Raw genomic sequence first — 56387 nt, 5'->3', positions numbered from 1 at the left:
GGGCTCGGCGGTGCTGGTGGACTCCAGCACGCCGCATATCCTGCCGCAGTCGTTCTTCGACTTCGCCCTGCAATCCAACGGCCTGTACCCGCAGCTGCACCAGGAACTGCGCGAGCGCCACGGCATGGACTTCAAGTTCGAGCGCACCGGGCTCAAGTTCGTGATCTACGACGAGGAAGACCGGCTTTACGCCGAGCACATCGTGGCGTGCATTCCGCATCTGGCGCACCAGGTGCGCTGGCTCGACCAGGCGGCGCTGCGCGAGGCGGAACCGAATGTCAGCCATGACGCCCAGGGGGCGCTGGAATTCCTTTGCGACCACCAGGTCAACCCGTTCCGCCTGGCCGATGCCTACACCGAAGGCGCGCGGCAGAACGGCGTGGACATGTACTTCAACACCAACGTCACCGGCGTGCTGCACCAGGGCAGCCGGATCAGCGGGGTGCAGACGGCGGAGGCGGGGCTGTTCCATTGCGACACCCTGATCAACGCCGCCGGCGCCTGGGCCGCCGAGCTGAGCCTGCAAGCCACTGGCGCGAGCATTCCGGTGAAGCCGGTCAAGGGCCAGATCCTGCTTACCGAACGCATGCCCAAGCTGCTCAACGGCTGCCTGACCACCAGCGACTGCTACATGGCGCAGAAGGACAACGGCGAGATCCTGATCGGCAGCACCACCGAGGACAAGGGCTTCGACATCAGCACCACCTACCGCGAAATCCAGGGCCTGGTGCAGGGCGCGGTGCGCTGCGTGCCGCAGCTCGAACAGGTCAACCTCAAGCGCTGCTGGGCCGGCTTGCGCCCGGGCTCGCCGGATGAGCTGCCGATCCTCGGGCCGATGTGCGGGGTAGAGGGTTACCTCAATGCCTGCGGACACTTCCGTACCGGCATCCTGACCTCGGCGATCACCGGCGTGCTGCTGGACCGGTTGGTGAATGAGGAGGCGTTGCCGCTGGACATCACGCCGTTCCTCGCCGAGCGTTTCGGCCTGGAGGCGGTGGCGCCGTTGCAGGTGGCGCTGGCCTGAGCCTGGCGCGGTGCTTCAGAAGCACCGCGTTGCTTTTACGCTCCATCGCGGGCAAGTCGGATCGCCGCCCGCTCGCTCCTACAGAAGATATGCGTGTAGGAGCGGGGCTTGCCCGCGATGGAGGTTAACGATGACGCGGTTTTGTGGCTTCAAAGCATCGGCGTACTGACAAACAGCTCCAACCCTTCGGCGTACTCCGCAAACGCCTTGACCCTTGGAAACCGCGCGGCATCCAGGTGCTCGGCCACCAGCAGTTGGGTAAAGCTCCAGGCCACGGCCAGGCTGATGCCGGCCTGATCGATATCGCCATCGGTGGCCAGCGGGCGTTTTTCCAGTTCCTTTTCCAGCTCGCCATAGGCCGCCGCCAATTGCCCGCGAACCCGCTCCAGCCACGGCTCGTGCTGTTTTTCCGCGGGGCGCAGCTGGTACTCGTAGTAGATCTGCACCGACTTCTCGCACGCCGCCAGCGCCAGGCCGATCAGCCGCAGGTCATGGGCGCGCACCTGGGGCGCCGCCGGCAACAGGCTGCGGCCGGCCACGGCTTCCAGGTAATCGATGATCAGGCTCGAATCCATCAGCACCGTGCCGTCGTCGCAGACCAGGGTCGGCGCCTTGACCACCGGGTTGATCCGCTGGAACTGCTCGAAGGTGCGAAACACCGACAACGCCTCATGCTCGAACGGGATATCCAGGCGCTTGAGGGTAATGGCGACGCGGCGAACATAGGGCGAATCGAGCATACCGATCAGTTTCATTGAGCATTTCCTTGTGCGGAACAACGAGACAGGGGGAGGGCCGCGGCTAATTTAGCGGCAAATGTTCGGGGTTGGCTATCGGGGGCTTGGTTATTGCTGTCGATAACGATTGGAAACCCGCAGCCGGGTGTTGCGCTGCGGGTTTGAGCGTGCAAAGCGATATCGGCTGAGTTCTATCGTTGCGATGTGACAGGCTCGATAAAACGCCGTGCATCTCACTGCGCTTGTTTATTTCTCACTCCAGGCGATTGCCTTATTGAACGCCTCATAGGTTTCCGACTCGATAAACTCCGCAGTCGGAACGATCTTGAGTGATTTGAGCAGGTCCATTGTGCTGTGGAGCATCCGTTACCCAGCGTAGGTGAGCGACGTACCCGCTGCCGGTCTTTCGGATGAACAGCGGGCCAGGGCGAGGGAGCCGCCAGACGGCTTCGTAGCGGAGTGCGGCAGCGCTATTGTTTAGGGAGCAATGGCTGAACATCGGCAGGAGAAGCGCTATGCATCCCACCCGAACCGCCCTTGTCCTTGCCGGTGGTGGCAGCCTCGGGGCTGTCCAGGTGGGGATGCTGCGGGCGCTGCTCGAAAAGCACGTGGTGTTCGACCTGGTGGTCGGCGCGTCGGTCGGTGCCCTCAACGGCGCCTACTTTGCCGCCAGGCCCAATGCTCGCGGTGTCGCCGAACTGGCCGATTTCTGGCGCGGCTTGCGCAAGGCCGACGTGTTTCCGTTTTCCTTGATTGACGCGCTGTCTTCCTTGCTCAGGCGTCGCGGCTGCCTGTTGCCCTCGTCGGCGCTGGCGAGCCTGGTGCGCCGGGCGCTGCCGGTGACCCGCATCGAAGACACCGAACTGCCCCTGCATATCGTCACCACCAACCTGCTCACGGGCGCCGAGGAGCTGTTGTCCAGCGGCAGCGTCGAGCAGGCCCTGCTGGCCAGTGCCGCGATTCCGCTGGTGTTTCCATGGGTGCAGATCGGCGACAAGCTGCTAGTCGACGGTGGCGTCGCCAGTAACACCCCGATCGCCGCGGCGGTGTCACTGGGCGCGACCCGGGTCATCGTGGTGCCGACGGGATTCGGTTGCGCCTGCCCACGACCGCCGAGCGGGTTGATCGCCCTGGCCTTGCATACCCTGAACCTGATGAGCATGCGCCAGCTGGTGCGGGACATTGAGCTCCATTCGCCACAGGCGGCGATCCATGTGGTCGCGCCGTTGTGTCCGCTGGGTATTTCAGTGTTCGACTTCAGCCAGACCGAGCAACTGCTGCAACGGGCCCACCAGCAGACCCTGGCCTGGGTCGAGGAGGGCGGCCTGCTGCGTACCGGTGTGCCGGGGGCGTTGCGGGCGCATACGCACTCGGTGGGGTGAGGGTCAGTCCTCGAACCCCGCCTGTTCATGAATCTCGTCGACCTTCAGTTCCAGGCGGTAGGCCACGGCGATGAACAGCGCCTGGCACAGGCACAGCGTGGCGCTCAGGGAGCGGAAGGCGAAGGAGCTGCCTTCGTTGACCAGCAGCACGGTGTTGGCGCGCTTGGCCAGGGGCGACAGGTTGCTGTCGGTGATGATCAGCGTCTTGGCCTGGTGGTGCTGGGCGATGCGCAGGCAGTGCTGGGTTTCCTTGGCGTAGGGGGTAAAGCTGATGGCGATCACCAGGTCGTTGGGGCGGATGCTGCGCATCTGCTCGCGGTAGCTGCCGCCCAGGCCCGACACCAGGTGAATGCGCTTGTTGGTGTGCTGCAGGTTGTACACCAGGTAATCGGCCACGGCGAAGGAGCGGCGCACCCCGACCACGTAGATGTTGTCGGCATTGACCACCAGGTCCACGGCTTTTTCGAAGGCGCTGTCATCCAGCTCCAGGCCCAGGCGCTCGATGCCCGACAGGGTGGCGTTGATGCACTCGCGCGCCAGGTCGCCGCCGCTGGCCTTCTGCGACTTGTTGGCGATCATGCTGCGGATGCGCTGCTGGTAGTTCTGTACCGGGGTGGTCTTGTGGGTGTAAGCCTCGCGAAACAGCGCCTGCATTTCGCTGAAGCCGCTGAAGCCGAAGCGCTGGGAGAAACGCACGATGGCCGAAGGGTGCACTTCGCATTCGCGGGCGATGTCGCTGATGCGGTCGACCATGATCCGGTCGCTCTGCTGGCTCATGTAACTGGCGATGCGCTTGAGCTGGCGCGGCAGGCTTTCGTATTCCTGGGTGATCAGCTGCAGCAGGCGCTCGGCATTGATCGGGGGGCTGGCGAGGTCGCTGTCTGGCGTGCTCTCGGTCGTAGCCGGCTGATCGGTTCGGGACATAGGGAATCCTTCTGGCTTGTGCTTATGGAGGCGGCGGGGGCAGCCGTCTCCTGACAATAGGTTGGCTGTGCGCAGTCTACAGGGTCGGCGCGGGGAAAATCTTGAGGCGCGCGGCCACGGGGCGCTTGCTGAAACGATGCAGGCTGCCTGGGTCGGCCTTGAAAAAGTTTATTGGAAAAAATATTCCACGTAAAAATTTTATAGAAAAAATATTGATTGGTGCCGGTGAACGTTTTAGTCTGCATCCACCAAGAGCGTTCGGCGCCTCCCTCGGTGCCACGCGCAGGCTGATAAAAATAACAGGAGCCAGCATGGGCCAGACTCGTTTTGCCAGTGGGCGTCAATTGGATCTGATTTGCCTCGGACGCCTGGGCGTCGACCTCTATGCGCAGCAGGTCGGGGCACGGCTGGAAGATGTCGTAAGCTTCGCCAAATACCTCGGCGGCTCATCCGCCAACATCGCCTTTGGCACCGCGCGCCTGGGCTTGCGCTCGGCGATGCTGAGCCGGGTCGGCGACGATCACATGGGGCGTTTTCTGCTGGAGTCCCTGGCCCGCGAAGGCTGCGACGTCAGCGCAATCAAGGTCGACCCGCAGCGCCTGACCGCCATGGTCCTGCTCGGGCTCAAGGACCGCGAGACCTTCCCCCTGGTGTTCTACCGCGAGAACTGCGCCGACATGGCCCTGCGCGCCGAAGACATCGGCGAAGCCTTTATCGCCTCCAGCAAGGCCTTGCTGATCACCGGCACGCATTTCTCCACCGACGGCGTGTACCAGGCCAGCCTCCGGGCCCTGGAATACGCCGAACGGCACAATGTCCGGCGCGTGCTCGACATCGACTACCGCCCGGTGCTCTGGGGCCTGACGGGCAAGGCCGACGGCGAGACCCGTTTTGTCGCCGACCAGAATGTCAGCGCTCATGTGCAGAAGATCCTGCCGCGCTTCGACCTGATCGTCGGCACCGAAGAAGAATTCCTCATCGCCGGGGGCGGCGACGACCTGCTCGACGCCTTGCGCACCGTGCGCTCGCTGACCGCCGCGACCCTGGTGGTGAAGCTCGGCCCGCAGGGCTGCACGGTGATCCACGGGGCGATTCCCGCACGCCTGGAAGACGGCGCCCTCTACCCGGGGGTGCAGGTCGAGGTGCTCAACGTGCTGGGGGCCGGCGATGCCTTTATGTCCGGCTTCCTCAGCGGCTGGCTGGAGGATGCCAGCGACGAGCGCTGCTGCCAGCTGGCCAATGCCTGCGGCGGGCTGGTGGTGTCGCGCCATGCCTGCGCGCCGGCGATGCCGACCCGCGCCGAGCTGGATTACCTGTTCAACAGCCCGGTGCCCATCACCCGGCCGGACCAGGACAGCACCCTGCAGCGCCTGCATCAGGTCAGCGTGCCGCGCAAGGCCTGGAAGCAGCTGTTCATCTTCGCCTTCGACCATCGCGGGCAATTGGTGGAACTGGCGCAGAAGGGCGGGCGCGAGCTCAGGGCTATTGGCCAGCTCAAGCAGCTGTTTATCCAGGCCGTGGAGCGGGTCGAGGCCGACTTGCGCGCGCAGGGCGTCGAAGCCGATGTCGGCCTGCTGGCGGACCAGCGTTTCGGCCAGGATTCGCTGAACGCCGCCACCGGCCGTGGCTGGTGGGTGGCGCGGCCGGTGGAAGTCCAGGGCTCGCGGCCGCTGGCTTTCGAACACGGGCGCTCGATCGGCAGCAACCTGATCGCCTGGCCCCAGGAGCAGATCATCAAGTGCCTGGTGCAATACCACCCGGACGACGAGCCGTTGCTGCGCCTGGAGCAGGAGGCGCAGATCAAGGGCCTGTACCAGGCGTCCCAGGTCAGCGGCCATGAGCTGCTGCTGGAAATCATTCCGCCCAAGGACCATCCCTCGACTCACCCGGACGTGCTCTACCGCGCCCTCAAGCGCCTGTACAACCTGGGCATTTTCCCGGCCTGGTGGAAGATCGAGGCGCAGAGCGCCGAGCAGTGGAAGCGGCTCGACGAGCTGATCGAGGAGCGCGACCCCTATTGCCGTGGCGTGGTGCTGCTGGGCCTCAACGCCCCGGCGGCGACCTTGGCCGAGGGTTTCCGCCAGGCCGGCAACAGCCGCACCTGCCGCGGGTTCGCCGTGGGCCGCACGATTTTCCATGAGCCGAGCCGGGCCTGGCTGGCCAGCGAGATCGACGACGAAACCCTGATCCGCCGGGTGCAAGCCACCTTCGTCGAGCTGATCGACGCCTGGCGCGCGGCCCGCGGCTGATCCACGTCTGATCCACATCTGTAGGAGCGAGGCTTGCCCGCGATGAACGATGACGCGGTGTATCCGAGAGACCGCGTTGGCAGATTTCGCGGGCAAGCCTCGCTCCTACAGAAACAACGGCTTATTTAGAAAACAATAAAAGGTGCAGCCATGCCCGCAATCCGAATTGGCATCAACCCGATTTCCTGGAGCAACGACGACCTGCCGTCCCTCGGCGGCGAGACGCCTTTAAGCACCGCGCTGAGCGAAGGCAAGGAAATCGGCTACGAAGGTTTCGAGCTCAACGGCAAGTTCCCCAAGGACGCCAAGGGTGTCGGCGATGTGCTGCGCCCGTATGACCTGGCGCTGGTCTCGGGCTGGTATTCCAGCCGCCTGGCTCGGCGTTCGGTGGCCGAGGAGATCGACGCCATCGCCAGCCACGTCCAGCTGCTGGCGCAGAACGGTGCCACGGTGCTGGTCTACGGCGAGGTCGCCGACTCGATCCAGGGCCAGCGCATTCCCTTGGTGGAGCGTCCGCGTTTTCACAGCCAGCAGGCCTGGCAGGAGTACGCCGACAAGCTCACCGAGCTTGCGCGTTTCACCCTGTCCCAGGGCGTGCGCCTGGCGTACCACCACCATATGGGCGCCTACGTCGAGTCGCCGGCGGACATCGACCAGTTGATGAGCCTGACCGGCAGCGAAGTCGGCCTGCTGTTCGATTCGGGCCACTGCTACATGGGCGGCGGCGAACCGCTGCAAGTGCTGCGCAAGCACATTGCCCGCATCTGCCACGTGCACTTCAAGGACGTGCGCAAGCCGGTGGTGCAGCTGGCGCGCAACAACCTGTGGAGTTTCCCCGACTGCATCATCAACGGCACCTTCACCGTGCCCGGCGATGGCGACATCGATTTCGCCGCGCTGCTGGACGAGCTGCTGGCCGCCGATTACCTGGGCTGGCTGGTGGTGGAGGCCGAGCAGGACCCGGCGGTGGCGCCGAGTTATGTCTACGCGAAGAAGGGCTACGACACCCTGCGCGCGCTGCTTGATGAGAGGACTGGGCAATGAGCCTGCTGGTAAAAAGCACGGCCAAGGGCCGGACCATGGTGCAGTTGGCCGAGGGCCGATTGCAGTACGTCGGTTTTGCCGCCTACCGCCTGAGCCTCGGCGAACGCCTGCCGGTCAGCGCCGGCGACCGGGAGCTGTGCCTGGTGCTGCTCAGCGGGCGCATCGGCATCCAGGGCGAGGCGCCGGGGCAGGGCGCGTTCAACTGGGACAACCTCGGCGACCGGCAATCGGTGTTCGAGGACAAGTCGCCCTTCGCCGTCTACCTGCCGCCCGGCAGCCAGGCCCAGGTCACGGCGCTGAGCGATGTGCAGCTCGCCGTCTGCGCCGCGCCCGGCTCTACGGCCCAGGATCATGGACCCCGGCTGATCCGCCCCGAAAGCATGAAACGCAGCGTGCGCGGCAAGGGCGCCAATACCCGGTATGTCTGCGACATCCTGCCGGACAGCGAGCCGGCCCATTCGCTGCTGGTGGTGGAGGTGCGCACGCCGTCCGGGCATTCCTCCAGCTACCCGCCGCACAAGCACGACACCGACGACCTGCCACACCAGAGCTTTCTCGAAGAGACCTATTACCACCAGGTCAACCCGCCCCAGGGCTTCGTGTTCCAGCGGGTCTACACCGACGACCGCAGCATCGACCAGGCCATGGCGGTGGAGCACGGCGACCTGGTGGTGGTGCCCAAGGGTTACCACCCGGTCAGCGTGCCCTACGGCTACGAGTCGTATTACCTGAACGTCATGGCCGGGCCGAAACGCGTCTGGCAGTTCCATAACGATCCGCAGCACAGCTGGCTGCTGGATCTGTGATGTGCACCCCTCGAACGGAGAACCAGAACAATGAATGACGCCCCGGTAATCGGCCATTACATCGACGGCCAGGTACAGGCCAGCGGCGAGCGCTTCGCCAATGTGTTCAACCCGGCCACCGGCCGCGTGCAGGCCCAGGTCGCCCTGGCCAGCCAGAAGACCGTGGACCAGGCCGTCGCTTCGGCCATGCGAGCCTTCCCGGCCTGGTCCGAGCAGTCGGCGCTGCGCCGTTCGCGGGTGATGTTCAAGTTCAAGGAGCTGCTGGACCGGCACCATGACGAGCTGGCGCAGATCATCACCCGCGAGCACGGCAAGGTGCTGTCCGACGCCCGCGGCGAAGTGACCCGCGGCATCGAGATCGTCGAGTTCGCCTGCGGCGCGCCGAGCCTGTTGAAAACCGATTTCAGCGACAACATCGGCGGCGGCATCGACAACTGGAACCTGCGCCAGCCCCTGGGTGTGTGCGCCGGGGTCACGCCGTTCAATTTCCCGGTGATGGTGCCGTTGTGGATGATCCCGCTGGCCCTGGTCACGGGTAATTGCTTCATCCTCAAGCCGTCCGAGCGCGACCCGTCCGCCAGCCTGCTGATGGCGCGCCTGTTGACCGAGGCCGGGCTGCCCGATGGCGTGTTCAACGTGGTGCAGGGCGACAAGGCGGCGGTGGACGGGCTGTTGCAACACCCGGACATCGAAGCGATTTCCTTTGTCGGCTCGACGCCGATCGCCGAGTACATCCACCGCCAGGCCACGTCCCGCGGCAAGCGTGTGCAGGCCCTGGGCGGGGCGAAGAACCATATGATCGTGATGCCCGACGCCGACCTGGACCAGGCCGCCGACGCGCTGATCGGCGCGGCCTACGGTTCGGCCGGCGAGCGCTGCATGGCGATCTCGATTGCCGTGGCGGTGGGCGATGTCGGCGACCGGCTGATCGAGAAACTGCGGCCGCGCATCGACCAGCTGAAGATCGGCAACGGCATGCAAGGCGACAGCGACATGGGGCCGCTGGTGACCGCCGAGCACAAGGCCAAGGTCGAAGGTTTCATCGACCAGGGCGTGGCCCAGGGCGCGCAACTGCTGGTGGACGGCCGCGGCTTCAAGGTGCCCGGCGCCGAGAGCGGCTTTTTTGTCGGCGCCACGCTGTTCGACGGAGTGACGACCGAGATGAGCATTTACCAGGAAGAAATTTTCGGCCCGGTGCTGGGCATCGTCCGGGTGCCGGACTTCGCCAGTGCGGTGGCGCTGATCAACGCCCATGAATTCGGCAACGGCGTGTCTTGTTTTACCAGCGACGGCGGCGTGGCCCGGGCCTTTGCCCGCAGCATCAAGGTCGGCATGGTCGGCATCAACGTGCCGATCCCGGTGCCCATGGCCTGGCATTCCTTCGGCGGCTGGAAGCGTTCGCTGTTCGGCGACCACCACGCCTACGGCGAGGAAGGCCTGCGTTTCTACAGCCGCTACAAGAGCGTGATGCAGCGCTGGCCGGACAGCATTGCCAAGGGCCCCGAGTTCAGCATGCCAACCGCCAAGTAAAGCCCTTCAACCCGTTGCCCTGGAGAACAAGAATAATGAGCCAGCCGCTGCGTTTCGCCCTGAATCGTATGGTTGCCCCGCGTTTGAGCCTGCCGGCGTTCATCGAGCTGGCGGTGACCCTGAAGGCCGATGCCATCGAGATCCGCAATGACCTGGCCGGCGTGGAAATCGAAGACGGCACGCCGCCGCAACGGGTGCGCCAGTGGTGCGCGGCCAGCGGCATCCAGGTGCTGTCGATCAATGCGCTGTATCCCTTCGACGTCTGGAACGACGAGCGTCGCGCCCAGGCCTTGAAGCTGGCCGCCTATGCCCGCGACTGCGGTGCCCGGGGCCTGGTGATGTGCCCGCTGAACGAGCGTGCCGACGCCCGTAGCGAGGCCGAGCGCAGCGCTGGCCTGCGCACCGCGCTGACGCAGTTGGCGCCGATCCTGCGTGAGCACGGCATTCTCGGTTTTATCGAGCCCCTGGGCTTCGCCGAATGTTCCCTGCGGCGCAAGCGCACCGCGGTGGACGCGATCCGCGCCATCGGCGGGCTGGATGTGTTCCGCCTGGTGCACGACACCTTTCACCATCACCTGGCTGGCGAGCAGGAGTTTTTCCCCGAGCTGACCGGGCTGGTGCATATCTCCGGGGTCGAGGACCGCGAGGCGCCGCTGGCGAGCATCCGCGATGGCCACCGGGTGCTGGTGGGCGAGGGCGACATCCTCGGCAACGCGGCGCAGATCGAGACGCTGCTCGAGCGCGGCTACAGCGGCCACCTGTCGTTCGAGCCGTTCGCCGACAGCGTGCATGGCCTGGCGGATATCGAGCGGGCGATTGGTGCGAGCATCGACCACCTCAAGCACGCCCTGGCCTGACACCGTTTCCCGTAGCCGCTGCCGCAGGCTGCGATCGCGACCGAAGGGCGCGCAAGGGCTCGGGATCGCCGAAGGCCTTCGGCCTTATCGCAGCCTGCGGCAGCGGCTACAAAAGCAGGAAGAGCGGCAGCGGTTGCATGAGCAGAAAGGGAAGCGGCGGTTACAAGAGCAGAAAGGGCGGTAGAGCAGTAAACAAGCAGCAGGGCGGTGGCCTCAAGCACACCCTGGCCTGACACCGCTACCTGTAGCCGCTGCCGCAGGCTGCGATCGCGACCGAAGGGCGCGCAAGGCCTTGGGATCGCCGAAGGCCTTCGGCCTTATCGCAGCCTGCGGCAGCGGCTACAAAAGCAGGAAGGCCAGCAGCGGTTGCAAGAGCAAAAAGGGCCGCGGCGGTTACAAGAGCAGAAAGGGCGGCAGAGCAGTAAATAAGCAGCAGGGCGATGGCCTCGCACGCCCTGGCCTGACACCGCTTCCTGTAGCCGCTGCCGAAGGCTGCGATCGCGACCGAAGGGCGCGCAAGGGCTCGGGATCGCCGAAGACCTTCGGCCTTATCGCAGCCTGCGGCAGCGGCTACAAAAGCAGAAAGGCCAGCAGCGGTTGCAAGAGCAAAAAGGGCCGCGGCGGTTACAAGAGCAGGAAGGGAAACAGCGGTTACAAGAGCAGGCAGGGCAATAGACGCAGCAAGGGCGGTAAGCGCATCAACCTTCACCGTATTGATCAAGGTGCAAGCATGACTACGACACGACTGACCATGGCCCAGGCCCTGGTGAAATTCCTCGATAACCAGTACATCGAGGTCGATGGGGTGCAGAGCAAGTTCGTCGCCGGGGTTTTCACTATCTTCGGCCATGGCAACGTGCTCGGCCTGGGCCAGGCCCTGGAGCAGGACAGCGGCGAGCTGCTGGTGCATCAGGGCCGCAACGAGCAGGGCATGGCCCACGCCGCCATCGGCTTCGCCAAGCAGCACCTGCGGCGCAAGATCTACGCCTGCACCTCGTCGGTAGGGCCGGGCGCGGCGAACATGCTGACCGCCGCGGCGACCGCCACCGCCAACCGCATCCCCCTGTTGCTGCTGCCCGGCGATGTCTACGCCAGCCGCCAGCCCGACCCGGTGCTGCAACAGATCGAGCAGTTCCACGACCTGAGCATCAGCACCAACGATGCCTTCAAGGCGGTGAGCAAATACTGGGACCGCATCAACCGCCCCGAGCAGTTGATGACCGCGGCGATCCACGCCATGCGCGTGCTCACCGACCCGGCGGAAACCGGCGCGGTGACCCTGGCCTTGCCCCAGGATGTGCAGGCCGAGGCCTACGATTACCCGGATTACTTCTTGCAAAAACGCGTGCACCGCCTCGAGCGCCGGCCGGCCACCGCGGCCATGCTCGACGACGCCGTGGCGGCCTTTGCCGGCAAGCGCAAGCCACTGATCATCTGCGGTGGCGGGGTCAAATACTCCGGGGCCAACGAGGCGCTGCTGGCGTTCGCCGAAGGCTTTGGCATTCCCTTCGCCGAAACCCAGGCCGGCAAGAGCGCGGTGGTCTCCAGCCACCCGCTGAACGTCGGCGGCATCGGCGAGACCGGTTGCCTGGCGGCCAACCTGCTGGCGAAAGAGGCGGACCTGATTATCGGCATCGGCACCCGTTACAGCGATTTCACCACCGCCTCGAAGTCGCTGTTTCGCGCCGATGCGCAGTTTCTCAACCTCAATATCAGCCCCTGCGATGCCCTGAAGCTCGACGGCGTGCAGCTGCTGGCGGATGCCCGGGAGGGCCTTGGCGAGTTGGCCAAGGCCCTGGCGCGCAGCGATTACCAGGCGGATTGGGGCGCGCAGATTGGCCAGGCGCGGGCGCAACTGGAGGCTGAGGTGGACCGGGTCTACCAGGTCGAATACCACGCCGACGGTTTTGTCCCGGAAATCGACGACCACCTGGACCCGGCGGTGCTGCGCGAATTCATCGAGCTGACCGGTTCCTGCCTGACCCAGAGCCAAGTGCTCGGGGTGCTCAACCAGACCCTGGCCGACGACGCGGTGATCGTCGCCGCCGCCGGCAGCCTGCCCGGCGACCTGCAGCGCAGCTGGCGCAGCAAGGGCGTCAACACCTACCACGTGGAATACGGCTATTCCTGCATGGGCTACGAGGTCAACGCGGCGCTGGGGGTCAAGCTCGCCGAGCCCGGGCGCGAGGTCTATGCGCTGGTGGGCGACGGTTCCTACCTGATGCTGCATTCGGAGCTGGCCACCTCGATCCAGGAGCGGCGCAAGATCAACGTGGTGCTGCTGGACAACATGGCCTTCGGCTGCATCAACAACCTGCAGATGGGGCACGGCATGGACAGCTTCGGCACCGAGTTCCGTTTCCGCAATCCCCAGACCGGCAAGCTCGACGGCGGCCTGGTGCCGGTGGACTTCGCCATGAGCGCGGCGGCCTATGGCTGCAAGACCTACAAGGTGACCACGGTCGAGGAGTTGCGGGCGGCCCTGGAAGACGCGCGGCGCCAGAGCGTGTCGACGCTGATCGATATCAAGGTCTTGCCCAAGACCATGATCCACAACTACCTGTCCTGGTGGCGGGTCGGGGTGGCGCAGGTGTCCACCAGCGCCCGCACCGACGCGGTGGCCAGGCAACTCAATGAACGCCTGGCCAAGGCCCGGCAGTACTGACCGCACATGGCTCGAACGACAACGGGCTGGAACAACCTATTGCTCGAACAAAAAACAGGAGCGCATTCATGTCTTTGAAACTGGGCGTCATCGGGACCGGGGCCATCGGCCAGGACCATATCCGTCGTTGCAGCCAGACCCTGCTGGGCAGCCAGGTGGTGGCGGTCACCGACATCAATCTTGCGCAGGCGGCGAAGGTGGTGGCCGAACTGAAGATCGCCGCCGAGGTGTATCCCGACGGCCATGCGCTGATCAAGGCGCCGGAAGTCGAGGCGGTGCTGGTCACCTCCTGGGGGCCGAGCCATGAAGAGTTCGTCCTGGCGGCCATTGCCGCCGGCAAGCCGGTGTTCTGCGAGAAACCGCTGGCGGTGACCGCCGCCGGCTGCCGCAAGATCGTCGAGGCCGAGATGGCCCACGGCAAGCGCCTGGTGCAGGTGGGGTTCATGCGCCCCTACGACTCCGGCTACCGCGCGCTGAAGGCGGTGATCGACAGCGGGCAGATCGGCGAGCCACTGATGCTGCACTGCGCCCACCGCAACCCGCGGGTCGGCGAGAACTACAAGACCGACATGGCCATCACCGACACCTTGATCCACGAGCTGGACGTGTTGCGCTGGCTGCTGGCCGACGACTATGTGTCGGTGCAGGTGGTGTTCCCGCGCAAGTCGAGCAAGGCCCTGGCCCATCTGAGGGACCCGCAGGTGGTGCTGCTGGAAACCGCCCGTGGCACGCGCATCGACGTCGAGGTGTTCGTCAACTGTCAGTACGGCTACGACATCCAGTGCGAAGTGGTGGGCGAGACCGGCATTGCCCGGTTGCCGGAGCCGTCCCAGGTGCAGCTGCGCAGCGAGGCCAAGCTGTCCAACGCGATCCTGATGGACTGGAAGGACCGCTTTATCGCCGCCTATGACGTCGAGCTGCAGGCCTTTATCGACGGCGTGCGGGCCGGGCAGGTCGGTGGCCCTTCGGCCTGGGACGGTTACGCCGCGGCGGTGGCCGCCGATGCCTGCATCGAGGCGCAGAACAGCGGGCAGATCGTCAAGCTCGCGCAGCCGCCGCGCCCGGCGTTTTACGGCTGATTCTGTAGGAGCGGCCGGTCGACGCTCGATTGCTCGCGATGGAGGTCAACGATGACGCGGTCTGTCTGGAATAACGCGGCGTATCCGAGCCCATCGCGAGCAAGCTTCGCTCCTACAGATTGCACAGAACCCTGTAGCCGCTGCCGAAGGCTGCGATCGCGACCGAAGGGCGCGCAAGGCCTCAAGATCGTTGAAGGCCTTCGGCCTTATCGCAGCCTTCGGCAGCGGCTACAGGGCTACATCGAGTTCTATATAAGGAGGGCTTTGCGATGCGCATTGGATTGGTGGGTTACGGCCACGGCGGCCGGCATTTTCACGCGCCGCTGATCGCCAGCTTGCCCGGCGCGACCTTTGTCGGCGTGGTCACCCTGTCGGCCGAGCGCCGGCAACTGCTGGCGGCGGAGCATCCCGGGGTGCGGGCGTTCGACAGCGTCGAGCAACTGGTGGCGGCCGGGATCGACGGGCTGGTGATTTCCACCCCGCTGGAGGGCCGCGCGGCGCTGGTGCTGGAAGCCATCGAGCGCGGTGTCCCGGTGGTCAGCGACAAACCCTTCGCCAGCGACCTGGAGCAGGCCAAGGCGTTGATCGAAGCCGCCGAGGCGCGCCGGGTGCCGTTGAGCGTGTACATGAACCGGCGCTGGGATTCGGATTTCCTCACCCTGCGCAAGCTGATCGCCAGCGGCGCCCTGGGCAGCGTCAATCGCTTCGAGTCGCGGGTCGAGCGGTTCGTCCCGCAGGCGGTGGGCAACACCAGCGGCGGCGGCTTCCTGCGTGACCTGGGCAGCCACCTGGTGGACCAGGCCTTGCAGCTGTTCGGCCCGGTGACCCGGGTCTACGCCGAATTGCAGTACGCCCCCCAGGCGCCGACTTGCGACTACGGGTTTTTCCTGGCCCTGAGCCATGCCGGCGGCGTGGTTTCCCATTTGTCCGGCAGTTGCCTGCAGAACTGCCCGGGGCCGCGGTTCCGGGTCAGCGGTTCGGCCGGCTGCTACACGGTCGAGGGCCTGGACGGCCAGGAGCAGGCATTGGTCGCCGGCCTGTCGCCGCAGACCGAGGGCGAGCGCTGGGGCGTCGAGGAGCATCGGCGCTGGGGCTGGTTCGAGCAGGGCGAGATCCGCGAGCGGGTGGCCTCCGAGCGCGGCGACTGGTTGCAGTTCTATAAACAGTGGCAAGCGGCGCTGCAAGGGCAGGGGCCGCTGCCGGTGGCGCCGGCCGAGGCCCTGGCCACGACCCGCGTGCTGGACGCCGCGCGCCTGAGCTGGCGCCAGCGGCAGGTGGTGGAAATGGCGGATTTCCGGCTGCAGAATGAATTTGGAATAAAATTCTAAAATGAGTTGATATAGAAATTATTTTCTAATAAAGTCATTTCCAGGTTGCCGACTAGCAGGGTTTCGCCAGCGTCACAGGCCGATTCACATCCGCCTTGAACCGAGTGAAACCCGCCAACAAAAACAAAACAGGTACCGTCGATGAAAACCTTCAGTTCCGTTCTGCACCTGCTTCGTCGCGCACCGTCGCGCCGCCATCCACTGTCCAGTCGGACACCCCGTCAAACACTCCGGCTTGCCCCTGTCTTCCAGTCCCTGGTCCGCCTGCTTTGCGTCGAACGCAAGGGCGCGCTGGTGTGCTGCATGCCCGGCGCGCCGATCGTGCGTCTGCCTCACTGAGTGGTTTCTGCGCCTTATCCATAAAACTTACAAGAATGTGGAGAAAGACCTTTCATGAAGACCAAGACCCGTTTTGCCACGCTCGCCCTGTCCCTGCTGCTGGGCAGCGGCACGGCGTTCGCCGACCTGAAGATCGGCGTGAGCATGTCGCAGTTCGACGACACCTGGCTGACCTACCTGCGCGAATCCATGGACCAGAAGGCCAAGTCGCTGCCGGACGGCGTCACGCTGCAATTCGAGGATGCCCGGGCCGACGTGGTCAAGCAGCTGAGCCAGGTGGAAAGCTTTATCAGCCAGAAGGTCGACGCCATCGTGGTCAACCCGGTGGACACCGCGGCAACCCGCAAGATCACCGAGGCCGCGGTCAAGGCCGGGATCCCGCTGGTGTACGTCAACCGCCGCCCGGACGACCTGAACCTGCCCAAGGGCGTGGTCACCGTGGCTTCCAACGACCTGGAAGCCGGGCAGATGCAGATGCAATACCTGGCCGACAAGATGGGCGGCAAGGGTGAGATCGTGATTTTGCTGGGCGACCTGGCGAACAACTCCACCACCAACCGCACCAAGGGCGTCAAGGAAGTGCTGGCCAAGTACCCGGGGATCAAGGTCGAACAGGAGCAGACCGGGATCTGGCTGCGCGACAAGGCCATGACCCTGGTCAACGACTGGCTGACCCAGGGCCGGCAGTTCGATGCGGTAGTCTCCAACAACGATGAAATGGCCATCGGCGCGGCCATGGCGTTGAAACAGGCCGGGGTCGACAAGGGCAGCGTGCTGATCGCCGGCGTCGACGGCACGCCCGATGGCCTGCGCGCGGTGCAGAAGGGCGACCTGGCGGTCTCGGTGTTCCAGGATGCCAAGGGCCAGGCCGACGGCTCGATCGACACCGCGGTGAAGATGGCCAAGCACGAGCCGGTGGAGCAGGCGGTGTGGGTGCCTTACCGCCTGATCACCCCGGAAAACGTCGCCCAGTTCAAATAAGCCCGTCCGTTCCATCAACAACAATAAGCCGGCGGGGCGGCCCAGCTGCCCCGCGGATGGAGTACCTGATCATGTTCGCTTCAGCGACTGCTTCGAGCATCCCGACGGCGGCTGCGCAGCCCGCCGCCCAGTCTGCCCAGCCCGTGTCCGAGCAGCAGCCTTATCTGCTGGAAGTCATCAACGTCAGCAAGGGCTTTCCCGGGGTCGTGGCCTTGTCCGATGTGCAGCTGCGGGTACGTCCCGGCACGGTGCTGGCGCTGATGGGGGAGAACGGCGCGGGCAAGTCGACCCTGATGAAAATCATCGCCGGGATCTACCAGCCGGACGCCGGCGAGCTGCGGCTCAAGGGCCAGCGGGTGAATTTCGAGACGCCGCTGGCGGCGCTGCAGGCGGGGATCGCGATGATCCACCAGGAACTCAACCTGATGCCGCACATGAGCATCGCCGAGAATATCTGGATCGGCCGCGAACAGCTCAACGGCCTGCACATGATTGATCACCGCGAGATGCACCGCTGCACCGCGCTGCTGCTGGAGCGCCTGCGCATCAACCTCGACCCCGAAGAGCAGGTGGGCAACCTGAGCATCGCCGAGCGGCAGATGGTGGAGATCGCCAAGGCGGTGTCCTACGACTCCGACATCCTGATCATGGACGAACCGACCTCGGCCATTACCGAGAAAGAGGTGGCGCACCTGTTCTCGATCATCGCCGACCTCAAGGCCCAGGGTAAGGGCATCATCTATATCACCCACAAGATGAACGAAGTGTTCGCCATCGCCGATGAGGTGGCGGTGTTCCGCGACGGCGCCTACATCGGCCTGCAACGGGCCGACAGCATGGACGGCGACAGCCTGATTTCGATGATGGTCGGCCGCGAACTGAGCCAGCTGTTCCCGGTGCGCGAGAAACCTATCGGCGAGCTGCTGCTGTCGGTGCGCGACCTGCGCCTGGACGGCGTGTTTGACGGCGTGTCCTTCGACCTGCACGCCGGGGAAATTCTCGGCATCGCCGGGCTGATGGGCTCGGGCCGCACCAACGTGGCCGAGACGATTTTCGGCATTACCCCCAGCGACGGCGGCGAGATCCGCCTCGACGGCCAGCCGGTGCGCATCAGCGACCCGCACATGGCCATCGACAAGGGCTTTGCCCTGCTCACCGAGGACCGCAAGCTCAGCGGCCTGTTTCCCTGCCTGTCGGTCCTGGAAAACATGGAGATGGCGGTGCTGCCGCACTACGCCGGCAACGGTTTCATCCAACAGAAGGCCCTGCGCGCGCTGTGCGAGGACATGTGCAAGAAGCTGCGGGTCAAGACCCCGTCCCTGGAGCAGTGCATCGACACCCTGTCCGGTGGCAACCAGCAGAAGGCCTTGCTCGCGCGCTGGCTGATGACCAACCCGCGGGTGCTGATCCTCGACGAGCCGACCCGCGGTATCGACGTCGGCGCCAAGGCCGAGATCTACCGGCTGATCGCCTACCTCGCCGGCGAAGGCATGGCGGTGATCATGATTTCCTCGGAGCTGCCGGAAGTGCTGGGCATGAGCGACCGGGTCATGGTCATGCACGAGGGCGAGCTGATGGGCACCCTCGACCGCAGCGAAGCGACCCAGGAGCGGGTCATGCAGCTGGCGTCCGGGATGTCGGCGGTCCACTAGTTTTTAAACGCATGACGGCCGGCGGCGAGGGCTGTGCGCCACCGGTCATACAAGAAAAAGGTGAAGGCTTATGAACGCGATACTGGAAAACAAACCCGCGGCGGCGCCCGCCAGGACGCGTCGGCGCCTGCCCACCGAACTGAGCATTTTCCTGGTGCTGATCGGCATCGGCCTGGTGTTCGAGCTGTTCGGCTGGATCGTGCGCGACCAGAGCTTCCTGATGAACTCCCAGCGCCTGGTGCTGATGATTTTGCAGGTGTCGATCATCGGCCTGCTGGCCATCGGCGTGACCCAGGTGATTATCACCACCGGCATCGACCTGTCGTCCGGCTCGGTGCTGGCGTTGTCGGCGATGATCGCCGCGAGCCTGGCACAGACCTCGGATTTCACCCGCGCGGTGTTTCCGTCGTTGACCGACCTGCCGGTGTGGATCCCGGTGGTGGCCGGGCTGGGGGTAGGGCTGCTGGCGGGGGCGATCAACGGCAGCATCATCGCCATTACCGGCATCCCGCCCTTTATCGCCACCCTCGGCATGATGGTTTCGGCACGCGGCCTGGCGCGCTATTACACCGAAGGCCAGCCGATCAGCATGCTTTCCGATTCCTACACGGCGATCGGCCACGGCGCGATGCCGGTGATCATCTTCCTGGTGGTGGCGGTGATCTTCCATATCGCCCTGCGCTACACCAAGTACGGCAAGTACACCTACGCGATCGGCGGCAACATGCAGGCGGCGCGCACCTCGGGGATCAACGTCAAGCGCCACCTGGTGATCGTCTACAGCATCGCCGGGCTGCTGGCGGGGCTGGCCGGGGTGGTGGCCTCGGCACGGGCGGCGACCGGGCAGGCGGGCATGGGCATGTCCTACGAACTGGACGCCATTGCCGCGGCGGTGATCGGCGGCACCAGCCTGGCCGGCGGCGTGGGGCGCATCACCGGCACCGTGATCGGCGCGCTGATCCTCGGGGTGATGGCCAGCGGTTTCACCTTCGTCGGCGTCGATGCCTACATCCAGGACATCATCAAGGGCCTGATCATCGTGGTGGCGGTGGTCATCGACCAGTACCGCAACAAACGCAAGCTCAAGCGCTGATCGGCTGTTCCGTAGGAGCGAGGCTTGCCCGCGATGGGCGTCAACGATAACGCTTAGCGTCTGATGCACCGCGGCGTATTGGCGATTATCGCGAGCAAGCTTCGCTCCTACAGAAGCCCAGCACCACGGCAGCGGCAGGTCTTTTTCGGGCCTGCCGCTGCCGTTTGTCTTCTAAAAGACCCCGCCTGATTGAATTTCTTGTTATAAACGCACTCCGATTACCGCCGCCAAAGCCAGCCCTGGCGGGCTTTCAGGGCTTGTCGGACAAATTCAATGTCATTTCAGTTGCTGAGGCCTCAAACCGGCCTTAGACTGCCGCCCCTCGTAAATTGAGTGCCGGGTGGCGCTTGGAATGTATGGCGCCTTTCCGATGCCCCGAAAGGGGGCACGGAAAACAGCTTTAATTCGCCTTAATGCACGTATTTTTTATAGAGAAATCAATGACAAAGGAAAAGTTGCTGGCCATGCCGGCGGATGACTACATGAACGCCGAGCAGCTGGCTTTTTTCACTGAGCTGTTGCAGGCCATGAAGGTCGAAACCCACGAGCGCATCGAACAGAACCGAATCGCCATTGAGAGCCTGGACACCCCGGCCGACCCTGCCGACGCGGCTTCCGTAGAGGAAGAGCGCACCTGGCTGGTCAACGCTATCGATCGCGACCAGCGCATGCTGCCGCAGCTGGAGCAGGCCCTGGGCCGTATCGGCGACGACAGCTTCGGCTGGTGCGACGACAGCGGCGAGCCGATTGGCCTCAAGCGCCTGCTGATCAGCCCGACCACCAAGTACTGCATCGAAGCTCAGGAACGTCACGAGCAGATCGACAAGCACCAGCGTCAGGCCTGATCGCCAAGACTTCCCCCTCGCGGGCAAGCCCCATCCCCTGGTCGCCATGCACCGGGATGGCAGGCTTGCCCGCGAGTCGTTTGTGGGCGCCCTGAAAGCCCCGCGCATTTCTATTGATCTGCTGCAAACCTGCTACTAATGGACCATGGATAATGGCCTTTTAGTGGCGTTAAATGCCCAGCAAATAATTAGAAAAGCGTGGGGTAATCCAGATGATGCAAGACGGATCTTTGCCGGCTGCCATTGCGCAACCACTGCCTGTAGTCCAAAACACCCGGCGCTGGCAGGTTCCAGCCCTGCAAGGCAGCGCCTTGCTGCTGATGTTGTATGCCCTGTCCCAGGGGCTGCTTTCCTTTTACCTCGCCGTACCGCTGATGTTGCTGATTGTCTGGTTGCCGTGCCTGGCCGCGCCCAAGGCCGCAGCGCCGGACAGCAGCGTCGATAATGGCGAGATCGCCGCGCTGACTCGCGACCTGTCCTACAGCACCAGCCATAACGCGCTGTCGGCCGCCGGCGTGGCCTATTCGGTCCGGCAGTTGGCCGGGCGGGTGCAGTCGCAACTGGACTCGGCGGCGCGCATCGTCAGCAGCGCCGAAGCGATGATCCACACTGAACAACTGGCCGCGCAGCTCAGCCAACAGGCCCTGAGCGCCGCCAGCGAAGCCCACCGCAGCAGCGCCGAAGGCAGCACGGTGCTGGGCGAGTCCATCGCGCGCATGCACCGCCTCAGCCAAAGCGCGAACGACAGCCGCCAATTGATCGAAGCCTTGAGCCAGCGCAGCGAAGACATCCAGCGGGTGGCGCTGGTGATCCAGTCGATCGCCAGCCAGACCAACTTGCTGGCGCTGAATGCCGCCATCGAGGCGGCGCGGGCCGGGGAGCATGGCCGCGGGTTCGCCGTGGTGGCCGACGAAGTGCGCGGCCTGGCCGGGCGCACGGCGATCGCCACCGATGAAGTCGGGGTGATGGTCGGCGATATCCAGCAACGCACGGCCCAGGTGGTGGAGCAGATCCGCCAGCTGTCCAGCGACCTGAACACCGGGGTCGAGCAGGTCGAGTACACCGGCCAGCATCTGCAGAACATCGCCCGGCTGGCAGCCGGCGTGGAAAGCCAGGTCGGCGAGATCGCTCGCGGCGCCGAGACCAATCGCCAGCAGCTGGACAGCCTGTTCCATGCCGTGGAGCAGGTGCGCGGCGATCTGGCGGTGAGCGACCAGCAGACCCGCAGCCTGGCCGAGGCGGCGGTGCAGATGGAAGGGCAGGCGGAAATCATCAGCGAGCGCCTGGCGGCCGTCGGCCTGGATGACTATCACCAACGCGTCTACGACCTGGCCCGCGAAGGCGCCCGGCGCATTGCCGAGCAATTCGAGGCGGATCTTGCGGCCAATCGCATCAGCCTCGACGACCTGTTCGACCGCAGCTACCAGCCGATTGCCAATACCCAGCCGGTGAAGTACCAGACTCGTTTCGACCGCTACGCCGACCAGGTGCTGCCGGCGATCCAGGAGCCTTTGCTGGCCCGGCATGAAGGCCTGGTGTTCGCCATCGCCTGCACGCCCCAGGGTTATGTGCCGACCCACAACAAGGCGTTCTCGCAACCGTTGACCGGCGATCCGCAGGTGGACACCTTGCACAACCGCACCAAGCGCAAGTTCGAGGACCGCACCGGCATCCGCTGCGGCAGCCACCAGCAGCCGCTATTGCTGCAAACCTATACCCGCGATACCGGCGAGCTGATGCACGACCTGTCGGTGCCGATCATGGTCAAGGGCCGGCATTGGGGTGGCCTGCGCCTGGGCTACAAACCCGAACAGGCCGCCGCCGCGCGCGGTTAAGCGCATGCGGGCCGGGCATTGTTACCGGCGCTGCAACGAAGCTGTGCAGGGGATGGCTTTTTCCCAGCAGTGGAACTCATTAGTATGGCGATCATTGTTAGCTAGCTAACTAGTTACCAGGAGAAGTCCTCATGCAAAGCAAAGTCGATGTCGCAGTGATGATTGGTAGCGGTGTACCGGCCACCTTTCGCGCGGTCGGGCTGAATGTGTGCTGGGTCGTGCTGGTCAATGGCGAGCGCCGTGGCGCGGCCTTCGCCAGCCGGGACGAGGCCCTGGAATGCCAGGCGTCCTGGCTGGCCCAGCTGGCGCTGGACAAGGCCGGGCATCCGGCATTTAGCCGTTCGGCTTAACGACGCTGGTGCAAGCGCAGGTTGAGTTCGTCGACCACCCGCGCCCAGTCGGCATCTTCGCGCAATTCTTCCTTGAGAAAGGCCGCTTGCTGGGGCGTCCAGAAGTCGGCATCGATCATCCGCACGTCGTCGGGCAGCGGCGAATGCTGTTCGATAAAGGCGTCGATGGCCGTGGGGCTGGAGTCCAGGCCGAGCTGATCGAACAGCCCTTTGAGGTCGTGGGTCGGCGAGTCCATGGTGGTCTCCTTGCAGGTGGGCGATCCAGGCGTTGTCTTGTATCTGAAACGCACGGCGGCCAGGAGTTCGATCGGTTTGCCGGGGGCTCAGGCTTCGCTGCCGATCAAGGCGTTTTCCGCCTGGAACAGCGCCACCTGGGCCATCGACAAGGCGCTGCTGGCGGCCTGGGCCTGGGCCCTGGCGGCGGACAATGCCTGCATGTGCGCGTCGGTGAAGCGATGTCGGGCGGCGCTTTGCACCATCGCCAGGCGTTCGTTGGCCTTGCGCAGCCGCTGCTGCAATTGCTCGATCTGTTTGCGCAGCATCTTCGCGCGTTTCTTCTTGGCGTCGAGCACGCCGTCGGGTGCGGCCTGGACCGCCCGGGTGATGGGCGTGCGCAGGTCCAGCGGATCGCTTGCCGGGCTGTCGCTGGCCGAGCCCGGCAGGCCGGGCTCGGCCAGGGAAAGGCGGCGGGCAGGGGGATTGAGGTCGATCATCTTGGCGCTCTTTGCATGAAGGCTCGCCAATGTATCGGTCGGGCGGGGCAATCCTTTACCAGGGCTCAGAGGTTCAGGGCGCCCTGGTCGACGGCCAGCTTGAGGGCGCGGGCCGCGTCCTTGGCGGCGGCTTCGGCCAGTTCCGCGGTCTTGAACCAGCGGTCCCTTTCCACCTGGTGGCAGCGCACGGTGCGCAGCGGTGGCTTGGCGCGCATCACGATCACGGCCTGGAACTCGCCTTCGACGTCGCGGGCCTCGCCATGAATGAAAAACTCGCCTATATCGAATTCCGTCACGTGCGACTTCCCCTGGAAATTATGCTGGTGAGGCCTGGCAGGTGGCTGGCTTCAAGTCGCGGCAGTATGGCAGTTGTTGCCCGTCGATGGCTGAGTTAAGTCACGCCAGTGGCGGCGCGGCACGCTGCAGGAGGTTTTTTTCAACGATTTGCTGTTGCATGGGTTGGTCTGAATACACAAAGTTGCTCTAGAATTGCCCAAGTAGTCGGAGATTGATGTTTACCTGCAGCACTCCCGTCCCATGAACGGTGACGAAAGGATCGCGAAGTTATCCGGTCAACAGTGAGTGCGCAGCTTTCTCGGCGGGTCGGAACCACTTTCTTCAGCGCTTGATGCGGGCCAAACGGTCCGGTAGTCCTTCCGCATGTCTTTGGAAGGGGGCTCCGGTGTTTGCGCCTACGCGTTGGCGGGTGTGACTTTTTCGGCTTGTTTCAAGTTTTTCATGTGGAGTGACGGCGCCGGCTCGGCCGCCTTTTTCTGCTGTCCGGCGTTTACGCGGGCAGAGTCATTTTTCAGTTTCGGGGACCTTTCCTTGGCAGTAAGTAATCTTGATATGCATGCTTTGTTCGTTTTGGGCGATTTGCGCGCAAAACTGGTCAAACAGTTCCAGTCACGTTTCGTCTACATCACCGAACAGACGCCGGAAGGCATTTACGTCGCCGAAATCGATACCGAGACGGCGATGGTCGTGGACGACAAGCCGCGCCTGGAGCTTAAAGTCGGCGATCATTTTCGCGCCGCGGTCCTGCCCAGCCGGGAAGGCGGCAAGTTCGAAATCCGCTTTCGCGAGATCAAGCTGACCGTCTACGGCCTGGGCGAATATGCTTTTGTCAGCACCGCCGACGGCCACGCCATCCTGTTCAAGGAAGGCCACAGCGTGGTGACGGTGTTCGCCGCCCACCAGCAATTGCAGGAAGGCCTGACCAAGACCCTGAAAGCCGTGACCGGCAAGGCCGCCAAATGGCGCAAGGGTGAACTGGTGAGCTTCAAGGCCAGCGAGTGAGCCGCGCCGAATTCCACCAGCAGCACCTTCCGCGCGCCCGCGCCGAGGCCCAGCGCCTGTTCGCGCAAAAGGCCGTGCTGCAAGGGGCCTGGCTGGGCTGGGTGGCCTCGCAGCTGTATGTCCTGAAGCCGGCGGAGTACGCCAGCATGGTGCGCCGCGAGTTGCAGCAGCTGCAGGAGCAGGGCGAAAACTGAAGTGCCCCCTCGAAAGTAGGAACCTCTACTACAGTCAGATGACTTAATAGGTTCTGAACGAAAAGTGGCTGCGCGCTGTACGCCTTTGGCGCTACGCAGGCCATGCTGGGTTAAAAACAGGCTTGCCTGACCTTCGCTTACCGACTTTTCGTACAGATCCTGTCAGCGGCTGGCGGCCCTGGGCTGCGAGGCCATCCTGCAACGCTGCGAACAGCAAAAGGGGCACCAGGCATGAAAGGACTGCGGACACTATTGGGCGGCGCGCTGCTCGGCTTCGGTATTTTGCTGGCACCGGCCGGCGCCTCGGCGGCGCAGGCGCCGATCCACTTCGCCGACCTGAACTGGGAAAGCGGCAGCCTGATCACCGATATCCTGCGCATCATCGTCGAGAAGGGCTACGGCCTGCCGACCGACACCTTGCCGGGCACCACCATCACCCTGGAAACCGCGCTGGCCAACAACGATATCCAGGTCATCGGCGAAGAGTGGGCCGGACGCAGCCCGGTGTGGGTCAAGGCCGAAGCCGAGGGCAAGGTAATGGCCCTGGGCGACACGGTGAAAGGCGCGACCGAAGGCTGGTGGGTGCCGGAATACGTGGTCAAGGGCGACCCGGCCAAGGGCATCAAGCCCATGGCGCCGGGGCTGCGCAGCGTCGCCGACCTGAAACGCTACAAGGACGTGTTCAAGGACCCGGAAAGCCCGGGCAAGGGGCGTTTTCTCAACAGCCCCATCGGCTGGACCTCGGAAGTGGTGAACAAGCAGAAACTCAAGGCCTACGGCCTGACCGACAGCTATGTGAATTTTCGCAGCGGGTCCGGCGCGGCGCTGGACGCCGAGATTACTTCATCGATCCGCCGTGGCCAGCCGATCCTGTTCTACTACTGGTCGCCGACCCCTTTGCTTGGCCGCTTCAAACTGATCCAGCTGGAAGAGCCACCGTTCGATGCCGAGGCCTGGAAAACCCTGACCGACCCCGACCATCCCAATCCGCGACCCACGCGTTCACTGGCCTCGAAGCTGTCCATCGGCGTGTCCGCGCCGTTCCAGAAGCAATACCCACAGATCACCGAGTTCTTCAGCAAGGTCGACTTGCCGATCGAGTCGCTGAACAAGGCATTGGCCGAGATGAGCGAGAAGCACACGCCGCCGCGGGAGGCGGCGCGGGCGTTCCTCAAGGCGCATCCGCAAGTGTGGCGGGCGTGGCTGCCCGGGGATGTGGCGGACAAGGTCAGCGCGAGTCTGGATTGAAGAAACCGTGGTGAGGTTGGGATCGCTATCGCGGGCAAGCTCCGCTCCTACAGAAGGCCAAACGATGCGTCTCCTGTAGGAGCGAGGCTTGCCCGCGATGCGTCTAGAAGCGGCTCTGCACCGCCAGCTCGAAGGTCCGCGGCGTACCCAGGTAATAAGCCGGCGAGGCATGGACGAATTCGGCGTAGACCTCGTTGGTCAGGTTGCGCACGCGTCCGGTGATTGCCGTGTGGCTGTCGAGCTTGTAGGTCAGGAAGGTGCCGTACAGGGTGTAGGACGGCACGGTCATGGTATTGGCCGTGTCGGCGTACACCGCCGCTACATAGCGCGCATCGACCCCGGCCTGCCACTGCGGCGCCAGGTCATAGGTCAGCCATAGGTTGCCGACCCGGTCCGGCACGTTGGTCGGGGTATTGCCCTTGCGTGACACCACCACGCCCGCGGCGTTCTTTTCGGTGAACTCGTCGTACTGCGCATCGACCCAGGCGAAATTGCCCTCCAGCAATAGCTTCGGCGTGACCCATAGCGAGCTGGCCACTTCGATGCCCTTGGAGGTCTGTTGGCCCACCGGGATGCTCAGGGTCGGGTCCAGCGGGTCGGTCACCGCGAAGTCCTTGCGCTCGATGCGGTAGGCGGCCAGGGTCGCCGAGCCGCGGCCGTCCAGGTAATCGAACTTGCTGCCCACCTCCCATTGCTTGCCCGTGGAGACGTCGAAGTCCTGGGTGCCGTTGGGCTGCTCGGCGGCGGTGCTGTACTGCACATAGACGTTGGCGCTGGGCAGGAACTGGTAGGTCAGGCCGACCCGGCCGGTGACCGGCTCCCAGCTGCGCTTGAGGTGCCGCGGGTTGCTCGGCGTTACCTGGCGGTGGTTGGTCACGTCCAGCTCGATGTGGTCGTAGCGCAGGCCAGTGAGCAGCGCCAGCTGGTCGGTCAGGGCCAGGCGATTCTCGACGAACAGCGCCTGGGTGGTGGCCTCGTTGGTCTTGTCGGCGACAAAGCCCTGGCGGGTGCCCGGCAGGTCGTAGAAATGCCCCGGCTGGTAGTCGTTCGGATCGACGCTGTTGGCCGCCTTGACGTTCAGCGGCGAGTTGGTGGTGCGGTTGACCTTGTACTCGAAACCGCCGGACCAGGTGCTGTCCAGGCCGAAGATCGAGCTGTCGTGGCGCAGCTCGAACTGGTTGCCGTTCTGCTTGCCCTGATGCCGCACCTGATAGGCCGTGGAGCGGTTCACCGCGCTGTTGTCGGCGTTGTACTGGTAGGTCTCCAGGTTGCGGTAGTCGCGCTGGCTGTCCAGGTGGTAGAGGGTGTTGCGCAGGCTGGTGCTGTCGTTGATCCGGTAGTCGACGATCGAGCGTACCCAGATCGTGCGCTGTTCGTAGCGGCCGTCCTCGACGTTGTAGTTGTTGAAGCGGTTGTGCTTGTCGATTTTCAGCTCGCCGGCCTTGGGGTTGAGCACCGGGGTGCCCCAGTACGGGCTGTCCTCGTGTTCGTCCTGGTACTCCAGGGCCAGGGTGTGGGACAGGTCCGGCGTCAGGTCGCTGAGCAGGGAAAACGCCAGGCTCCAGGCGTCGCGTTGCTGGCGGTCGATGTAGCCGTTGCTGGTGTTGTGGCTGACGTCGAGGCGGGCGTAGTGCTGCACCTGGTCGCCAGCCTCGCTGAGGGCGTGGTTGAGGCCGAAGGCGGTTTGCGTGGTGTCGTAGCTGCCGTAGCTGACCTGGCCCTCGATGGCCCGTTCCTGGCGGTCGGCCAGCTTGGTCACGTAGTTCAGCGAGCCACCCACCGAGCCTGCGCCATTGACCAGCGATGAAGGCCCGCCGAGCAGCTCGACCCGGTCATAGATCCACGAGTCCACCGGCCGCGCCAGGCCGCCGGAAACGTTGACGCCGTTGAACATCTGGGTGATCTGGCTGCTGGTGAAACCACGGTACGAGACAAAGCCGCCGAACCCCGGCGGGGCGCTGGCGTTGACCCCGGGCAGGGTGTTGGCGGCGTCCTGGAAGTTCTGCGCGCCGCGCCGCTCGATATCGTTGCGGTTGGCCACGGCCACCGAGGCCGGGGTTTCGCGCACGCTCAGGCCCAGGCGCGAGGCCATGCCGCTGGGCTGGTCGAGGGCCAGGCCGGGTTCGACGGGTTGCTCGCCGTCGATGGTGATCGGTGCCAGGTCGAGGCTGGATTGCGCCCAGGCGCTGACGGACAGGCAGCCGCACAGGCTGGCCAGCAGGGGAATGTGTTTCATCGGTAGATCCTGAATGCTTGGCTAGGAAGCAGCCCACAGCTCAGGGTCCGTACGAAAAATCGGCGAGCGAAGGTCAGGCGAGCCTGCTTTTAACACGGCATGGCCTGCATAGCGCGACGGTGCTTTCCGTACAGACCCTGACGCCGTGCATTGGCACGGGGCGGGCTGATGGCAAGGGTGAAAGACTCAGGCGAAGGCGGGCGGCGCTCGCGGGTGGGCCGCGGGCCAGGTGAAGCGGGCGGGGATGTCAGCGTTGGAGCGCGGCGCCAGTGGCGGGCTGTGGTGCTGCGGCAGGATCGCCAGGGTCAGGCTGGAGTTAAACGCCGGGCCCATGCCGCCGGTGGAGCACAGCGGGCAACCGAAGGCCTTGGACAGGGTTGGCAGCGATTCGTCGACAGGGCTGTTCGAGGAGGCGGGCGCCTGGGTGCGCGGGTCCACCGTACAGAACTGGCCGCCAATGCCATTGAGCTGCTGGCCGACCATCTGCCCATGGCCGATGCTGCAGGCAAATACGTTGAACAGGACGCAGCAATAGAGCATCCAGGCAACGAGCGAGCGATCGGTTTGGGCGAGTTTCATGGGGCGGCACTTTACCATCGCAGGCGACGAACGTACTTACAAAAACGCGCGAGCGGGTCCATTCTTCAGCAACATTTTTTGCCATGGATGTTTGCATATGAATGTTTTGATCGCGCAGTGGATGGCGGCATCCTTCCTGCTGATCAGCCTGGTCCACCTGTACTGGGCCGCCGGCGGCAAGCGCGGCAGCGAGGCGGTGATCCCCCAGGTGCCGGGCAGGACGCCGGGCGAGCTGGAGCCGGCCTTCAAGCCTTCGGGTTTCGCCACCTTGCTGGTGGCGGTGGGCTTGCTGCTGGTCGCCATGCTGGTGTGCCTGCGGGTGGGCCTCTACCTGCCGACGGTGAGCCACCCGGCGCTGCAATGGGTGATCAGCGCGATAGCCTTGCTGATGTTCGCCCGGGCCGTGGGCGACTCGAATCTGGTGGGTTTCTTCAAGGAGGCCAGCGGCTCGCGGTTCGCCCGGCTGGACACGCTGTTCTATTCACCGCTGTGCGTGGTGCTGGGGGCGGGGTTGCTGGTGGTGGCCTGGAACTGAGCAAAAGCTTCGCGGGCAAGCCTCGCTCCTACAAAAGCCGCGTTGTTCCTGTCATCGAGAACGATGCGATCCTTGTAGGAGCGAGCGGGCGGCGATTCGACTTGCCCGCGATGGCCCGTTGAGACTCCGCTGAACTCAACTTCCACTCTCACTGCGCCGGCTGCTGACCTCCGCCGGTACGTCGTGGCCGGCCATGCGCTTGCGAAACAGCGCCGCCCGCGCCAGCAGTAGGGTGGTCACCGGCACGGTGATCGACAGCAGGATCGGGATCAGCCAGGCGTGCAGCACCGGCCCCGACTTCATCCCCGAGAAATACAGGATCGACGCCAGGGCCACGCACCAGGCGCCCAGGGTCGAGGCCAGGGCCGGCGGGTGCATGCGCTGGAAATAATCCTTCATGCGCAGCAAGCCCAGGGCGCCGATCAGCGCGAAGGTGCTGCCGAGCACCAGCAGGATCGCCACCGGCACCTCGATCCATAACGACAGTCCAGTAACGGAATTCATTCGATGACCTCGCCGCGCAGGAGGAATTTGGCCAGGGCGAAGGAGCCGACGAAGCCGAACAGGGCGATCAGCAGCGCCGCCTCGAAATAGGTGTCGCTGGCGTAGCGGATGCCCAGCACCAGCATCATCAGCATCGCCAGGATGTACAGGTAATCCAGCGCCAGGACCCGGTCCTGGGCTGAGGGGCCCTTGAACAGCCGGACCAGGGTCAGGACCATGGCCACGGAAAACAGGAACAGGCTGAACAGGATCGCATTGGCGAGCAGGGCACTCATTCGAAGATCTCCATCAACGGGCGCTCGTAGGTTGCCTTGAAGTGCTGGATGAACGCGGCTTCATCGTCCAGATCGAACACATGCAGCAGCAGGATGCTGCGGTCCAGGGACAGCTCGGACCACACCGTGCCCGGCACCACCGTGGTGATGGTCGAGAGCGCGGCCAGGCCGTTGGCGTCGCGCAGCTCCAGCGGCACCTTGACGAAGCGCGAGCGCGGCGGACGACGCCCGGCATTGAGTACGCCCCAGGCCACGGCCAGGTTCGACAGCAGCACATCGCGGCCGACCACCAGGAGCAGGCGCAGGATGGTCGCCGGGCGGCGGATGCGGATCGGCAACGGCCGCAACGGCCGCATCATCAGCGGCGCGCAGAACCCCAGGAGCGCGCCGAGCAGCAGGTTGCCGGGGCTGACGGACAGGTTCAGCAGCAGCCACAGCAGCCACAGCGCCAGCGACAGCCAGGGAGCCGGGAACAGGCGCTTCATGGCTGCACCTCCTGCAATGCCGCCTGGGCCTCGGGGCTGGGAATCGCCCGGGTGCCGAGCACGGCCATCACGTATTGTTGCGGGTCGTTGAGGCTGTCGGCGGCGGCCTGGGTAAAGCGCAGCAGCGGTTCGGCCTTGACGGTCAGCAGCATGCACAGCCCGAGCAGGGCGATGATCGGCACGCATTCGAAGCGCCGCAGCAGCGGCGACGGCCGCTCTTGCGGGGTCCAGAAACGCTGGATGCCCAGGCGCGAAAAGGCGATCAGCGACGCCAGCCCGGAAAGAACCAGCAAGGCCAGCAGGCCCCAGCCAGCGCTCGACAGCGGCGCCTCGCTGGCCTGGCCCAACCCCAGCGGGTCAAGCAGGGCGCCGATCAGGCTCAGCTTGCCGATGAACCCCGACAGCGGTGGCATGCCGACGATCAGCAGCGCGCAGGCAATGAAGCTCAGGCCGAGGAAGGCCATGGTCCAGGGAATCACCTGGCCGACCACGGCCTTCTGTTCGTCGTCGAGGTTGGTGCCCGGTGGCGGTTGCAGCGATTCCATGGGCCGGGGCAGGGCCTCGGCCTCATCGTCCAGGGGGATTTCATTGGCCGAGCGCGAGCGCTCGATCAGCTCGGCGAGCAAGAACAGCGCACTCAGGGCCAGGGTCGAGCTGACCAGGTAGAACAGCGCGCCGGCAACCAGCCGCGGCTGGGCGAAGCCGATTGCCGCCAGGAGGATCCCGGCCGAGACCAGGATGCTCAGGCTGGCCATGCGTTCCAGGCGTTGCGCGGCAAGGATCGCCAGGCCCGCGCAGACGATGGTCGCCATGCCGCCGTAGATCAGCCAGTCGCCGCCGAAGTAGGCCGAGGCCCCGGCCTGGCCGGAGAACAGCAAGGTCCACAGGCGCAGCAGGGTGTAGACGCCGACCTTGGTCATGATCGCGAACATCGCCGCCACCGGCGCGCTGGCCGCGGAATAGGCCGGCACCAGCCAGAAATTCAGCGGCCACATGCCGGCCTTGGCCAGGAACGCGGTGGCGAGGATCGCCGCGCCGGCGTGCAGCAGGCCACGGTCGGCCTCCGGCACCAGCGGGATCTTCAGCGCCAGGTCGGCCATGTTCAGGGTGCCGGTGACGCCGTAGATCATCGCCGCGCCGATCAGGAACAGCGACGAAGCCAGCAGGTTGATCGCCACGTAGTGCAGGCCGGCGGACACCCGTGCACGCCCCGAGCCGTGAAGCATCAGGCCATAGGAGGCGGCGAGCAGCACTTCGAAGAACACGAACAGGTTGAACAGGTCGGCGGTCAGGAAGGCGCCGTACAGGCCCATCAGCTGGATCTGGAACAGCGCATGGAAGCTGGCCCCGGCGCGGTCCCAGCGGGCCATGGCGAACAGCAGGGCGCTGACGCCGATGATTCCGGTAAGCACCAGCAGCAGCGCCGACAGGCGATCGACCACCAGCACGATGCCGAACGGCGCCTGCCAGTTGCCCGGCAGGTACACGCCGACCGAACCGGGCACGCCGGTCTGCTGGGTCCAGCACAACAACAGCACCGAGATGCCCAGGCCGAGCATGCTCGAGAACAGGTTGATCCGGGCCTTGAGCGGGCGGTGTTTCTCGCCGAGCATCAGCATCACCGCGGCAGTCAGCAGCGGCAGCAGGATGGGCGCGACGATCAGGTGCGGCATCAGGCTCATTCCTTGGGCTCCCGGCCGTCCACGTGGTCGGTGCCGGTCAGGCCCCTGGACGCCAGCAGGACCACCAGGAACAGCGCGGTCATGGCGAAGCTGATGACGATCGCCGTGAGCACCAGCGCCTGGGGCAGTGGGTCGGTGTAGTGCAGCAGGTCCTGGGGCACGCCGTCCTTGATGATCGGCTCCTTGCCGATGAACAGGCTGCCCATGCTGAAGATGAACAGGTTGACCCCGTAGGACAGCAGGCACAGGCCCATCACCACCTGGAAGGTCCGTGGCCGCAGCACCAGCCAGACCCCGGAGGCCGCCAGTACACCAATGGCAATTGCGATGACTTCTTCCATCAGGCGGTGGCTCCTGTCTTGGCAAGGGATTTGACGGGGCTCGGCTTGTGCGCCCGCACCGATTGGTGCGCCAGCGCGGTGAGGATCAGCAGGGTCGAACCGACCACCACGGCATACACGCCGATGTCGAAGAACAGCGCGCTGGCGATATGGATATCACCGAGCAGCGGCAGGTGCAGGTGCAGGGTATGGGTGGTCAGGAACGGGTAGCCGAACGCCAGGGCGCCGAGCCCGGTCAGGGTGGCGAACAGCAGGCCGGTGCCCATCCAGCGCAGCGGCCGCAGGCTCATCTGGGCCTCGATCCACTGGGTGCCGGCCACCATGTATTGCAGGATGAACGCCACCGACATCACCAGGCCGGCGACAAAACCGCCGCCCGGCAGGTTGTGGCCGCGCATGAACAGGTAGAACGACACCACCAGGGCGATCGGCAGCAGCAGGCGCACCAGCACCGCCGGCACCATCATGAAACCCAGGGCGGTGTCGCTGGCCTGGCGCGGGTTGACCAGGTCGGTGACCACGTCGGGCGCCAGCAGGCGCTGCTGGGCTGGCAATTGCATGCTTTCCTTCGGCGGGCGGAAGCGTCGCAGCAGGGCGAACACCGTCAGGGCCACGGCCACCAGCACGGTGATCTCGCCCAGGGTGTCGAAGCCGCGGAAGTCCACCAGCATCACATTCACCACATTGCTGCCGCCGCCTTCGGGCAGCGCGCGGCTCAGGTAGAACGAGGAAATGTCGTTGGGGGTCGGGCGGGTCAGCATGGCGTAGGACAGCAGCGCCATGCCGACGCCGACGGCGATCGACAGCAACAGGTCGCGCAGGCGACGGATCCGCGCCTTGGGCACGCTGCCGGGCAGTGGCGAGACCTCCTCGATCCGCCGTGGCAGCCAGCGCAGGCCGAGCAGGATCAGCACTGTGGTCACCACTTCCACCACCAGTTGGGTCAGGGCCAGGTCCGGCGCGGAGAACCAGACGAAGGTCACGCAAGTCATCAGGCCGCAGACGCTGACCATGGTCAGTGCTGCCAGGCGGTGGTACTTGGCTTGCCAGGCGGCGCCCAGGGCGCAGGCGATGGCCAGCAGCCAGAGGGTGACAAAGACGATGGAGCCGGGGATCTTCGGCCGGTCGCCCCAGCTCAGGCTGCTATAGAGCATCGGGATCAGGCCGGCCAGCACCGCCACCAGCACCAGCAGGAACAGCTGGGTCTGCAGGCGCTGGGTGCTGATCCGTCGCTCCAGGCGACGGGCCAGGCGCATCATGCTCACCAGGCTGCGCTCGAACAGGCGCTTGCCGTTGAAGCGGCCGATAAGCGGCGGATAGGCGAAATCACCGCGCACCAGCGGCGCGCGCAGCAACAGGTAGAGCAGGATGCCGCCGGACATGGCGATCAGGCTCATGACCATCGGCGCGTTCAGGCCGTGCCAGATGGCCAGGCTGTACTCCGGCAGTGTGCCGCCGACCACCGGCTGGGCGGCCGCGGCCAGCAGCGGGCCGACCATCTGCGCCGGGAAGATCCCCACCAGCAGGCAGGTGAACACCAGCAGCTCCACCGGCGCGCGCATCCAGCGAGGCGGCTCGTGGGGCGTGTGCGGCAGGTCCTCGGCCGGCTTGCCGAAGAACACATCCACGGTGAAGCGCAGGGAATAGGCGACGCTGAAGGTCCCGGCGATGGTGGCGATCACCGGCAGGGCGGCCTCGACCCAGGCGGTGGAATTGATGAACACGGTCTCGGCGAAGAACATCTCTTTCGACAGGAAGCCGTTGAGCAGCGGCACGCCGGCCATGGACGCGCTGGCGACCATGGCCAGGGTCGCGGTGAACGGCATCAGCTTGATCAGGCCGTTGAGCTTGCGGATATCGCGGGTGCCGCTTTCGTGGTCGATGATGCCGGCGGCCATGAACAGCGAGGCCTTGAAAGTGGCGTGGTTGAGGATATGGAACACCGCGGCCACGGCGGCCAGCGGGCTGTTCAGGCCCAGCAGCAGGGTGATCAGGCCCAGGTGGCTGATGGTCGAGTAGGCCAGCAGGCCCTTGAGGTCGTTCTGGAACATCGCGCAGTAGGCGCCCAGCACCAGGGTGGCGGCACCGGCGCCGCTGACGATCCAGAACCATTCTTCGCTGCCGGACAGCGCGGGCCAGAGGCGGGCGAGGAGGAACACCCCGGCCTTGACCATGGTCGCCGAGTGCAGGTAGGCCGAGACCGGTGTCGGCGCGGCCATGGCGTGGGGCAGCCAGAAGTGGAAGGGGAACTGTGCGCTTTTGCTGAGGGCGCCGATCAGGATCAGCGGCAAGAGAATGGGGTAGAGGGCATGGGCTCGGATGAGATCTCCGGCAGCCAGGACCTGGTCAAGGTCGTAGCTGCCGACCACATGGCCGAGCAGCATCACCCCCGCCAGCAGGCACAAGCCCCCCGCGCCAGTGACCATCAGCGCCATGTAGGCCCCGCGCCGGGCATCGGAGCGGTGGTGCCAGTAACCGATCAGCAGGAAGGAGAACAGGCTGGTCAGTTCCCAGAAGAACACGATCTGGATCAGGTTGCCGGAAATCACCAGGCCGAGCATGGCGCCCATGAAGGCCAGGAAAAACGCGAAGAAGCGCGGCACCGGGTCTTCCGGCGACATGTAGTAGCGCGCATACAGCGACACCAGGGTGCCGATGCCCAGCACCAGCATCGAGAACAGCCAGGCGAAACCGTCCATGCGCAGGACGAAATTCAGGCCGAGGCTAGGCAGCCAGTTGAACTCTTCGCGGATCACTCCGCCATGGGCGATCTGCGGATACAGCGAAGCCACCGCCACGCTGCCGGCCAAGGCGACCAGGCCCGCCAGCAGGGATTCGGTGTTACGTGCGTTGTGCGGCAGCAGGGCCGCCAGACAGCTGCCGATAAAGGGCAGAAGCAGTAGAACTATCAGGGACATAGGCTTCTAATCTGCGGGAAATTGTGATGCATCATACGTGCCAGTCCCCGGATCACCAACCTTGAAGCTGTGGCAGGATCCTACAAAGTGTCTTTGAGCCACGCTCAAGGATGGGTGTAAAAAGCCGGCCTGGGCCAAACGCGTGACAGTTTGGCCGGGCGGGATGACAACGCAGTGCAATGGGCGATGTTATCGTGGCGGCCATTGGCAACGGCTCACTCGAAAGGACGCAGGCAGGCCAGTTATGACCCTCAAGACCTTTACCCTCAAGGCTCTCGCCAGCCTGCTGCTGATGGCCCTCGGCGGCTGGATCGCCTGGCTGTGGCTGACGCTTGCCGGCCCCACTGCCGGCATGAGCCGCTTCAAGACCCTGGAGCCCTTGGCGATCGAGGGACAAGCGTCGGCGGCATTGCCCGTCGGCACTGTGCTGTATCACGACACCAGCTTTGCCGAGGGCCACAGCCGCTATTTGGCGTACTTCTATCACAAGGGCGTCATCGCTCAGGAAGCCTTGCCGAAAGTCTTCTGGCCGGGGCAGGCATCGATCAGCCCCTTGTGGTTGTGGAATATCGATACCGAGCAGGCCTCGGACAAAACAGCGATCACGCGCGAGGACATTGTTGCCGCCGTGCAGGCCGGCCAGTTCTCCCGGCAGGAACTGGCGATCATCGTCGAAGCGTTGCCCCATTAGGCTAGGCACTGTACGAAAAGTGGCTGTGCCGGGCGCCTTCGCTGACTTTTCGTACAGGCCCTGGCTCAGCGTTGCGAGTCCGCGGTCTCATCCAGCCGATCCGCCTCGACCACCTCGCCATTCTTCCCCTTGGTCTTCAGTTCGCTGACGATTACCGCCGCGACGATCAGCGCGCCGCCCAGCAGGGCGAGGGCCGGCAGGCGTTCGCCGGCGATGCGTCCGACCAGCCCGGCCCATACCGGTTCGCCGGCGTAGATCAGGGTGGCGCGGGTTGGCGAGACGCTTTTCTGTGCCCAGTTCATCGCCACCTGGATCGCCGCGCTGGCGGCGCCCAGGCCCAGGGCGCTGGCCAGCAGCAGCCAGGAGAAGTCCGGGATGGCTTCCTGGGTCGGCACCACCATCAGGAATGACAGCACCGAAGTCGCGGCCAGTTGCACCACGGTGACCCGGCGCACATCGACCTGCCCGGCGTAAGTGCTGATCAGGATGATTTCCGCGGCGATGGCCACGGTGCTGATCAGGGTGGCGATTTCTCCCGGGCTGAAATCCAGCGCGGCGCCGCTGGGCCCGGAGAGCAGCATCAGGCCGGTGAAGGCCAGCATGATGCCGATGCTCGGCATCAGCCCCGGGCGCTTGCCCATGAACAGCCATTGCAGCAGCGGTACGAAGGGCACGTACAGCGCGGTGATAAAGGCCGACTGGCTGCTGGGAATGGTTTGCAGGCCCACCGTCTGCAGGCCGTAGCCGAGCATGATGGCGGTGCCGATGAAGACCCCGGCCTTGAGTTCGAACAACGTCAGCCCGCGCAGGCTGCGCAGGGAAAACAGCCCGACGATGCAAGCCGCCGCGGCAAAGCGCAGGCCGACGAAGAACATCGGGCCGCTGACGGTCATGGCGTGCTGCACGGTGAGAAAGGTACCGCCCCAGACCATGGTGATCAGCACCAGCACGCATTCGGCTTTGCTCAGTTTGAGGAAGAAGGAGGAAGGTTTGGAGGAGTTCACCGACGTCATGCCCTTGCGCGCTACCCGGGGCGGCCGCACAATGCGCCGCGAAGTTGGGCAGTATACTGCGCAAATCCATACAGTGAGCAATATAGTGCACAAAGATCCCGGGCAGCGCGCTTCCGTGCTGCAGCATGTCAGTCACAACGTCCGGCGCCTGCGCCACGCCGCCGAGCTGAGCCAGAGCGCCCTGGCGGAAAAGTCCGGGGTCAGCCGGCGCATGCTGGTGGCCATCGAGGCCGGTGAGAAGAATGTCAGCCTCAGCACCCTGGACCGCGTGGCCGAAGCCCTGGACGTGGCTTTCAGCGACCTGATCCAGGCCCCCGATGCCCGCGACCCGAGCCGGATCAACGAGCTGGCCTGGGCCGGTCTGATTCCCGGGAGCAAGGCGGTGTTGCTGGCCAAGGCCAATGCCTGTCGCGAAGTGGAACTGTGGGAGTGGCGCCTGGAGCCGGGCGAGCAATACCTGTCGGAACCGGATGCCGAGGGCTGGAGCGAACAGCTGTATGTCTTCGAGGGCAGCTTGACCCTGGTTCTGGGCGAGCAGGAGCGGCACCTGGACACTGGCGAGTTCTTCATGTTTGCCAGCAACCTGCCGCATGCCTATCGCAACGATGGGGCGGTGGCGGTGCGTTTTGTGCGCAACGTGGTGATCTGAGCACTGTTGCCGGGGCAACAGTGCTTGAACATTTTGCCTGTTTTCGCTTTATGTTCTTTCTTATGGATAAGTCACAACTAACTGATTTTTAAGACTTATAGTCTTCGGCACGACTTCTGCAATCTCCAGCCTGGAACGGATCTTCCGCATTCGACAGGACCTGGAGTCGGCCATGACAACCTCTGCTCAACCCACCCGAACCGCCCACATCATCCGCTCCGACGCCGAGGCGATTGCCGTCGCCCGGACCTTGGCCGAACGTTTCGCGGTCGAGGCCAGCGTGCGCGATCGCGAGCGGCGCCTGCCATTCGCCGAGCTGGACGAGTTTTCCGCCAGCGGCCTGTGGGGCATCACCATTCCCAAGGACTACGGAGGCGCCGGGGTGTCCTACGTGACGGTGGCGGAGGTGATCAAGATCATTTCCGCCGCCGACTCGTCCCTCGGCCAGCTGCCGCAGAACCACCTGGGCGTGCTCGACATCCTGTTGCAGACCGCCAGCGAAGAGCAGAAGCGCTACTACTTCGCCAAGGTGCTGCAGGGTTATCGCTTCGGCAATGCGTTCTCCGAGGCCGGCAGCAAGCATGTCGGCGCCTTCGAGACGCGCATCCGCTTCAACGCCGACGGCGCGCGGATCGATGGCGAGAAGTTCTACTGCACCGGCGCCTTGTTCGCCCATCTTGTGCCGGCGGTGGCGGTCGACGAGCAGAACAACGCATTCATCGCCTTTATCGAGCGCGACAACCCCGGCCTGACGGTGATCGACAGCTGGGACGGTTTCGGCCAGCGCACCACGGCCAGCGGCGGCGTCACCCTCGATGCGGTGCAGGTGCCGCTGAGCGCGGTGATCCCGGCCCATCGCGCGTTCGACCAGCCCACCGCCGACGGGCCGATCTCGCAGATCATCCAGGCGGCGGTGGACACCGGCCTGGCGCTCGGCGCCCTGGAAGAGGCCAAGCGCCATGCGCGCCAGTCGCGGCCCTGGATCGACAGCGGCCAGGACCATGGCTGGCAGGACCCGTTCACCATTGCCGCCATCGGCGACCTGGAATGGCGGGTGCACGGCGCCGAGGCGATCCTGGAAAAAGCCGGGCGGGCCATCGACCGGGCGTTGCGTGAACCCAACGAAGACACGGTGGCCCAGGCCTCGGTGGTGGTGGCGCAGGCCAAGGTGCTGTCGACGGAAAGCGCCTTGCTCGCCAGCAGCAAGCTGTTCGAACTGGCCGGCACCCGCTCGGTGCTCGGCAAGTACAACCTCGACCGTTACTGGCGCAACGCGCGGACCCACACCCTGCACGACCCGGCACGCTGGAAATACCACCTGATCGGCAACTTCCTGCTCAACGGCATCAAGCCCGCCCGCCACGCCTGGAACTGAGGAATCGCCCCATGAATGCATTGAGCCAAGCGGCCGCCCATGACAAGCGCGCCCATGAACAGTCCGAGCCACGCCTCGACGAACTGCGCCGCGCCCGCGAGCTGCTGCAGTCGACCCTCGAGTTTGTTCGTGAACAGGCCAAGCCCTGGCCCGGTAGCGGCGTGGCCAGGGCCAGCGACGACCCTTATGTGATCAGCCGCTTTGGCGACCTGCTGATCCGCATCGAAGTCGCCGCTGCCTTGCAGGAACGGGCGCAGGCTTTGCTCGCCAGCGCGGGCGATGTCGCCGAAATCGGCGTGGCCCAGGCCGAGGCGGCCATCGCCAGCCGCGAGGCGCTGCTCGCGGTGAGCAACGCCGAGTTCGAGCTGAGCGGCCAGCGCAGCCCGCTGCCCGCTGAGCTGGATGGGCCGTTGCGCTGGAAATACTCGTTGATCGGCAACTACCGCCTCAACGGCGTGGTGCCGCCCAGCTTCAGGAGTGCTGTTTGATGCCTCGGGAAATCCGTCTCAACGCGTTCGACATGAACTGCGTCGGCCACCAGTCGCCGGGCCTGTGGGCGCATCCGCGGGATCGCTCCTGGCAATACAAGGACCTCGAATACTGGACCGACCTGGCGCGGATCCTCGAACGCGGCAAGTTCGACGGCCTGTTTATCGCCGATGTGCTGGGCATCTACGACGTCTACCAGGGCAACGGCCAGGCGGCGATCCGCCAGGCGGCCCAGGTACCGGTCAACGACCCGCTGCAACTGATCCCGCCCATGGCCCTGGTCACCGAGCACCTGGGCTTCGGCCTGACCGCGTCGCTGTCGTTCGAGCATCCTTATCCCTTTGCCCGGCGTCTTTCGACCCTCGACCACCTGACCCGCGGCCGCGCTGGCTGGAATATCGTCACCTCCTACCTGGAAAGCGGGGCCAGGAACCTAGGGCAGAAAACCCAGGCCGAGCACGACGCCCGCTACGACTACGCCGAGGAATACCTAGAGGTTTGCTACAAGCTCTGGGAAGGCAGTTGGGAAGAGGGCGCGGTGCTGCGCGACCGGGAGCGGCGGATTTTCAGCGACCCGAGCAAGATCCATGAGATCCGGCACTTCGGCCAGCACTTCCAGGTCCCGGGCATCCACCTCTGCGAGCCTTCACCGCAACGCACCCCGGTGCTTTACCAGGCCGGCGCGTCGAGCCGCGGCAAGCAGTTCGCCGCCGAGCAGGCCGAGTGCGTGTTTGTCGCCGCGCCGTCCAGGGTGCTGCTGAAGAAGACCGTGGCCGATATCCGCCGCCGGGCCGCCGAGGCCGGGCGCGACCCGGCGCAGATCCTGATTTTCAACCTGCAGACGGTGATCCTCGGCGAGACCGACGCCAAGGCCAGGGCCAAGTTCGAGGAATACAAGTCCTGGGTCAGCTACGAAGGCGCCATGGCGCTGATTTCCGGCTGGACCGGCATCGACTTCAGCCAGTTCAGGCCCGACGAGCCACTCAAGCATGTGCACACCAACGCCATCCAGTCGGCGGTGGAAGCCTTCTCCAGCGCCGACCCGAACAAGGTCTGGACGCCCCATGAGCTGGCGGACTGGGTCGGCATCGGCGGCTTTGGCCCGCTGTTCGTCGGCAGCCCGGAGACCGTGGCCGACCTGCTCCAGGAGTGGGTCGAGGACACCGATGTCGACGGCTTCAACCTGGCCTATGCGCTGACCCACGAGACCTTTGTCGACGCCGTCGAGTTGCTGGTGCCGGAGCTGCAGAAGCGCGGTGTGTACAAGACCGAATACGCCCCCGGCACCTTGCGCGAGAAGCTGTTCGGCGCCGGGCCGCGCTTGCCGCGCAATCACCCGGGCAGCGCCTATCGCGACCTGGCGGCCTTGCACCGGCAGGCGCGGGAGGTGGCTTCGGTGCGGGAGCCTTCCCTGTAGCCGCTGCCGCTGGCTGCGATCTGCAATATGCGGGAGCACCGTCGCGACCGTTCCGGTCGATCGCAGCCCGCGGCAGCGGCTACGGAGGTTGCCATCCAGCCAGGCGCGAGCGCGCTTTCGGATCGCCGAACAAACTATTAATGTGGCGCACAAGTACGCCTCCAAGGCCTCGATACCGGGCGCGTGGCATGCTCCGAACGGCCAATGAGCGGCTGGCCCGGGGCGATCCGCGCGACTTCTACCCAGGCAGATACTGACCCGTGAGAACTGCATGAGCCAAACACACGACGGACAGGCGACCGGCGCCATCCGTGACGCCGATGTGCTGATTGTCGGGGGCGGCCTGAGCGGCGCCTTGCTCGCCGCACACCTGCTGCGCCTGCCGGGCCGGCGCCAGGTGCTGGTGATCGAACCGCGTAGCGAACTGGGGCGCGGCGAGGCCTACAGCGCCGTCGAGCTGGGCCACACCCTGAACGGCAACGCCGCGCGCATGAGCGTCGACCCGGACAATGCCGACGACCTGACCCAGTGGCTGACCGACTACATCGCCGCCGGCGGCTGGCCGGAGTCCAAGCAGCAGCCTGTGCCGATCAGCGAGCTGTTCCCGCCCCGTGGGATCTTCGGCCTGTACGTGCAGCAGCGGTTGGCCGAGGCCCAGGCGATCGGTGCCCAGCAGGGTTCGACGGTGGAACATGTGCGCGCCGAGGTGGTGGACCTGCAGGTCGCTGCCGACTCAGCCTTGCTGAGCCTGGATGACGGCCAGCAACTGCGCGGCGCATGCGCCGTGCTGGCCACCGGCATGTTTCCGGCGGCGCGCACGCCGCAGACCCAGTCCAGCGGCCTCAACGCCGCGGCGGTCGATCCCTGGGATGTGTCGGCCATGGCGCAACTCGACCCGCAGGCGACCGTGCTGATCATCGGTTCCGGGCTGACCATGGTCGATGCCGTGGTGTCGTTGGAGCAGGCCGGACATCGTGGGCCGATTGAGGTGTTCTCGCGTCACGGCCTGTTGCCCCACGTGCGGCGCCAGCCACCGGCCTGGGTGGATTTTCTCGCCGAGGATCCAAGCCTGCGCACCCCGCGCCAGTTGCTGCGCGCGTTGCGTGGACAATGCCGCGCGGCGCTGGTGGCCGGCGTGGACTGGCAGGCGCCGCTGGACACCGTGCGCGCGCATATCGGGCGTTTGTGGAGCCAGGCCACGGATGTGCAGCGCCGGCAGTTCGTGCGCCATGTGCGGCCCTGGTGGGAAAGCCATCATCACCGTTCGCCGCCCTTGAGCGCCGAGTTGGTGGCGCGATTGCACGGCGAAGGGCGGTTGCGCATCCATGCCGCGTCCTTCAAAGGGTTGCAGCCCTCGGCGGGTGGGCGCCTGGCGATTTGCATCCGCCGCCGTGGCGAAGCGCACACCGGTTGGGTCGTCGGCGATGCGCTGATCAATTCCAGCGGCATCGAATACGACTGGCGCCGGGTCGCTCGGCCCTTGCCGCAACAGTTGCTGGCCCGCGGCCTGATCCAGCCGGGGCCGCTGGCCCTGGGAATCTGTGCCGACCCCGGTGGCGCGGTGGTGGATGCCCAGGGGCAGGTCGCCAGCCGGCTGTTCGCCATGGGCCCGCCGTTGCGCGGCATGTGGTGGGAAAGCACCGCGGTGACCGATGTGGCCCTGCAAGCCAAGGCTCTGGCCGTACGCCTAGCGGCATTACCCCTGTAGCCGCTGCCGCAGGTTGCGAACGGCTGCGCAGCAGACGCCGCGATCCTGAGGCCGCCAGCAAGATCCTGCGGACCTTTTCGCAGCTTCGCCTTGGCTCAGCAGGCTACAGGGTCACCCAGCGCTGTTCGGCGGCGGCAAGGCGGATCGCCGCCGCCAGGCGCTCGACCTGCAAGGCCTCGGCAAAATCGGTCCCGCCTTGCCCGTGGCCGCCGAGGGCCATGATCAGTTCGTGTACTTCCAGGGTCTTGAGTTCGTTGTAGCCCAGTTGATGCCCCGGGGCCGGGCTGAAGGCGGCGTAGCCGGGCAGGGCGGGCCCGGCCAGCAGGCGCTGGAAGCCGCTATCGCCGGCCCGGTACAGGCGCAGTTCGTTGAGGCGTTCCTGGTCGAAGGCCAGGGTGCCGCGGGTGCCGCTGATCTCGAAACTCAGGTGGTTCTTGTAGCCGTGCTTGAGCCAACTGCTGCTGCAGGTGCCGCGAGCGCCGCTGGCAAAGCGCAGCAGGGCGTGGGCCTGGTCGTCCACGGCGATCGGGCGCCGCTCGTGGCTGCCGGCGCTGGCCGGGCGCTGGTGGTGCACGGTCTGGGTGTCGGCGCAGACCGCCTCGATATCGCCCAGCAGATACCGCGCCATAGCCAGCAAATGGCTGCCCAGGTCGGCCAGGGCGCCGCCGGCATGCTGCGGGTCGCAGCGCCAGGAGAAGGGCGAGGAGGGGGCGGCCATGAAGTCTTCGCTGAACTCACCCTGGAAGCTGACGATTTCCCCCAGTTCGCCGCTGTCGATCAGCGCCTTGGCCTGCACGATCATCGGGTTGTGCTGATAGTTGTAGCCGACCCGGGTGACCACCCCGGCGGCCTTCGCCGCTTGCTGCATCTGCTGCGCCTGTTCGACGCTGACCGCCAGGGGCTTTTCGCAATACACCGCCTTGCCGGCCTTCAGCGCGGCCATGGCCATGGGAAAGTGCAGGTGGTTGGGCGTGGTGATCGCAACCAGGTCGACCGCCGGGTCGTCGATCAACCGTTGCCAGTCGCCATGGGCTCGGGCAAAACCCCAGGCCGCGGCGCAGTGCTCGGCGCGCTGGCTGTCGGCATCGGCCAGCGCCGCCAGGTGCAGGCGCACCGGCAACTCGAACACCGCGCTGACATTGCGGAACGCCAGCGCATGGGCTCGCCCCATGAAGCCGGTGCCGATCAAGCCTATTCCCAGTTCACCCATAGCCGGACCCCTTGCAGAATTGTTGTTGTAAGGAAGACTATTTATGGAATAAATATTCCCTAATTGCAATTGGTGGAATAAATATTCATTTCTCCAGCGACGCCTATATGGCGACGCCTATACGTAGGAGCGAAGCTTGCTCGCGAAAGGGCACATGCAGTGCCGCCGCCATTGGGCCGCTGCGCGCCCCATTCGCGAGCAAGCTTCGCTCCTGCGGCTGGCTTGGCGGACATGAAAAAGGCAGCCCGCAGGCTGCCTTTTTTTGTGGCGAAGAGAGGGTCAGGAAAGGAAGCCGCCGTCCACGTTCAGCGCTACGCCCGTGGTGTAGCTCGAGGCATCGCTGGCCAGGTAGAGCACGGCGCCGGCCATTTCGCTCGGGTCGGCCACGCGCTTGAGGGGGATCTGCGCCAGGGCGGTCTTGAGGATGGCGTCGTTCTTCACCAGCGCCGAGGCGAACTTGGTGTCGGTCAGGCCCGGCAGCAGGGCGTTGCAGCGGATGCCGAACTGCGCGCATTCCTTGGCGAAGACCTTGGTCATGTTAATCACCGCCGCCTTGGTCACCGAGTAGATGCCCTGGAAGATGCCGGGCGACACGCCGTTGATCGAGGCCACGTTGATGATGCTGCCGCCGCCGTTGTCGCGCATCAGCTTGCCGGCTTCCACCGACATGAAGAAATAGCCGCGGATGTTCACGTCGACGGTTTTCTGGAAGGCACCCAGGTCAGTGTCCAGCACGTTGCAGAATTGCGGGTTGGTGGCGGCGTTGTTGACCAGGATGTCCAGGCGCCCGAACTGTTCGCGGATGTTGGCGAATACCTGGCTGATCTGCTCCATCTCGCCGATATGGCAGGCGATGGCGGTGGCCTTGCCGCCGGCGGCGACGATCGCGTCGGCCACATGCTGGCAGCCTTCGAGCTTGCGGCTCGAGACGATTACATGGGCGCCTTGCTGGGCCAGCAGCTTGGCGATGGCTTCACCGATGCCGCGGCTGGCGCCAGAGACGAAAGCGATCTTGCCGTCGAGGTCGAACAACTGAGTCTTGGACATGGTTTTTCCTTGTTATGGGGCCTTGGGAGCGATCGGGGCCGCGGTCAGAGGCTGGATTTGTCGATGACTTGCAGGCTCATCTGCTCCAGCAACTTGTTCATGTGAATGAACTGCGCGAAGCGTTTGTCCTGGGTCTGGCCATGGAAGAAGCGGTAGTAGATCTGCTGCACGATGCCGGCCAGGCGGAACAGGCCGTAGGTGTAGTAGAAGTCGAAGTTGCCGATCTGGATGCCGGCGCGTTCGGCGTAGTAGTCGACGAACTGCTGGCGGGTCAGCATGCCCGGGGCGTTGCTCGGCTGGCGGCGCATCAGTTGCACCGGCGCCGGGTCGCTGGCCTCGATCCAGTAGGCCAGGGTGTTGCCCAGGTCCATCAGCGGGTCGCCGAGGGTGGTCAGTTCCCAGTCCAGCACGCCGATGATCTGCATCGGGTTGGCCGGGTCGAGGATCACGTTGTCGAAGCGGTAGTCGTTGTGCACGATGCTCGAGGTCGGGTGATCGGCCGGCATCTTGTCGTTGAGCCAGGCCTTGACCGCTTCCCACTTCGGCGCATCAGGGGTCAGGGCTTTCTCGTAGCGGTCGCTCCAACCCTTGATCTGGCGCTGCACATAACCTTCGGGCTTGCCCAGGTCGCTGAGGCCGCAGGCCTGGTAGTCGACGCGGTGCAGTTCGACGAACTTGTCGATAAAGCTCTTGCACAGGGCTTCGGTCCTGACCGCGTCGAAACCCAGTTCCGGCGGCAGGTCGGAGCGCAGGATGATGCCCTTGACCCGTTCCATCACATAGAACTCGGCGCCGATCACCGATTCGTCGGTGCAGTGCACGTAGGCTTTCGGGCAATACGGAAAGCCGTCCTTGAGTTGGTTGAGAATGCGGTATTCGCGGCCCATGTCGTGGGCCGACTTGGCCTTGTGGCCGAAGGGCGGGCGGCGCAGGACGAATTCCTGTCCCGGGTATTCCAGCAGGTAGGTCAGGTTCGAAGCACCGCCCGGAAACTGGCTGATCCGCGGGGTGCCGGTCAGGCCCGGAATGTGCGCCTTGAGATACGGATCGATCAGGTTGGCATCGAGTTCCTCGCCGGAGCGAGTGCGGGTGGACTGGTCAGTAAGCGCCATGCTTATCCCTTCTGCTTATTCTGGAGGCCAGAGATTATTGGCTAATCTAATGCGCCCACCTGGGGGCCACAATCGCCGAAGGCCTTTATAGGTGAGCGTGTTGCCGGGCAATCATTGCTTTTGATACAAGCGTTTGAAAGGCCCCGGCTTCACTCTAGTCCAGTTCCCGGGGCCTGAATGAGCATTGCGAGCGGAGCGGCGCCCGGCGCTGTTTCCGCAGAGCGGCCGATGGCGCCCAGCGCGAGGCATGGCCTGGGCGGCGCCTGGTTCAGTTCGGGGCCGGCAGGGCGATCGGGGTCAACAGCGGCTGGCCGTTGAAGTGCGCCGTCAGGTTCTTGCCCACCAGTTCCACCGTGGCCTGGGTCGCTTCCGGCGACAGCCCGGCGACGTGTGGCGTCAGCACCACATTGTTCAGGGGCTTCAAGGCATCCGGCACCCGCGGCTCGTCGTCGAACACATCCAGGGCCGCGCCGGCGATGCTGCGTTGCTCCAGGGCGTGCAGCAGGTCGGCGGTGTTGACCACGCTGGCGCGGGCGATGTTCACCAGGAAACCCGCGGGGCCCAGGGCCTGCAGTACGGCCTTGTCGACCAGCTGGTGAGTGCCGATGCCGCCGGGCGTGGCCACGACCAAAAAGTCCGAATGCCGCGCCAACTCGGTCGGGGTCGAGCAGAAGCTGTAGGGCACGTCGCTGCGGATCTGCCGGTTGTGATAGCTGACGCTCATGTCGAAGCCGTTGGCGCAGCGCTTGGCGATGGCCAGGCCGACGGCGCCCAGACCGAGGATCCCCAGGCGCTTGCCGGCCAGGGAAGGGCGCATGACTTTCGGCCATTCGCCACGACGCACGGCGGCATCGGCACGGGGAATGTCGCGCACCAGCGACAACAGCAGGGCCATGGCATGGTCGGCCACCGACGAGGCGTTGACCCCGGCACCGTTGGTCACGGCTATCCCGCGGTTGCTCGCCGCCTGCAGGTCGACCTGCTCGTAGCCGGCGCCGATCACACAGATGATTTCCAGATGCGGCAGGGCGGCGATTTCCTCGGCGGTCAGGCCCAGCGGACCGCGGGTAAGCACCGCGTTGATCTGCCCGGCATGGGCGTGAATGGCGGCCGCCCGTTCGCTGGGCGTCGGCGCGAGGATCAGGTGAAAGCCCTGGTTTTCCAGAATCGACAGGTAGTCATTGATGGTTTCGACGAGGACCAGAACAGTGGCGGGCATGCGTGTCTCCTGAAGGACTGAAGAGGGATGGACAGCGTACGGCGCATCGACGACAACCGGCAGGCAGGGCATGGAGCTACGGTGCCGTGACAAACCACTCAAGTGCTCAAGATTGCGGATCGCACGGCGCTTTGGCAAGGCGCCGTCGCGGGATTTTCCCGCCATGGTTCCACCGGCGGCCTCAAGAGTTCCGCCATCTTCAAGGGCCTCTTCGCCGGCAAGCTTGGCTCCTACGCCAGCCATCGCCCGCCATTATCCATACCGTAGGAGCGAGGCTTGCCCGCGAAGGCGGCCTCAAGAGCCCCGCCGTCTTCAAGGGCCCCTTCGCCAGCAAGCTTGGCTCCCTACGCCCGCCATCACCCGCCATCACCCATTCCGTAGGAGCGAGGCTTGCCCGCGAAGGCGGCCTCAAGAATCCCGCCATCTTCAAGGGCCTCTTCGCCAGCAAGCTTGGCTCCTACGCCCGCCATCGCCAGCCATCACCCATTCCGTAGGAGCGAGGCTTGCCCGCGAAGGCGGCCTCAAGAACCCCGTCGTCTTCAAGGGCCTCTTCGCCAGCAAGCTTGGCTCCTACGCAAGTTGTGGCTGGATGATTGCTTCTGGCGCCGCAAAACCGCGCCCCAGACATCTGCACCGCTAAACCGTTCCTCAGCTAAGCCTTTGCTTCTGCTGAGTAATCCCGGACAATCGCGCCCCTGTTTCGGCCATGGCTCTTTTTGTCGGGTACTCCGACGCGTCCTGGCCGGGTGGCAAATGACCGGAATGTGGAGATCCCACCGGATGAATGATCAGGCCAACAGCGTTGATCAACGCTTTGAAGCGGCAGCACCAGCGACCCTCGGAAGCTGGAATCGCCAAGACACTACCTGGATGCTGGGCCTGTTCGGCACCGCCATCGGCGCGGGCACCCTGTTTTTGCCGATCAACGCTGGCCTGGGCGGCTTCTGGCCGCTGCTGGTGCTGGCGCTGTTGGCCTTCCCGATGACCTTCTTCGCCCACCGTGGCCTGACCCGCTTCGTACTTTCCGGACGGGACGGAGCGGACATCACCGAAGTGGTGGAAGAACATTTCGGGATCAAGGCCGGCGCCCTGATCACCTTGCTGTACTTCTTCGCCATCTTCCCGATCCTGCTGATCTACAGCGTGGCCCTGACCAATACCGTGGGCAGCTTCATGGAGCACCAGCTGCACATCATGCCGCCGCCGCGCGCCGTGCTGTCGCTGGTGCTGATCCTCGGCCTGCTGGCCGTGGTGCGCTGCGGCGAGCAGGTGATCGTCAAGGCCATGAGCCTGATGGTCTACCCGTTCATCGTCGCCTTGCTGTTCCTCGCGGTGTTCCTGGTTCCACACTGGAACGGCGGCATCCTCAGCACCGCCAGCACCTTGCCCGAACCTTCGGCGTTCCTGCACACCTTGTGGCTGGCGATTCCGGTGATGGTGTTTTCGTTCAACCACTCGCCGATCATCTCGGCCTTTGCCGTGGACCAGAAGCGTCGGTATGGCGTGCACGCCGAAGAGCGCAGCTCGCAGATCCTGTCGCGTGCCCACCTGCTGATGGTGGCGATGGTGCTGTTCTTCGTCTTCAGCTGCGTGCTGACCCTGTCGCCGGCCCAGCTGGCCGAAGCCAAGGCGCAGAACTTGTCGATCCTGTCGTACCTGGCCAACCACTTCAGCAACCCGACCATCGCCTTTGCCGCGCCGCTGATCGCGTTCGTGGCCATCGCCAAGTCGTTCCTGGGCCACTACATCGGCGCCAGCGAAGGCCTCAAGGGGCTGATCGTGAAGAGCGGCCGCCGCCCGGGCGCCAAGGCCCTGGACCGCATGACCGCGGCCTTCATGCTGGTGGTGTGCTGGATTGTCGCCACGCTCAACCCGAGCATCCTGGGCATGATCGAGACCCTGGGTGGCCCGATCATCGCGGCCATCCTGTTCCTGATGCCGATGTACGCCATCCGCAAGGTACCGGCCATGGCCCGCTACCGCGGCCAGGCCTCCAACGTGTTCGTCACCCTGGTCGGCCTGGTGGCAATCACCGCGCTGGTCTACTCCCTGAGCGCCTGACCCGTCGGCGGCCCACCGCGCGTTGGCGGTGGGTTGCCGCGCAGAAATGCCTGATTGAGCGAAGCCACGGCCGCCGACTGCGTATAAAGCGCGGCGCGGCCGTTTTTCTGATAGGCCGGAAAATCCAGGGCCAGCAGATGGTCGCGGTTGACCCGCTGCGGCTGGCCAAGCCGGCTCAGCGCCACGCCATGGCGCAGGAAGTAGCGTTCCAGCGCCGGCGTGGTCACCGCCACCACCGAATTCGCCCCCAGCGTCCAGGCCGTGTGCAGGGTGTGCCAGAACACCCGCATCGGCAGCTTGCCGTGTTCCAGCGCCGAGGCGGCAAAGCGCGAGATTTCCCAGGTATCGTCCTGGCGCGGCAGGGGCCGGTCGCAGAGAAAGCCAAACACCTCCGACAGCAGATAAGGCTGGGTGGTCGGCAGCAGCCGGGCACAGCCGTGGATCTTCTCTTCGCTGTCCAATGCCAGGGTGTAGCGGGTGTCGGCATGGTCGAACTGGTCGAGCTCATGTCTGGGCTGGTGGTTGCTAGAGGGCAGTTGCCAGCCCAGTTGCTCGATGAAGACCGCGTGGCGATAGCGGCCGAGGTCGTCACGAAGCGCCGGCGAAAGCTGGCTTTCATGCCGTGAAATCACAGTGATCATGGGTCGATATCCTTATCGTCGGGTAAAGCGTCAGATCAGCCCCAGGACGGCGGCATAGGCGGCGGCCAGGGTCTTGTTGGCCGCGCCGAATTTCTTCTGGATGACCTTGAGGTGGAAGTTCACGGTATTCACCGAGATGCCCAGGATCAGGGCGATCTCCCCGGAACTCTTGCCATCGGCCGTCCATTGCAGGATTTCCCGCTCGCGCGCGCTCAATTCCTGTGGATCGGACTGGGTATTCGAATGCCCGAGCTCGCTGAGCCGTCCGGCTGCCAGCTCGATGATGCAGCGCAGGCGCAGGCGGATCACTTCCCGTTCCACCGCGCTGATGGCGGTGTTGCGGCGGGCGACCGACAACACGCTCAGCGCGCCGTCGGGCGTGCGGATGGGCACCGTAGCGCCCACCCGCAAACCCCAGTCCTGGGCCTCGCCCCAAAGCACCGAGCCTTTGCCGAACAAGACGTCGTTCCACACCACCATTTCCGTGGAGCGCAGGCCGTTGAGGATCGACGGATCGATCGCGGCGTAGTTCTGCTGCTGGTAGCGCTCCATCCAGGGCTGCGGATAAGAGCCGTAGATCTCCGTTTTCGGCCGGGTGAAAGGGATCGAATGCCGGATCCCGTAAGCGTAAAAATCAAACCCCAGGTACTGGATTTCCCGTTCCAGCAGCGCAAATACCTGTGCGCTCTCCTGTAGCTTGAGCATCTCCATGCGCAGGTCGTTCCACCAGTGCATGAAATCCTGTTGTCTTTCCATGGCGTTTGCCTTGATTCCTTGCACGTCAGGGAATCTAGACCACGGCAATACGCTGTCAATGTTCATGAAGTTCATAGAAAAACCCGCAAGTGCTCTGGTTTGTCGCTATTTTTCCGGCCACCCGGGCGCGGGCCCGGGAACTCGGGGAGTGGTACGCCTGGGGACGGCTGGTGACCCAGGCCGGCCTGCGGCAATCTGTCACGGTATGGCGGCCTGTCCCGAATGCGTTTTCCTGACTGGCAAGGGGAAAGAAATTCCCCGGCAAAACCGCTGGCGATCATCCGCATGGCTCTTCCTTGAGTGTTCCGGCCGTCTCCGGCGTGGCGATGGGGCAGGGTGCTCAGGCAAAGCGCAAACGGGTCATGGGTTCCACCGCGACCGCCCGCTCGCGGGCGCTCGGCAGCAGCTCGGCGAGCAGGGCGCGGTGCACGCCGTCGGCGGCGGCTTTCGATTCCAGGTCGAGAAAATGTCCACTGCCTTCGACTACCGCGAAGCTGCAGTCGCGTACGTAATGCCGGAACTGCTGGGCGTCCTGCGCCGAGGTGTATTCGTCCCAGGCGCCATTGATGAAATGCACAGGGCTGTTGATCGTCGCCAGGCGCTGGAGGAAGCTGCCCTGGTTGAGCGCGAGCGCTTGTTCGATATGAAAACGCACCTGATGTTGCTCGGCGGCCACGAGCGTGGCCATGTGCTGCTGGTTGGCGGACTTCAGGCGCGGCGGCAGATGCTTGCCCAGGGTGTTGTTGAGCAGGTGGCCGATCCCGCCGCTGTCCTGCTGCGCCAGCAATGCCTGGGCGCCGCTCACGTAGTCGAGCATTGGCTGGTTGAGAATGGGGGTGAAGGACATCACTACCGAGCTTTGCACCGTGGCCGGGTTCTGCGCCAGGGCCAGCAGGGTGGACAGGCCGCCCCAGGAAGTCGACACCACATGGTTGGCCTTGAAGCGCTCGATCAGGGCCAGCAGGATCGCCACTTCGTCTTCCTTGGTCACCAGGCGCTGGTCCGGGTTGTGCGGCCGTGAGTTGCCGGAGAATGGCAGGTCGAACATCACCACATTGAAATGCTCGGCCAGGCAGCGGCTGGTGCGGGCGAAGGCCGTGGTGGTGGCCATGGCGCCATTGACCAGCAGCACGGTCTTGCGCTGCGGGTCGCTGCCCAATTGTTCGACATGCACACAATAATCGTTGAACGCTTTCTCGATCACGCAATGGTTACGCCACATAGCACACCTCCATTTGTTGCTTTTGACAGGGCGAAAGAGTCCGCGGCAGCCATGATCCGGCTGTCGTGCGCGGGATTTTTTTATAGTCGTGTGAACGCTTTGAACGATTCGGCGCGGGCTGACAGTCGTCATCCCAAGGCCATGGCAAGCAGGCAGCATCCGACGTTCGGCAGAGCGTCAGGGGCTGTTGGCAGTGGCATGATTTTTAGCAAGCGCGGGGAGGGCGAACAACTACCAGATCTGGTAGGAAAAAAGCCTGGCAGTGTGGTGCCAGAGCGACTAGCGAGCGAATCGCCGGGATAAAAAAACGCCGCGTATCATCGTGGGATACGCGGCGTTCTTCATTGCCTTGCAGCCTTAGGCTTGAACCACCGGAATCTTGGCGTTCGCAGCAGCCTCACGGAACTCGGCGATCTGGTCGAAGCTCAGGTAGCGGTACACGTCCGCTGCCATGCTGTCGATCTTGCCGGCGTATTCCATGTACTCCTCGACGGTCGGCAGGCGACCCAGGATGGAGGCCACGGATGCCAGCTCGGCCGAAGCCAGGTAGACGTTCGCGCCGTCACCCAGGCGGTTCGGGAAGTTACGGGTCGAAGTCGAAACCACGGTGGAGTTCGGCTCGACGCGTGCCTGGTTACCCATGCACAGCGAGCAGCCCGGCATTTCCATGCGCGCGCCAGCCTTGCCGTAGATGCCGTAATAGCCTTCCTCGGTCAGCTGGTGAGCGTCCATCTTGGTCGGCGGCGACAGCCACAGGCGGGTTGGCAGCTGGCCCTTGACCTGATCCAGCAGCTTACCGGCAGCGCGGAAGTGACCGATGTTGGTCATGCAGGAGCCGATGAACACTTCGTCGATCTTCTCGCCAGCAACGCTGGAGAGCAGGCGAGCGTCGTCCGGGTCGTTCGGCGCGCAGAGCACAGGCTCCTTGACGTCGGCCAGGTCGATCTCGATGACTTCGGCGTATTCGGCGTCCTTGTCGGCTTCCAGCAGTTCCGGGTTGGCCAGCCAGGCTTCCATCGCCTGGGCGCGACGCTCCAGGGTGCGGGCATCGCCGTAGCCTTCGCCGATCATCCAGCGCAGCAGGGTGATGTTCGACTGCAGGTACTCGGCGATCGACTCTTTGGACAGCTTGATGGTGCAACCGGCAGCCGAACGTTCGGCCGAGGCGTCGGACAGTTCGAAGGCTTGCTCGACGGTCAGGGTTTCCAGACCTTCGATCTCCAGGATGCGGCCGGAGAAGGCGTTCTTCTTGCCTTTCTTCTCGACGGTCAGCAGGCCTTTCTGGATCGCGTAGTAAGGGATGGCATGGACCAGGTCACGCAGGGTGACGCCAGGCTGCAGCTTGCCCTTGAAGCGGACCAGGATCGATTCCGGCATGTCCAGCGGCATGACGCCAGTGGCGGCGGCGAAGGCCACCAGGCCGGAACCGGCCGGGAACGAGATGCCGATCGGGAAGCGGGTGTGGGAGTCGCCACCGGTGCCGACGGTGTCCGGCAGCAGCATGCGGTTCAGCCAGCTGTGGATGATGCCGTCGCCCGGACGCAGGGACACGCCGCCACGGGTCATGATGAAGTCAGGCAGGGTGTGGTGGGTGGTGACGTCGATCGGCTTTGGATAGGCCGCGGTGTGGCAGAACGACTGCATCACCAGGTCGGTGGAGAAGCCCAGGCAAGCCAGGTCCTTCAGTTCGTCACGGGTCATCGGGCCAGTGGTGTCCTGGGAACCGACGGTGGTCATTTTCGGTTCGCAGTAGGTGCCTGGACGCACGCCTTTCACGCCGCACGCCTTGCCGACCATTTTCTGCGCCAGGGTGAAGCCCTTGGTGCTCTGGGCCGGAGCTTCCGGCTTCTTGAACAGGTCCGAAGGCGGCAGGCCCAGTTCGGCGCGAGCCTTCTCGGTCAGGCCACGGCCGATGATCAGCGGGATACGGCCGCCGGCGCGGACTTCGTCGAGCAGGACCGGGGTCTTCATTTCGAAGGTGGTCAGGACTTCGTCGCTGTTGTGCTTGGTGACTTTGCCAGCATGCGGGTACAGGTCGATCACGTCGCCCATATGCATGTTGGAAACGTCGAATTCGATTGGCAGTGCGCCGGCATCTTCCATGGTGTTGTAGAAGATCGGGGCAATCTTGCTGCCGAAGCAGAAGCCGCCTGCGCGCTTGTTCGGCACATAGGGAACGTCGTCGCCGAAGAACCACAGGACCGAGTTGGTCGCCGATTTACGCGACGAACCGGTGCCGACCACGTCGCCCACGTAGGCGATCGGGAAGCCTTGGCCGCGCATTTCTTCGATCTGCTTCATCGGGCCGGTCTTGCCTTGCTCGTCCGGAACGATGCCGTCACGGGCCATTTTCAGCATGGCCAGGGCGTGCAGCGGGATGTCAGGGCGGGACCAGGCATCCGGGGCAGGGGACAGGTCGTCGGTGTTGGTTTCGCCCGTGACCTTGAACACGCGCAGGCTGATCTTGTCGGCCAGCACCGGGCGGTTCTTGAACCACTCGCCGTCAGCCCAGGACTGCAGCACGCCTTGGGCGTGGGTGTTGCCGTTCTTGGCTTTTTCCGCGACGTCGTGGAAAGCATCGAACATCAGCAGGGTGTGCTTGAGCTGTTCGGCCGCGACCGGAGCCAGTTCGGCGTCGTCCAGCAGCTCGACCAGGGTCACGATGTTGTAGCCGCCCTGCATGGTGCCCAGCAGTTCAACGGCGCGCTTGTTGTCCAGCAGAGGGGATTTGGCTTCGCCTTTGGCCAAGGCGGAGAGGAAACCGGCCTTTACATAGGCGGCTTCGTCGACTCCTGGTGGAACGCGGTTGGTGATCAGGTCAACGAGGAAGGCTTCTTCGCCAGCGGGGGGATTCTTCAGCAGCTCGACCAGGCCTGCAGTTTGTTCGGCGTTTAGCGGCTGGGGAACGATACCCAGTGCTGCACGCTCTTCGATATGTTTGCGGTAGGCTTCAAGCACAGTATTACCCTCATCAGTGGTCCCAAATGGGTGTCCGGGACGCTCATCCCGAAATTGCCGTACTCATGCGCTGCGTGACGTTGTGGGTCACTTAGCCAGAATTACCGACAATTCCTTACAGAAGCTGCTTTCAAAGTTTTACGCCTGCAGAACGGGAGCTGATGAGGGTTGGCGCTGGGCTTTCCCCGCTGGAAAGACCCATCGCCAACACCGCTCTGAAGGAACGACTGTGCTCGTGACGCTTTGAAAACAGCTTCTAACGGACATTGGCGCCTAAAAAGGCTGGCTGATTCTACGGCAAAAAAAATTTAAAGGTAAGTTCGCCTCCGAAGTTTGAGGGGTGATCAATGTTAGACAAAGGGCTAACATGCGGGCCTGTTTCGCTTTTTTCCTCCTATTGCCTATTTATGCCCAATCAGACCATCAAGACCCCTTGCGTCGGCCTCTGCTCCACTGTCTACGGTGACCTGGTGTGCCGTGGCTGCAAGCGTTTCCACCATGAAGTGATCCACTGGAACGGCTACAACGAGGAAGAAAAGCGCGCGGTGTGGCTGCGTCTCGAGCAGTTGCTGGTGCAGGTGATGGCGGCCAAGCTGGAAGTCTTCGATCCGCAGCGGCTGCGTGAGCAGCTGGAGCAACGCAAGATCCGTTTCGTGCCGCACCAGTCGGAATATTGCTGGGCCTATCAGCTGATTGCCCGCGGGGCGCGGGTGATCAACCAGCTGGAAGCCTACGGGATGGTGTTGCTGCCGGAATTCCGCGACTGGGAATTGCCGGAATTGCGCGATGCCATCGATCGGGAGTTTTTCCTCCTGTCCGAAGCCCATTACCAGCGCTATATCGCCCCGGGGTTTCTCAAGGACGCCTTTGGCGCCTGATCGCTAAAGGCATACGAAGACGGCTATGTCGCGCAGCCTTTTCGTAGGAGCCAAGCTTGCTGGCGAAGAGGCCCTGAGGATCGACGTCGCTTTCAAGGGGGGCCTTCGCGGGCAAGCCTGAACTGGTCAAGTAATCCTGGACACCGATTACGGTCTACGCCGCCCGTTTCTCCCTCGCGATCGGCGACCAATAGTCGTTGTAACTGTGAGGC

51 protein-coding genes and 1 pseudogene (1 of these 52 running past the window's edge) are annotated in these 56387 nt (G+C 64.6%); 29 read left to right on the top strand and 23 right to left on the bottom strand.

Annotated elements, in window-relative coordinates:
- On the top strand, nt 1-1024 hold the 3' portion of the coding sequence (hcnC, locus tag BLV20_RS22615) for a cyanide-forming glycine dehydrogenase subunit HcnC (RefSeq protein WP_092304673.1). Its footprint begins 233 nt before the window's first position; the window shows 1024 of its 1257 coding nt (coding positions 234-1257); its start codon lies off the left edge, out of view; it ends in the stop codon at nt 1022-1024.
- Nucleotides 1025-1173: 149 nt separating this feature from the next.
- Here the strand turns inward: hcnC and BLV20_RS22610 are convergent, their stop codons facing one another.
- Nucleotides 1174-1779: a glutathione S-transferase gene (locus BLV20_RS22610; RefSeq protein WP_092304672.1), complete on the bottom strand. Its 606-nt coding sequence runs from the start codon at nt 1777-1779 to the stop codon at nt 1174-1176.
- 497 nt (nt 1780-2276) lie between these two features.
- On the opposite strand from BLV20_RS22610, the gene BLV20_RS22605 reads away from it, so the two are divergent.
- Complete coding sequence (locus BLV20_RS22605) at nt 2277-3143, top strand: patatin-like phospholipase family protein (RefSeq protein ID WP_092304671.1); 867 nt, start codon at nt 2277-2279, stop codon at nt 3141-3143.
- 3 nt (nt 3144-3146) lie between these two features.
- Here BLV20_RS22605 and BLV20_RS22600 read toward each other — a convergent pair whose 3' ends face one another.
- Both BLV20_RS22600 and BLV20_RS31115 read right to left on the bottom strand, forming a co-directional pair.
- Nucleotides 3147-4067, bottom strand: a complete 921-nt coding sequence (locus tag BLV20_RS22600) for a MurR/RpiR family transcriptional regulator (RefSeq protein ID WP_092304670.1) — start codon at nt 4065-4067, stop codon at nt 3147-3149.
- 76 nt (nt 4068-4143) lie between these two features.
- Nucleotides 4144-4380, bottom strand: a complete 237-nt coding sequence (locus tag BLV20_RS31115; protein ID WP_139192731.1) for a hypothetical protein — start codon at nt 4378-4380, stop codon at nt 4144-4146.
- On the opposite strand from BLV20_RS31115, the gene iolC reads away from it, so the two are divergent.
- The 15 genes from iolC (at nt 4379) to BLV20_RS22525 (ending at nt 22720) form a co-directional block, all read left to right on the top strand.
- Complete coding sequence (gene iolC, locus BLV20_RS22595; RefSeq protein WP_092304669.1) at nt 4379-6316, top strand: bifunctional 5-dehydro-2-deoxygluconokinase/5-dehydro-2-deoxyphosphogluconate aldolase; 1938 nt, start codon at nt 4379-4381, stop codon at nt 6314-6316. The genes BLV20_RS31115 and iolC overlap by 2 nt on opposite strands.
- A gap of 150 nt (nt 6317-6466) precedes the next feature.
- Nucleotides 6467-7360, top strand: a complete 894-nt coding sequence (iolE, locus tag BLV20_RS22590) for a myo-inosose-2 dehydratase (protein WP_092304668.1) — start codon at nt 6467-6469, stop codon at nt 7358-7360.
- Nucleotides 7357-8166, top strand: a complete 810-nt coding sequence (gene iolB / locus BLV20_RS22585; protein WP_092304667.1) for a 5-deoxy-glucuronate isomerase — start codon at nt 7357-7359, stop codon at nt 8164-8166. The genes iolE and iolB overlap by 4 nt, the downstream gene beginning before the upstream one ends.
- A gap of 30 nt (nt 8167-8196) precedes the next feature.
- Entirely contained in the window at nt 8197-9696 is a 1500-nt protein-coding gene (locus BLV20_RS22580; RefSeq protein ID WP_092304666.1) for a CoA-acylating methylmalonate-semialdehyde dehydrogenase, read from the top strand.
- Between the two features lie 35 nt (nt 9697-9731).
- A complete protein-coding gene (locus tag BLV20_RS22575) occupies nt 9732-10553 on the top strand; it encodes a TIM barrel protein (RefSeq protein WP_092304665.1) in 822 nt (273 codons plus the stop codon).
- 730 nt (nt 10554-11283) lie between these two features.
- On the top strand, nt 11284-13218 hold the full coding sequence (gene iolD, locus BLV20_RS22570) for a 3D-(3,5/4)-trihydroxycyclohexane-1,2-dione acylhydrolase (decyclizing) (protein ID WP_092304804.1): 1935 nt from the start codon (nt 11284-11286) through the stop codon (nt 13216-13218).
- A gap of 68 nt (nt 13219-13286) precedes the next feature.
- Nucleotides 13287-14297 carry a bifunctional inositol 2-dehydrogenase/D-chiro-inositol 1-dehydrogenase gene (locus BLV20_RS22565; RefSeq protein ID WP_092304664.1) on the top strand — a complete coding sequence of 337 codons (1011 nt, stop codon included), beginning with the start codon at nt 13287-13289 and terminating at the stop codon, nt 14295-14297.
- 269 nt (nt 14298-14566) lie between these two features.
- Nucleotides 14567-15625, top strand: a complete 1059-nt coding sequence (locus BLV20_RS22560; protein WP_092304663.1) for a Gfo/Idh/MocA family protein — start codon at nt 14567-14569, stop codon at nt 15623-15625.
- A 141-nt stretch (nt 15626-15766) separates the two neighbouring features.
- On the top strand, nt 15767-15964 hold the full coding sequence (locus BLV20_RS31805; RefSeq protein ID WP_092304662.1) for a hypothetical protein: 198 nt from the start codon (nt 15767-15769) through the stop codon (nt 15962-15964).
- A gap of 54 nt (nt 15965-16018) precedes the next feature.
- Nucleotides 16019-16945 carry a sugar ABC transporter substrate-binding protein gene (locus tag BLV20_RS22550; RefSeq protein ID WP_092304661.1) on the top strand — a complete coding sequence of 309 codons (927 nt, stop codon included), beginning with the start codon at nt 16019-16021 and terminating at the stop codon, nt 16943-16945.
- 71 nt (nt 16946-17016) lie between these two features.
- Nucleotides 17017-18597, top strand: coding sequence for a sugar ABC transporter ATP-binding protein (locus BLV20_RS22545; protein WP_092304803.1), 1581 nt, complete (start codon nt 17017-17019; stop codon nt 18595-18597).
- 70 nt (nt 18598-18667) lie between these two features.
- Entirely contained in the window at nt 18668-19690 is a 1023-nt protein-coding gene (locus tag BLV20_RS22540) for an ABC transporter permease (RefSeq protein ID WP_007923642.1), read from the top strand.
- Nucleotides 19691-20130: 440 nt separating this feature from the next.
- A complete protein-coding gene (locus BLV20_RS22535) occupies nt 20131-20535 on the top strand; it encodes a TraR/DksA family transcriptional regulator (protein WP_007923643.1) in 405 nt (134 codons plus the stop codon).
- A gap of 212 nt (nt 20536-20747) precedes the next feature.
- Nucleotides 20748-22370 carry a methyl-accepting chemotaxis protein gene (locus BLV20_RS22530; RefSeq protein ID WP_092304660.1) on the top strand — a complete coding sequence of 541 codons (1623 nt, stop codon included), beginning with the start codon at nt 20748-20750 and terminating at the stop codon, nt 22368-22370.
- 131 nt (nt 22371-22501) lie between these two features.
- Nucleotides 22502-22720, top strand: coding sequence for a hypothetical protein (locus tag BLV20_RS22525; protein WP_092304659.1), 219 nt, complete (start codon nt 22502-22504; stop codon nt 22718-22720).
- On the opposite strand, the gene BLV20_RS22520 is transcribed toward BLV20_RS22525, so the two are convergent.
- From BLV20_RS22520 to BLV20_RS22510, 3 genes are all read right to left on the bottom strand, one after another.
- Nucleotides 22717-22956, bottom strand: coding sequence for a DUF2789 domain-containing protein (locus BLV20_RS22520; RefSeq protein WP_092304658.1), 240 nt, complete (start codon nt 22954-22956; stop codon nt 22717-22719). The two genes, BLV20_RS22525 and BLV20_RS22520, sit on opposite strands and share 4 nt — an antisense overlap.
- An 87-nt stretch (nt 22957-23043) precedes the next feature.
- Nucleotides 23044-23433 (bottom strand): hypothetical protein, encoded by a 390-nt coding sequence (locus tag BLV20_RS22515; protein ID WP_092304657.1) that lies wholly within the window; start codon nt 23431-23433, stop codon nt 23044-23046.
- A gap of 65 nt (nt 23434-23498) precedes the next feature.
- Nucleotides 23499-23729, bottom strand: a complete 231-nt coding sequence (locus BLV20_RS22510) for a hypothetical protein (RefSeq protein ID WP_092304656.1) — start codon at nt 23727-23729, stop codon at nt 23499-23501.
- A 553-nt stretch (nt 23730-24282) separates the two neighbouring features.
- On the opposite strand from BLV20_RS22510, the gene BLV20_RS22505 reads away from it, so the two are divergent.
- The 3 genes from BLV20_RS22505 to BLV20_RS22495 all read left to right on the top strand — a co-directional run bounded on the left by BLV20_RS22505 (nt 24283) and on the right by BLV20_RS22495 (nt 26174).
- Nucleotides 24283-24732, top strand: coding sequence for a hypothetical protein (locus BLV20_RS22505; protein ID WP_092304655.1), 450 nt, complete (start codon nt 24283-24285; stop codon nt 24730-24732).
- Nucleotides 24729-24926 (top strand): hypothetical protein, encoded by a 198-nt coding sequence (locus BLV20_RS22500; protein WP_092304654.1) that lies wholly within the window; start codon nt 24729-24731, stop codon nt 24924-24926. The genes BLV20_RS22505 and BLV20_RS22500 overlap by 4 nt, the downstream gene beginning before the upstream one ends.
- Before the next feature lie 231 nt (nt 24927-25157).
- A complete protein-coding gene (locus tag BLV20_RS22495; RefSeq protein ID WP_092304653.1) occupies nt 25158-26174 on the top strand; it encodes an ABC transporter substrate-binding protein in 1017 nt (338 codons plus the stop codon).
- Between the two features lie 103 nt (nt 26175-26277).
- On the opposite strand, the gene BLV20_RS22490 is transcribed toward BLV20_RS22495, so the two are convergent.
- Complete coding sequence (locus BLV20_RS22490) at nt 26278-28410, bottom strand: TonB-dependent receptor (RefSeq protein ID WP_092304652.1); 2133 nt, start codon at nt 28408-28410, stop codon at nt 26278-26280.
- Nucleotides 28411-28596: 186 nt separating this feature from the next.
- Nucleotides 28597-28989: a DUF2946 domain-containing protein gene (locus BLV20_RS22485; protein ID WP_092304651.1), complete on the bottom strand. Its 393-nt coding sequence runs from the start codon at nt 28987-28989 to the stop codon at nt 28597-28599.
- Between the two features lie 97 nt (nt 28990-29086).
- Here BLV20_RS22485 and BLV20_RS22480 point away from each other — a divergent pair, with 97 nt between their 5' ends.
- Entirely contained in the window at nt 29087-29524 is a 438-nt protein-coding gene (locus BLV20_RS22480; protein WP_092304650.1) for a DUF3995 domain-containing protein, read from the top strand.
- 135 nt (nt 29525-29659) lie between these two features.
- Here BLV20_RS22480 and BLV20_RS22475 read toward each other — a convergent pair whose 3' ends face one another.
- Genes BLV20_RS22475 through BLV20_RS22450 form a run of 6 tightly spaced genes read right to left on the bottom strand, consistent with a single transcriptional unit; the run spans nt 29660 to nt 35729 of the window.
- Complete coding sequence (locus BLV20_RS22475; protein WP_092304649.1) at nt 29660-30028, bottom strand: Na+/H+ antiporter subunit G; 369 nt, start codon at nt 30026-30028, stop codon at nt 29660-29662.
- Nucleotides 30025-30303, bottom strand: a complete 279-nt coding sequence (locus tag BLV20_RS22470) for a K+/H+ antiporter subunit F (RefSeq protein WP_009043397.1) — start codon at nt 30301-30303, stop codon at nt 30025-30027. The genes BLV20_RS22475 and BLV20_RS22470 overlap by 4 nt, the downstream gene beginning before the upstream one ends.
- On the bottom strand, nt 30300-30788 hold the full coding sequence (locus tag BLV20_RS22465) for a Na+/H+ antiporter subunit E (RefSeq protein WP_092304648.1): 489 nt from the start codon (nt 30786-30788) through the stop codon (nt 30300-30302). Before BLV20_RS22465 ends, BLV20_RS22470 begins: the two co-directional genes overlap by 4 nt.
- Entirely contained in the window at nt 30785-32470 is a 1686-nt protein-coding gene (locus BLV20_RS22460) for a monovalent cation/H+ antiporter subunit D (RefSeq protein WP_092304647.1), read from the bottom strand. Before BLV20_RS22460 ends, BLV20_RS22465 begins: the two co-directional genes overlap by 4 nt.
- Entirely contained in the window at nt 32467-32811 is a 345-nt protein-coding gene (locus BLV20_RS22455) for a Na+/H+ antiporter subunit C (protein ID WP_003202835.1), read from the bottom strand. The genes BLV20_RS22460 and BLV20_RS22455 overlap by 4 nt, the downstream gene beginning before the upstream one ends.
- Nucleotides 32811-35729 carry a monovalent cation/H+ antiporter subunit A gene (locus tag BLV20_RS22450; RefSeq protein WP_092304646.1) on the bottom strand — a complete coding sequence of 973 codons (2919 nt, stop codon included), beginning with the start codon at nt 35727-35729 and terminating at the stop codon, nt 32811-32813. Before BLV20_RS22450 ends, BLV20_RS22455 begins: the two co-directional genes overlap by 1 nt.
- Nucleotides 35730-35973: 244 nt before the next feature.
- Here BLV20_RS22450 and BLV20_RS22445 point away from each other — a divergent pair, with 244 nt between their 5' ends.
- The gene (locus tag BLV20_RS22445; protein ID WP_092304645.1) at nt 35974-36420 is read left to right on the top strand and encodes a hypothetical protein; all 447 of its coding nucleotides are present in this window, start codon (nt 35974-35976) and stop codon (nt 36418-36420) included.
- A 65-nt stretch (nt 36421-36485) separates the two neighbouring features.
- On the opposite strand, the pseudogene BLV20_RS22440 reads toward BLV20_RS22445, so the two are convergent.
- Nucleotides 36486-37503: pseudogene (locus BLV20_RS22440) on the bottom strand (DMT family transporter).
- Nucleotides 37504-37518: 15 nt separating this feature from the next.
- Between BLV20_RS22440 and BLV20_RS22435 the strand changes: the two are divergent.
- From BLV20_RS22435 to BLV20_RS22415, 5 genes are all read left to right on the top strand, one after another.
- On the top strand, nt 37519-38082 hold the full coding sequence (locus BLV20_RS22435; RefSeq protein WP_092304802.1) for a helix-turn-helix domain-containing protein: 564 nt from the start codon (nt 37519-37521) through the stop codon (nt 38080-38082).
- A 172-nt stretch (nt 38083-38254) separates the two neighbouring features.
- Nucleotides 38255-39457, top strand: a complete 1203-nt coding sequence (locus BLV20_RS22430) for an SfnB family sulfur acquisition oxidoreductase (RefSeq protein ID WP_092304643.1) — start codon at nt 38255-38257, stop codon at nt 39455-39457.
- Between the two features lie 11 nt (nt 39458-39468).
- Nucleotides 39469-39945, top strand: a complete 477-nt coding sequence (locus tag BLV20_RS22425) for an acyl-CoA dehydrogenase (protein WP_092304642.1) — start codon at nt 39469-39471, stop codon at nt 39943-39945.
- Nucleotides 39945-41363 carry an LLM class flavin-dependent oxidoreductase gene (locus BLV20_RS22420; RefSeq protein WP_092304641.1) on the top strand — a complete coding sequence of 473 codons (1419 nt, stop codon included), beginning with the start codon at nt 39945-39947 and terminating at the stop codon, nt 41361-41363. Before BLV20_RS22425 ends, BLV20_RS22420 begins: the two co-directional genes overlap by 1 nt.
- Nucleotides 41364-41634: 271 nt before the next feature.
- Entirely contained in the window at nt 41635-43071 is a 1437-nt protein-coding gene (locus BLV20_RS22415; RefSeq protein ID WP_092304640.1) for an FAD/NAD(P)-binding protein, read from the top strand.
- A gap of 103 nt (nt 43072-43174) precedes the next feature.
- Here BLV20_RS22415 and BLV20_RS22410 read toward each other — a convergent pair whose 3' ends face one another.
- From BLV20_RS22410 to BLV20_RS22395, 4 genes are all read right to left on the bottom strand, one after another.
- The gene (locus BLV20_RS22410; protein ID WP_092304639.1) at nt 43175-44281 is read right to left on the bottom strand and encodes a Gfo/Idh/MocA family protein; all 1107 of its coding nucleotides are present in this window, start codon (nt 44279-44281) and stop codon (nt 43175-43177) included.
- A 279-nt stretch (nt 44282-44560) separates the two neighbouring features.
- On the bottom strand, nt 44561-45328 hold the full coding sequence (locus BLV20_RS22405; protein WP_092304638.1) for an SDR family oxidoreductase: 768 nt from the start codon (nt 45326-45328) through the stop codon (nt 44561-44563).
- Nucleotides 45329-45372: 44 nt separating this feature from the next.
- Nucleotides 45373-46440, bottom strand: a complete 1068-nt coding sequence (locus BLV20_RS22400) for a phosphotransferase family protein (protein ID WP_092304637.1) — start codon at nt 46438-46440, stop codon at nt 45373-45375.
- A gap of 268 nt (nt 46441-46708) precedes the next feature.
- Complete coding sequence (locus BLV20_RS22395) at nt 46709-47659, bottom strand: 2-hydroxyacid dehydrogenase (RefSeq protein ID WP_092304636.1); 951 nt, start codon at nt 47657-47659, stop codon at nt 46709-46711.
- Between the two features lie 780 nt (nt 47660-48439).
- On the opposite strand from BLV20_RS22395, the gene BLV20_RS22390 reads away from it, so the two are divergent.
- Nucleotides 48440-49720 carry a serine/threonine transporter gene (locus tag BLV20_RS22390; RefSeq protein ID WP_092304635.1) on the top strand — a complete coding sequence of 427 codons (1281 nt, stop codon included), beginning with the start codon at nt 48440-48442 and terminating at the stop codon, nt 49718-49720.
- On the opposite strand, the gene BLV20_RS22385 is transcribed toward BLV20_RS22390, so the two are convergent.
- From BLV20_RS22385 to acnB, 4 genes are all read right to left on the bottom strand, one after another.
- Nucleotides 49702-50361, bottom strand: a complete 660-nt coding sequence (locus BLV20_RS22385) for an acyl-homoserine-lactone synthase (protein ID WP_092304634.1) — start codon at nt 50359-50361, stop codon at nt 49702-49704. The genes BLV20_RS22390 and BLV20_RS22385 overlap by 19 nt on opposite strands.
- A gap of 30 nt (nt 50362-50391) precedes the next feature.
- Nucleotides 50392-51117, bottom strand: coding sequence for an autoinducer binding domain-containing protein (locus BLV20_RS22380; protein WP_092304633.1), 726 nt, complete (start codon nt 51115-51117; stop codon nt 50392-50394).
- Nucleotides 51118-51457: 340 nt separating this feature from the next.
- Nucleotides 51458-52339, bottom strand: a complete 882-nt coding sequence (locus BLV20_RS22375) for an alpha/beta fold hydrolase (RefSeq protein WP_092304632.1) — start codon at nt 52337-52339, stop codon at nt 51458-51460.
- 357 nt (nt 52340-52696) lie between these two features.
- On the bottom strand, nt 52697-55297 hold the full coding sequence (acnB, locus tag BLV20_RS22370; RefSeq protein ID WP_092304631.1) for a bifunctional aconitate hydratase 2/2-methylisocitrate dehydratase: 2601 nt from the start codon (nt 55295-55297) through the stop codon (nt 52697-52699).
- Nucleotides 55298-55704: 407 nt separating this feature from the next.
- On the opposite strand from acnB, the gene BLV20_RS22365 reads away from it, so the two are divergent.
- Complete coding sequence (locus tag BLV20_RS22365) at nt 55705-56175, top strand: DUF1289 domain-containing protein (protein ID WP_025809403.1); 471 nt, start codon at nt 55705-55707, stop codon at nt 56173-56175.
- Nucleotides 56176-56387 lie beyond the last annotated feature (212 nt).

Origin of the sequence: Pseudomonas sp. NFIX28 (genome assembly GCF_900107395.1) — a bacterium.
Lineage (GTDB): Bacteria > Pseudomonadota > Gammaproteobacteria > Pseudomonadales > Pseudomonadaceae > Aquipseudomonas.
The sequence above is the reverse complement of the archived record's forward strand: the minus strand, read 5'-3'. Positions and strand labels throughout refer to the sequence as shown.

Coding starts and splice junctions, on each gene's coding strand:
- BLV20_RS22610 (WP_092304672.1), bottom strand. CDS start 1,779: ATGAAACTGATCGGTATGCTCGATTCGCCCTATGTTCGCCGCGTCGCC.
- BLV20_RS22605 (WP_092304671.1), top strand. CDS start 2,277: ATGCATCCCACCCGAACCGCCCTTGTCCTTGCCGGTGGTGGCAGCCTC.
- BLV20_RS22600 (WP_092304670.1), bottom strand. CDS start 4,067: ATGTCCCGAACCGATCAGCCGGCTACGACCGAGAGCACGCCAGACAGC.
- iolC (WP_092304669.1), top strand. CDS start 4,379: ATGGGCCAGACTCGTTTTGCCAGTGGGCGTCAATTGGATCTGATTTGC.
- BLV20_RS31115 (WP_139192731.1), bottom strand. CDS start 4,380: ATGCTGGCTCCTGTTATTTTTATCAGCCTGCGCGTGGCACCGAGGGAG.
- iolE (WP_092304668.1), top strand. CDS start 6,467: ATGCCCGCAATCCGAATTGGCATCAACCCGATTTCCTGGAGCAACGAC.
- iolB (WP_092304667.1), top strand. CDS start 7,357: ATGAGCCTGCTGGTAAAAAGCACGGCCAAGGGCCGGACCATGGTGCAG.
- BLV20_RS22580 (WP_092304666.1), top strand. CDS start 8,197: ATGAATGACGCCCCGGTAATCGGCCATTACATCGACGGCCAGGTACAG.
- BLV20_RS22575 (WP_092304665.1), top strand. CDS start 9,732: ATGAGCCAGCCGCTGCGTTTCGCCCTGAATCGTATGGTTGCCCCGCGT.
- iolD (WP_092304804.1), top strand. CDS start 11,284: ATGACTACGACACGACTGACCATGGCCCAGGCCCTGGTGAAATTCCTC.
- BLV20_RS22565 (WP_092304664.1), top strand. CDS start 13,287: ATGTCTTTGAAACTGGGCGTCATCGGGACCGGGGCCATCGGCCAGGAC.
- BLV20_RS22560 (WP_092304663.1), top strand. CDS start 14,567: ATGCGCATTGGATTGGTGGGTTACGGCCACGGCGGCCGGCATTTTCAC.
- BLV20_RS31805 (WP_092304662.1), top strand. CDS start 15,767: ATGAAAACCTTCAGTTCCGTTCTGCACCTGCTTCGTCGCGCACCGTCG.
- BLV20_RS22550 (WP_092304661.1), top strand. CDS start 16,019: ATGAAGACCAAGACCCGTTTTGCCACGCTCGCCCTGTCCCTGCTGCTG.
- BLV20_RS22545 (WP_092304803.1), top strand. CDS start 17,017: ATGTTCGCTTCAGCGACTGCTTCGAGCATCCCGACGGCGGCTGCGCAG.
- BLV20_RS22540 (WP_007923642.1), top strand. CDS start 18,668: ATGAACGCGATACTGGAAAACAAACCCGCGGCGGCGCCCGCCAGGACG.
- BLV20_RS22535 (WP_007923643.1), top strand. CDS start 20,131: ATGACAAAGGAAAAGTTGCTGGCCATGCCGGCGGATGACTACATGAAC.
- BLV20_RS22530 (WP_092304660.1), top strand. CDS start 20,748: ATGATGCAAGACGGATCTTTGCCGGCTGCCATTGCGCAACCACTGCCT.
- BLV20_RS22525 (WP_092304659.1), top strand. CDS start 22,502: ATGCAAAGCAAAGTCGATGTCGCAGTGATGATTGGTAGCGGTGTACCG.
- BLV20_RS22520 (WP_092304658.1), bottom strand. CDS start 22,956: ATGGACTCGCCGACCCACGACCTCAAAGGGCTGTTCGATCAGCTCGGC.
- BLV20_RS22515 (WP_092304657.1), bottom strand. CDS start 23,433: ATGATCGACCTCAATCCCCCTGCCCGCCGCCTTTCCCTGGCCGAGCCC.
- BLV20_RS22505 (WP_092304655.1), top strand. CDS start 24,283: ATGCATGCTTTGTTCGTTTTGGGCGATTTGCGCGCAAAACTGGTCAAA.
- BLV20_RS22495 (WP_092304653.1), top strand. CDS start 25,158: ATGAAAGGACTGCGGACACTATTGGGCGGCGCGCTGCTCGGCTTCGGT.
- BLV20_RS22490 (WP_092304652.1), bottom strand. CDS start 28,410: ATGAAACACATTCCCCTGCTGGCCAGCCTGTGCGGCTGCCTGTCCGTC.
- BLV20_RS22485 (WP_092304651.1), bottom strand. CDS start 28,989: ATGAAACTCGCCCAAACCGATCGCTCGCTCGTTGCCTGGATGCTCTAT.
- BLV20_RS22480 (WP_092304650.1), top strand. CDS start 29,087: ATGAATGTTTTGATCGCGCAGTGGATGGCGGCATCCTTCCTGCTGATC.
- BLV20_RS22475 (WP_092304649.1), bottom strand. CDS start 30,028: ATGAATTCCGTTACTGGACTGTCGTTATGGATCGAGGTGCCGGTGGCG.
- BLV20_RS22470 (WP_009043397.1), bottom strand. CDS start 30,303: ATGAGTGCCCTGCTCGCCAATGCGATCCTGTTCAGCCTGTTCCTGTTT.
- BLV20_RS22465 (WP_092304648.1), bottom strand. CDS start 30,788: ATGAAGCGCCTGTTCCCGGCTCCCTGGCTGTCGCTGGCGCTGTGGCTG.
- BLV20_RS22460 (WP_092304647.1), bottom strand. CDS start 32,470: ATGAGCCTGATGCCGCACCTGATCGTCGCGCCCATCCTGCTGCCGCTG.
- BLV20_RS22455 (WP_003202835.1), bottom strand. CDS start 32,811: ATGGAAGAAGTCATCGCAATTGCCATTGGTGTACTGGCGGCCTCCGGG.
- BLV20_RS22450 (WP_092304646.1), bottom strand. CDS start 35,729: ATGTCCCTGATAGTTCTACTGCTTCTGCCCTTTATCGGCAGCTGTCTG.
- BLV20_RS22445 (WP_092304645.1), top strand. CDS start 35,974: ATGACCCTCAAGACCTTTACCCTCAAGGCTCTCGCCAGCCTGCTGCTG.
- BLV20_RS22430 (WP_092304643.1), top strand. CDS start 38,255: ATGACAACCTCTGCTCAACCCACCCGAACCGCCCACATCATCCGCTCC.
- BLV20_RS22425 (WP_092304642.1), top strand. CDS start 39,469: ATGAATGCATTGAGCCAAGCGGCCGCCCATGACAAGCGCGCCCATGAA.
- BLV20_RS22420 (WP_092304641.1), top strand. CDS start 39,945: ATGCCTCGGGAAATCCGTCTCAACGCGTTCGACATGAACTGCGTCGGC.
- BLV20_RS22415 (WP_092304640.1), top strand. CDS start 41,635: ATGAGCCAAACACACGACGGACAGGCGACCGGCGCCATCCGTGACGCC.
- BLV20_RS22410 (WP_092304639.1), bottom strand. CDS start 44,281: ATGGGTGAACTGGGAATAGGCTTGATCGGCACCGGCTTCATGGGGCGA.
- BLV20_RS22405 (WP_092304638.1), bottom strand. CDS start 45,328: ATGTCCAAGACTCAGTTGTTCGACCTCGACGGCAAGATCGCTTTCGTC.
- BLV20_RS22400 (WP_092304637.1), bottom strand. CDS start 46,440: ATGGCGCTTACTGACCAGTCCACCCGCACTCGCTCCGGCGAGGAACTC.
- BLV20_RS22395 (WP_092304636.1), bottom strand. CDS start 47,659: ATGCCCGCCACTGTTCTGGTCCTCGTCGAAACCATCAATGACTACCTG.
- BLV20_RS22390 (WP_092304635.1), top strand. CDS start 48,440: ATGAATGATCAGGCCAACAGCGTTGATCAACGCTTTGAAGCGGCAGCA.
- BLV20_RS22385 (WP_092304634.1), bottom strand. CDS start 50,361: ATGATCACTGTGATTTCACGGCATGAAAGCCAGCTTTCGCCGGCGCTT.
- BLV20_RS22380 (WP_092304633.1), bottom strand. CDS start 51,117: ATGGAAAGACAACAGGATTTCATGCACTGGTGGAACGACCTGCGCATG.
- BLV20_RS22375 (WP_092304632.1), bottom strand. CDS start 52,339: ATGTGGCGTAACCATTGCGTGATCGAGAAAGCGTTCAACGATTATTGT.
- BLV20_RS22365 (WP_025809403.1), top strand. CDS start 55,705: ATGCCCAATCAGACCATCAAGACCCCTTGCGTCGGCCTCTGCTCCACT.